The 57,671-nt window shown below is 37.1% G+C and carries 40 protein-coding genes and 3 tRNA genes (2 of these 43 only partly in view); 26 read left to right on the forward strand and 17 right to left on the reverse strand.

Features of this window, described 5'->3' with window-relative positions; translation table 11 throughout:
* The 3 genes in view from RI844_RS03295 to RI844_RS03305 are tightly spaced (at most 20 nt apart) and all read left to right on the forward strand, a layout consistent with a single transcriptional unit that may run on beyond the window.
* Positions 1–1,855: the 3' portion of a hybrid sensor histidine kinase/response regulator gene (locus RI844_RS03295; RefSeq protein WP_348397048.1), read on the forward strand. 2,675 nt of this gene lie to the left of the window's left edge; the window shows 1,855 of its 4,530 coding nt (coding positions 2,676–4,530); its start codon lies beyond the left edge, outside the window; the stop codon is at positions 1,853–1,855.
* Entirely contained in the window at positions 1,852–3,630 is a 1,779-nt protein-coding gene (locus RI844_RS03300; RefSeq protein WP_348397049.1) for a two-component system response regulator, read from the forward strand. Before RI844_RS03295 ends, RI844_RS03300 begins: the two co-directional genes overlap by 4 nt.
* A 20-nt stretch (positions 3,631–3,650) precedes the next feature.
* Positions 3,651–6,701 carry a sigma 54-interacting transcriptional regulator gene (locus tag RI844_RS03305; protein ID WP_348397050.1) on the forward strand — a complete coding sequence of 1,017 codons (3,051 nt, stop codon included), beginning with the start codon at positions 3,651–3,653 and terminating at the stop codon, positions 6,699–6,701.
* Between the two features lies 1 nt (position 6,702).
* Here RI844_RS03305 and RI844_RS03310 read toward each other — a convergent pair whose 3' ends face one another.
* Complete coding sequence (locus tag RI844_RS03310; protein ID WP_348397051.1) at positions 6,703–7,239, reverse strand: DUF2982 domain-containing protein; 537 nt, start codon at positions 7,237–7,239, stop codon at positions 6,703–6,705.
* A gap of 221 nt (positions 7,240–7,460) precedes the next feature.
* Between RI844_RS03310 and RI844_RS03315 the strand changes: the two genes are divergently transcribed.
* The 6 genes from RI844_RS03315 (at position 7,461) to RI844_RS03340 (ending at position 19,949) form a co-directional block, all read left to right on the forward strand.
* Positions 7,461–7,820 carry a hypothetical protein gene (locus tag RI844_RS03315; RefSeq protein WP_348397052.1) on the forward strand — a complete coding sequence of 120 codons (360 nt, stop codon included), beginning with the start codon at positions 7,461–7,463 and terminating at the stop codon, positions 7,818–7,820.
* A 108-nt stretch (positions 7,821–7,928) separates the two neighbouring features.
* Positions 7,929–11,405, forward strand: a complete 3,477-nt coding sequence (recC, locus tag RI844_RS03320) for an exodeoxyribonuclease V subunit gamma (RefSeq protein ID WP_348397053.1) — start codon at positions 7,929–7,931, stop codon at positions 11,403–11,405.
* Complete coding sequence (gene recB / locus RI844_RS03325; protein ID WP_348397054.1) at positions 11,398–15,042, forward strand: exodeoxyribonuclease V subunit beta; 3,645 nt, start codon at positions 11,398–11,400, stop codon at positions 15,040–15,042. Before recC ends, recB begins: the two co-directional genes overlap by 8 nt.
* Positions 15,032–16,954, forward strand: a complete 1,923-nt coding sequence (gene recD, locus RI844_RS03330) for an exodeoxyribonuclease V subunit alpha (RefSeq protein WP_348397055.1) — start codon at positions 15,032–15,034, stop codon at positions 16,952–16,954. Before recB ends, recD begins: the two co-directional genes overlap by 11 nt.
* 17 nt (positions 16,955–16,971) lie before the next feature.
* Positions 16,972–17,487 carry a DUF3087 family protein gene (locus RI844_RS03335; RefSeq protein WP_348397056.1) on the forward strand — a complete coding sequence of 172 codons (516 nt, stop codon included), beginning with the start codon at positions 16,972–16,974 and terminating at the stop codon, positions 17,485–17,487.
* Between the two features lie 224 nt (positions 17,488–17,711).
* Positions 17,712–19,949 carry a FlgO family outer membrane protein gene (locus tag RI844_RS03340; protein WP_348397057.1) on the forward strand — a complete coding sequence of 746 codons (2,238 nt, stop codon included), beginning with the start codon at positions 17,712–17,714 and terminating at the stop codon, positions 19,947–19,949.
* 64 nt (positions 19,950–20,013) lie between these two features.
* Here RI844_RS03340 and RI844_RS03345 read toward each other — a convergent pair whose 3' ends face one another.
* The gene (locus tag RI844_RS03345) at positions 20,014–20,373 is read right to left on the reverse strand and encodes a DUF3718 domain-containing protein (RefSeq protein ID WP_348397058.1); all 360 of its coding nucleotides are present in this window, start codon (positions 20,371–20,373) and stop codon (positions 20,014–20,016) included.
* Positions 20,374–20,969: 596 nt separating this feature from the next.
* On the opposite strand from RI844_RS03345, the gene RI844_RS03350 reads away from it, so the two are divergent.
* From RI844_RS03350 to RI844_RS03360, 3 genes are all read left to right on the forward strand, one after another.
* The gene (locus RI844_RS03350; RefSeq protein ID WP_348397059.1) at positions 20,970–21,398 is read left to right on the forward strand and encodes a CBS domain-containing protein; all 429 of its coding nucleotides are present in this window, start codon (positions 20,970–20,972) and stop codon (positions 21,396–21,398) included.
* 176 nt (positions 21,399–21,574) lie between these two features.
* Positions 21,575–25,474, forward strand: coding sequence for an ATP-dependent RNA helicase HrpA (hrpA, locus tag RI844_RS03355; protein ID WP_348397060.1), 3,900 nt, complete (start codon positions 21,575–21,577; stop codon positions 25,472–25,474).
* A gap of 216 nt (positions 25,475–25,690) precedes the next feature.
* Complete coding sequence (locus RI844_RS03360; protein WP_348397061.1) at positions 25,691–26,005, forward strand: PilZ domain-containing protein; 315 nt, start codon at positions 25,691–25,693, stop codon at positions 26,003–26,005.
* Positions 26,006–26,064: 59 nt separating this feature from the next.
* On the opposite strand, the gene RI844_RS03365 is transcribed toward RI844_RS03360, so the two are convergent.
* A complete protein-coding gene (locus tag RI844_RS03365; RefSeq protein ID WP_348397062.1) occupies positions 26,065–27,255 on the reverse strand; it encodes a class I SAM-dependent methyltransferase in 1,191 nt (396 codons plus the stop codon).
* A 91-nt stretch (positions 27,256–27,346) separates the two neighbouring features.
* Between RI844_RS03365 and RI844_RS03370 the strand changes: the two genes are divergently transcribed.
* From RI844_RS03370 to RI844_RS03380, 3 genes are all read left to right on the forward strand, one after another.
* Entirely contained in the window at positions 27,347–27,616 is a 270-nt protein-coding gene (locus RI844_RS03370; RefSeq protein WP_348397063.1) for an acylphosphatase, read from the forward strand.
* Between the two features lie 42 nt (positions 27,617–27,658).
* Positions 27,659–28,633 carry an NAD(P)H-quinone oxidoreductase gene (locus RI844_RS03375; RefSeq protein WP_348397064.1) on the forward strand — a complete coding sequence of 325 codons (975 nt, stop codon included), beginning with the start codon at positions 27,659–27,661 and terminating at the stop codon, positions 28,631–28,633.
* 380 nt (positions 28,634–29,013) lie between these two features.
* Positions 29,014–29,832 carry a glycoside hydrolase family 16 protein gene (locus tag RI844_RS03380; RefSeq protein ID WP_348397065.1) on the forward strand — a complete coding sequence of 273 codons (819 nt, stop codon included), beginning with the start codon at positions 29,014–29,016 and terminating at the stop codon, positions 29,830–29,832.
* 416 nt (positions 29,833–30,248) lie between these two features.
* Here the strand turns inward: RI844_RS03380 and RI844_RS03385 are convergent, their stop codons facing one another.
* Complete coding sequence (locus tag RI844_RS03385; protein WP_348397066.1) at positions 30,249–30,461, reverse strand: DUF1653 domain-containing protein; 213 nt, start codon at positions 30,459–30,461, stop codon at positions 30,249–30,251.
* Positions 30,462–30,635: 174 nt separating this feature from the next.
* Between RI844_RS03385 and RI844_RS03390 the strand changes: the two genes are divergently transcribed.
* Both RI844_RS03390 and RI844_RS03395 read left to right on the forward strand, forming a co-directional pair.
* Positions 30,636–30,875, forward strand: a complete 240-nt coding sequence (locus tag RI844_RS03390; protein ID WP_348397067.1) for a hypothetical protein — start codon at positions 30,636–30,638, stop codon at positions 30,873–30,875.
* Positions 30,876–30,928: 53 nt separating this feature from the next.
* Positions 30,929–31,201 carry a DUF4242 domain-containing protein gene (locus RI844_RS03395; protein WP_348397068.1) on the forward strand — a complete coding sequence of 91 codons (273 nt, stop codon included), beginning with the start codon at positions 30,929–30,931 and terminating at the stop codon, positions 31,199–31,201.
* Positions 31,202–31,476: 275 nt separating this feature from the next.
* Here RI844_RS03395 and RI844_RS03400 read toward each other — a convergent pair.
* From RI844_RS03400 to RI844_RS03410, 3 genes are all read right to left on the reverse strand, one after another.
* Positions 31,477–31,552: transfer RNA gene (locus RI844_RS03400), tRNA-Asn, on the reverse strand.
* 133 nt (positions 31,553–31,685) lie between these two features.
* A tRNA-Asn gene (locus RI844_RS03405) sits at positions 31,686–31,761 on the reverse strand.
* Between the two features lie 68 nt (positions 31,762–31,829).
* Positions 31,830–31,905, reverse strand: a tRNA-Asn gene (locus tag RI844_RS03410).
* Between the two features lie 523 nt (positions 31,906–32,428).
* Here RI844_RS03410 and RI844_RS03415 point away from each other — a divergent pair.
* Positions 32,429–33,802, forward strand: a complete 1,374-nt coding sequence (locus tag RI844_RS03415) for an MATE family efflux transporter (protein WP_348397069.1) — start codon at positions 32,429–32,431, stop codon at positions 33,800–33,802.
* Between the two features lie 2 nt (positions 33,803–33,804).
* Entirely contained in the window at positions 33,805–35,802 is a 1,998-nt protein-coding gene (uvrB, locus tag RI844_RS03420; RefSeq protein WP_348397070.1) for an excinuclease ABC subunit UvrB, read from the forward strand.
* 14 nt (positions 35,803–35,816) lie between these two features.
* Here uvrB and RI844_RS03425 read toward each other — a convergent pair whose 3' ends face one another.
* The gene (locus RI844_RS03425; RefSeq protein ID WP_348397071.1) at positions 35,817–36,023 is read right to left on the reverse strand and encodes a hypothetical protein; all 207 of its coding nucleotides are present in this window, start codon (positions 36,021–36,023) and stop codon (positions 35,817–35,819) included.
* Positions 36,024–36,234: 211 nt separating this feature from the next.
* Positions 36,235–36,915, reverse strand: a complete 681-nt coding sequence (gene queC, locus RI844_RS03430) for a 7-cyano-7-deazaguanine synthase QueC (RefSeq protein WP_348397072.1) — start codon at positions 36,913–36,915, stop codon at positions 36,235–36,237.
* A gap of 102 nt (positions 36,916–37,017) precedes the next feature.
* On the opposite strand from queC, the gene queE reads away from it, so the two are divergent.
* The gene (queE, locus tag RI844_RS03435; RefSeq protein WP_348397073.1) at positions 37,018–37,689 is read left to right on the forward strand and encodes a 7-carboxy-7-deazaguanine synthase QueE; all 672 of its coding nucleotides are present in this window, start codon (positions 37,018–37,020) and stop codon (positions 37,687–37,689) included.
* Between the two features lie 12 nt (positions 37,690–37,701).
* Here the strand turns inward: queE and dinG are convergent, their stop codons facing one another.
* A complete protein-coding gene (gene dinG / locus RI844_RS03440; protein ID WP_348397074.1) occupies positions 37,702–39,783 on the reverse strand; it encodes an ATP-dependent DNA helicase DinG in 2,082 nt (693 codons plus the stop codon).
* 80 nt (positions 39,784–39,863) lie between these two features.
* On the opposite strand from dinG, the gene RI844_RS03445 reads away from it, so the two are divergent.
* From RI844_RS03445 to RI844_RS03455, 3 genes are all read left to right on the forward strand, one after another.
* Entirely contained in the window at positions 39,864–42,260 is a 2,397-nt protein-coding gene (locus RI844_RS03445; protein WP_348397075.1) for a DNA polymerase II, read from the forward strand.
* Between the two features lie 88 nt (positions 42,261–42,348).
* Positions 42,349–43,527, forward strand: a complete 1,179-nt coding sequence (locus RI844_RS03450; protein WP_348397076.1) for a cystathionine beta-lyase — start codon at positions 42,349–42,351, stop codon at positions 43,525–43,527.
* Between the two features lie 300 nt (positions 43,528–43,827).
* A complete protein-coding gene (locus RI844_RS03455; protein WP_348397077.1) occupies positions 43,828–44,577 on the forward strand; it encodes a hypothetical protein in 750 nt (249 codons plus the stop codon).
* A gap of 62 nt (positions 44,578–44,639) precedes the next feature.
* On the opposite strand, the gene RI844_RS03460 is transcribed toward RI844_RS03455, so the two are convergent.
* Positions 44,640–46,082 (reverse strand): sulfatase-like hydrolase/transferase, encoded by a 1,443-nt coding sequence (locus RI844_RS03460; RefSeq protein ID WP_348397078.1) that lies wholly within the window; start codon positions 46,080–46,082, stop codon positions 44,640–44,642.
* A 306-nt stretch (positions 46,083–46,388) separates the two neighbouring features.
* Between RI844_RS03460 and nhaA the strand changes: the two genes are divergently transcribed.
* Complete coding sequence (gene nhaA / locus RI844_RS03465) at positions 46,389–47,579, forward strand: Na+/H+ antiporter NhaA (protein WP_348397079.1); 1,191 nt, start codon at positions 46,389–46,391, stop codon at positions 47,577–47,579.
* Between the two features lie 118 nt (positions 47,580–47,697).
* Here the strand turns inward: nhaA and RI844_RS03470 are convergent, their stop codons facing one another.
* The 4 genes from RI844_RS03470 to udk form a co-directional block, all read right to left on the reverse strand.
* Positions 47,698–49,149 carry an alkaline phosphatase gene (locus RI844_RS03470; protein ID WP_348397080.1) on the reverse strand — a complete coding sequence of 484 codons (1,452 nt, stop codon included), beginning with the start codon at positions 49,147–49,149 and terminating at the stop codon, positions 47,698–47,700.
* A 258-nt stretch (positions 49,150–49,407) separates the two neighbouring features.
* The gene (deoC, locus tag RI844_RS03475; RefSeq protein WP_405054456.1) at positions 49,408–50,175 is read right to left on the reverse strand and encodes a deoxyribose-phosphate aldolase; all 768 of its coding nucleotides are present in this window, start codon (positions 50,173–50,175) and stop codon (positions 49,408–49,410) included.
* A gap of 55 nt (positions 50,176–50,230) precedes the next feature.
* A complete protein-coding gene (locus RI844_RS03480; RefSeq protein ID WP_348397081.1) occupies positions 50,231–51,481 on the reverse strand; it encodes a NupC/NupG family nucleoside CNT transporter in 1,251 nt (416 codons plus the stop codon).
* A 32-nt stretch (positions 51,482–51,513) separates the two neighbouring features.
* Complete coding sequence (udk, locus tag RI844_RS03485; RefSeq protein ID WP_348398310.1) at positions 51,514–52,146, reverse strand: uridine kinase; 633 nt, start codon at positions 52,144–52,146, stop codon at positions 51,514–51,516.
* Between the two features lie 182 nt (positions 52,147–52,328).
* Here udk and RI844_RS03490 point away from each other — a divergent pair, with 182 nt between their 5' ends.
* Both RI844_RS03490 and RI844_RS03495 read left to right on the forward strand, forming a co-directional pair.
* Positions 52,329–53,549, forward strand: coding sequence for a phosphopentomutase (locus RI844_RS03490; RefSeq protein WP_348397082.1), 1,221 nt, complete (start codon positions 52,329–52,331; stop codon positions 53,547–53,549).
* A 195-nt stretch (positions 53,550–53,744) separates the two neighbouring features.
* Positions 53,745–56,003 (forward strand): TonB-dependent receptor, encoded by a 2,259-nt coding sequence (locus tag RI844_RS03495; RefSeq protein WP_348397083.1) that lies wholly within the window; start codon positions 53,745–53,747, stop codon positions 56,001–56,003.
* A gap of 76 nt (positions 56,004–56,079) precedes the next feature.
* Here the strand turns inward: RI844_RS03495 and deoD are convergent, their stop codons facing one another.
* Together deoD and add are read right to left on the reverse strand one after the other, a co-directional pair.
* The gene (gene deoD / locus RI844_RS03500) at positions 56,080–56,793 is read right to left on the reverse strand and encodes a purine-nucleoside phosphorylase (RefSeq protein WP_348397084.1); all 714 of its coding nucleotides are present in this window, start codon (positions 56,791–56,793) and stop codon (positions 56,080–56,082) included.
* 33 nt (positions 56,794–56,826) lie between these two features.
* Positions 56,827–57,671: the 3' portion of an adenosine deaminase gene (gene add, locus RI844_RS03505; protein ID WP_348397085.1), read on the reverse strand. 160 nt of this gene lie beyond the right edge of the window; the window shows 845 of its 1,005 coding nt (coding positions 161–1,005); its start codon lies beyond the right edge, outside the window; it ends in the stop codon at positions 56,827–56,829.

A 57,671-nucleotide genomic window follows, 5' to 3' on the forward strand; every position in this document is an offset into this window, starting at 1 on the left:
TCGAACACCGATGAATAGTATTATTGGCATGAGCGATCTCTTACTTAAAACAGGGTTAAATAGAACGCAAAACCATTATGCAGAGTCAGTGCAAAAAGCGGGTTCAATGTTATTAGAATTAATTAACGACATATTAGATTTTTCTAAAATGGAAGCTGAAAAAGTAAAATTAGATCTGCAAGTTTTTGGCTATCACCAACTCATTGAAGAAACTTGTTTTCTTTTTGCAAACAAAGCTCATGAGAAAGGTGTCGAGCTAGCGATTGATATTGAGCCAACATGTGCCAATTTAATTAAATCTGACTCGCTACGTATTAGGCAAATTATTGCAAATTTGTTAGGTAATGCCATTAAGTTTACCGAAGTTGGGTTTATTGAGCTTAATACCTACTCGGATAGCGAGTATTTATACATTGCCGTTAAAGACAGTGGTGTTGGTATTAGTAAAGCGAATCAAAGCAAAATATTTCAGTCTTTTCAGCAAGAGGACAACTCAACAACACGTAAATTTGGCGGCACAGGCTTGGGGTTAGCGATAACTAAAAAGCTGGTGCAATTAATGTCAGGTTCTATTTCTGTTGATTCTATCTCAGGAGAAGGCTCTACGTTTACGGTAAAACTTCCACTAATTAAATGTGGTAAATCTATTGAGGAAGTTAATCCGCAATTAAATGCCGAAATTATGGTTTTGGCGAATAACGATATTGTTAACAACATGACCTTAAACTTGTTAAGCCGGCTTAAACTAAAACACCAACATTTAAGTATTGAAAAACTTCAACAAACAGTAGCATCTCACAACGAACAGTTAGTTTATTTAGTAGATGAAGATTTACTGTCACAAACTGAAATATACAAACACTTAGAAACAGTGGTAAATAAAGTTGTCGTATTAAAACGCACAACATCAACACTAAGTTTATTGACACAAGCAAGACACCTTGATAAACCATTGCGTAAAATTTCAACATTGGAAGTTTTACACGACTGCATTAATGGTAAAGCTGTTGATGAACACGTTCGTAATAACCATATTGTTGATGAAGTTGATGAGTTTAAAGCTCATATTTTATTGGTAGAAGATGCAATCACTAATCAAGAAGTCGCCAAGGCAATGTTGCAATTATACGGTTGTGAAATTGATATCGCGGATAATGGTAAAATTGCCGTTGAAAAGATCAAAACAACCCAATACGATCTTATTTTTATGGATTGCCAAATGCCGGTTATGGATGGTTTCAAAGCCACGATGTTAATTCGTGAATGGCAGAGCCAGCAAAATCTAGCGTTAACACCAATAGTAGCCCTAACAGCAGGGGTTGGCTTAGGTTATGAGAGCGAATGTATTCGTGCCGGAATGAATGAGCATATATCTAAACCGTTCACCACAGACATCCTGCTAGCGGTATTAAATAAATATCTTAATGGTCTTATTGTACCAAGCGAACATGTTGCTGAAAATGATGACATAAGCGAAGTAGGATTTAGTGCAAACACAGAATTATTAATCGATTTTGCTGCGATTGAAGCGATTCGTGACATTGAAAAAATTACCGAACGAGTCATTTATTCACGAGTTTTACAAACGTTTAAAAAGGAAGTTATTGTTAAAATTTCCAGTTTAATGGTTTATTTGGAGCAGGAAGATAACGAGAACATCCGTAAAACTGCACATGCGATGAAATCTTTATGTGCCAATGTTGGTGCTAAAGAATTAACAAATATTTGTGTTTTTATTGAACATGAAGCGGCTAGAGGTAATATTTCAGAATGTCAGTTCAGTGCTGATAAAATAAATGAAACCTACCAAAGCACGATAGTTTTACTCGAAGAGTTAGCGAAGGAAGTTATATGAGTAACACAGAGTTAAACCTATATAATAAATCGAAAGTTCTTATCTGTGATGACGACCCGACATATTTAATTTTAATGCGGGATACATTGGAAGCACAAGGGTTTGAAGTTATTGAAGCCGCTGATGGCGATACCGCATTAATTAAGTATTTTACCATGCAACCCGATGTGATTTTACTCGACGTGGAAATGCCCGGGCTTAGTGGATATGAGGTTTGTCAACAAATCAGGGCGCATAAGTCAGGTAAAGATGTACCAATCCTAATGGTAACAGGAGCTGACGATTATAAATCTATATTAAAGTCATATGAAATTGGAGCTACAGATTTCTTACCTAAACCTATACGCTGGCCTATGATTGCACACCGAGTACGTTACATGCTGCGCAGTAGGGACGCACTTAGGGAGTTAAAAGACTCTCAACAAAAGCTTAAATATTTAGCTTATTATGACAGCTTAACAGGCTTAGCTAACCGCGAAAGTTTTAACCAACATTTAGAAAAATTTTTATTATTGGCCGAGCGTAGTAATCATCATGTTGGTGTGTTGTTTATTGATTTAGATCGTTTTAAACGAATTAACGACACCCTAGGCCATGGTTTTGGAGATCGAGTTTTACAAAAGGTTGCTAAGGTATTAGAAAGTAACCTAAGAAATTCAGACTTATTAGCCAGAGGCTCTGATGAAATATTAACTTCAGAGGTTGCCCGTCTTGGTGGTGATGAATTTACGGTATTTTTAAGTCAAGTTGATTATATTGATGATATTGCTCAAGTTGCGCAAAGAATTATTCAATCTCTGTCCAAACCGATAAAAATTGATCAATTTGAAGTAACAGTAACCCCAAGTATCGGTATATCAGTTTATCCAGAGGATGGATTGAACGTAACTAATTTGATGAAAAATGCCGATGTTGCCATGTATCATGCCAAAGACCAAGGTCGATGCTGCTTTAAGTTTTATTCAGACTCTTTAAATTGTCGAGCCAGAGAGCGGTTAGAGCTAGAGCAAGAGTTACGAAAAGCGATAGAAAATAACGAATTTGCATTACATTACCAACCTCAAATTGATGTATCTGCAGATAAAATAGTTAGTGTTGAAGCCTTAATAAGGTGGCATAACCCTAAACATGGCTTTGTTTCGCCAGCAGAATTTATCCCTATTGCGGAAGAAACCGGCCTGATCATAGAAATTGGTGAATGGGTACTTAAAAAGGCCTGCCAGCAAGCTAAATTTTGGTTAGATGAATATGGCAGCGAATATAGAGTGTCGGTTAATTTATCTTCAGTACAATTCAAGCGAGGTTCCTTAGTTGGATATATCCAAAAAGTTCTTAAAGAAACTGGATTGCCAGCTAATTTATTAGAGCTTGAACTTACTGAAAGTGCCATTATGACTGATGTAGAAGAAAATATTATTCGTCTACAGCAAATAAAAGAATTAGGTGTAGGTATTGCCATTGATGATTTTGGTACCGGTTACTCATCACTAAGTTACCTAAAAAAATTCCCTATAAATACGTTAAAAATAGATCGTTCTTTTATCACTGACATTGCTACGAGTGCAGATGATGCCGCCATAGTAAAAGCGATTATCGCCTTAGCAGAAACATTAAACTTAGCTGTTATAGCTGAAGGTGTTGAAACAACAGGGCAGTTGCAAATTTTGCGAGGGTTCAATTGTTCTTTAATACAGGGGTATTTATTTAGCAAACCTTTAAATGCCAATGACCTTGAAGCACTACTTATTAATGAAAGTCACTTAGTCACTTACTAAGGGTAAGCGATAATTTACTTATGAATAATTCTAACAATAAAGAAAATAAGAAAGCTTTGCTGATTAGCAATAGCCGAATTAACAACGAAATCGTCAAAAGTTTAGAGCAGCAGAAGTTAACCGTAACGGTAAATTCAAGAACGATTAAAAATATCATTGCTGCGGGAGATTTTGTTGAGTTCGATTTCATTATTATTGATAGCACGAGCGTTAAATCATCGGTAGATAAAGAACGTTTAGCTATTTTGATGAACTGCCCTGTATTATTTTTTAACGAAAATGAAACACTTGCAGTCATGGATAATTATGGCCAGGCAAAATTTACATTCAGTGAGTTTTCTTGGCCGATAACTTCGGTTGAACTAGGGCAACTTCTGCATTTGTCGTTATATAAATTCAACATCCGTAACAATGAATGCAAGCAAAGTCATTTATTACAAAACACCATTTCCTGTATAGGTGATATTCTAATTTACCTTGATCAGCAAGGAAATATTTTTGATATTAACAATACCGCCGAATTGCTATTTGAACAATCTGCAGCTGATGTTATCGGTAAGCCCTGGTATAACTTGGTTAAAACCAGACAAGATTTAACCGCTAAACAATCTCAGCAATTTATCTCTACAGCAATAAAAATTCAAACCGTAACTAAGCTTCAACCTTTAGCAATTGAAACCGCTAATGGTTCGAGTCAATTAATTGATGGCGTAGTAGGACCTATTACGTATGAAAACGGTAGTGCTGGTGTAGTCTTAATTCTTAGACAGCTAAGCAGTTTAGACAGTTTGCCTAAAGAATTTAATTTTTCGACAAAGAGTAAAAATAATTTAGCAGCATCCAACCCCGTATCAGGCATCTTATTACTCAGCCCAGACAATTTTAATGAGCTTAACTTAAAATATGGGCGTAATTATGGTGACAAAGTACTTTATTGTATTGGCGAATTGCTAAGGGCGTTTGTTCGCCCAACAGACATGGCATCCCATTATGGCGGCACTATTTTTATGGTGATGTTTTCGCAAAGCAGCTCTGCACAAATTAAAAATATTGTCAGGCAACTTCAACAAAGGTTGCAACAACATGAATTCTTGGAAGAACAGTCAAAATTAAATTTTAGCATAGGTGTCGCGGTGAACACTCAAGATCTTAATTATTCGCCTGTTGAGTTGTTCTACCACGCAAATTATTCACTGTCCCAGGCAAGAGAGCTTGGCGGTGCCCAAGTTAGGGAGTGGCAACAACAAAATGCAATGTTGCAAATTGGCAATTTAGACCGATTGAGCGGTAATGTTTCCAAATCAGGTAATCAAGATTATCAGAAGATGCTCATGCAGTGGAGCATTTTAAATTTTCTTAATGAAATCGAACAGTTACCAATATTTATTAAAGAATTACTCACACAGCTCATTAACGGGTTTAATTTAAATTCAGCAGCTTTTTATTGCTCAGAAAACAATTTAGTAAAACTACAGCAGGCGATTAATAATTCAGGTAAAGAATTAACCGAGCAGGATATTTGTTTAACTGAAAATCAACTGTCTCACATTAAATCGAAACAGAATGAACATGGCAAAGTATTTACTTCAGTATTAGCAGAGCATGGTATACAAATTATTATGCCAATATATACCGCAAATAAAGCGGAGTATTTTCTGTGGTTGTCTACTGAACAAGAGCAGCTTATAACCAAGAAAGATCATCACGTTCTGTATAATATTGCCGACTTTGTTGCTGTTAAAATTGAACGTCTTGCTGCCACAACAAATAATAGCAAGATACTTAAGTCCAACAAATCATTGAATTTTTGGTACCAATCAAGCGCTATGGCTAATTTAATGAAAGAAGTTGAAATGGTAGCCCCAACTAATGCCACGGTATTAATTACTGGTGAGTCAGGTACTGGTAAAGAGATGTTAGCGCAAAGTATCCATCAGCTAAGCGATCGTAAAGATAAGCCTTTTATCATCTTTGATTGTGGCGCGGTGGTTGAAAGCTTGGTTGAAAGTGAATTGTTTGGTCATCAAAAGGGGGCTTTTACCGGAGCAAATAGAGATGTAGCAGGACGAATACATGAAGCCGATGGTGGGACACTATTTTTAGATGAAATAGGTGAATTACCACTTGAAGTACAAGTAAAGTTATTGCGCTTTGTGCAAGAAAAGCAATACTCAAAAGTGGGCAGTGGCCATGTTAAAAAAGTTGATGTGCGCTTAATTGCGGCCACAAATGTAGATTTAAAAGAGCAAATTAGTAAAGGTAAATTTCGTGAAGATCTTTATTTCCGTTTAAACGTATTCAAAATTGAAAATGTGCCGCTAAGAAATAGAACTGACGATATTATTCTTATTGCTAAATCGTATTTAGAGATTTTTGCTGGCGAATATAATAAAGGCATTACTGATTTTAGCGAACCGGCCAAGCAAGCGCTATTAGAATACCTTTGGCCTGGCAATATCAGAGAGCTAAAAAATTTAGTACATCGCTCTGTTATTGTTTGTAGTGATAATTTGGTTACTTGTCATCATCTTGGATTATTTCCTGTAAGTAGTAATCCCGTTGAAGATGTTAGTGTTTTGTCTAATCAAATAACGGCGCGTACGAATAGCACTTCAGCAATTGTCTATAAAAACAAAAATGAAGTGAACCATCAATCTGCACATTCAATTAATATTGCCAAAGATTTAATCAACCAATGTTTAACCGGGCATTCAAGCGAAAACCCCGTCGCAATAGGACCGTGGATTGAATACCAACTTTACCGCGAAAGCCTTGAGCATCATCAACAAGTTGCACTGCAAGCCGCTAATAGTTTAAACATAGCTGAAAGTACATTTCGTCGTCGTTGGAAAAAACTTCAAGCGGATGAACAACTAAAAAGTGATGGCAACTTAATTGAGCATTTTGCGTTAGTTAAGCATATTCAACAATTGAGTATGGATGAGTCAAAGGTAGTATTTTCTCAATCCGTGCTGGCGCAGGCTAGCAAAGAATTAGGCTTAAGTGTGAAGATAGCCAGTGCTTTATTAGCGGTTTCTGCGCCAACGTTAAGGCGTATGGTCGCAAGCTGATTTATTCTTCCTGTTGCTTTGCGGAATATGTGTGACAGCTTTTTAATAAACTTAGAAATTGCGCAATATCGCGATCAAAACTGTCTTCAGGTAAGTAGAGGTGGTAACCGTAAGCAAGCGCTAGGTTATCACTTTGGTGTAACCAAGCTCCTACAGGCCCTTTTATCAATTGCTCTTTTGTTTTAAAACCATCAAAGTGAATAGCCCCTTGCTCTATTGTGAGCCGCAAATTTTTTACGGCTAGCCGCACTAGCTCTTTTTGCTCATGAATAAGTTTATTCGCCAACCTTGGGGGAATAGATTTTGCTAATGGTTCTATTGAAGCAAGCCTAATACCAAGATAAGGCAAGCGAACTCTTTCGCCTTGGATATCGGCGTATACTTCTCCAATTCGAATCACATTTAACCAGTATATTTGCCATTGACCTCTGCGATGATTAAATTTTATCGTTTTAGGCGTTAATTCATAACTAATTTTTGGCTCGTTATTCTTAAAATATCCAATTAAAACAACAATGAAGCTAGCTAACATTAACATTGTTAACTGTAATTTATATGCATGCCAATATGTTATATTCAACATTAAGCATATAAACATAAAAATGAGACCTAATATTAATATAAACAAGCCATTACGTCTCGAATTAGGTTTGATTAATAAGGTGCTTATGCTATCCATAATATGGCCGGCGATTAATATTTAACCAGTTAAAACTTGAAATTTCAGTATTTTTTATCATAGTTATGGTAGTGCAAATAATGTTAAAACTAAAGCTTGAGGTAACTATGGCCCAATATCATCTCGATGATAAAGTCTTTAAAGTTGATGGCAAAACCATTGCAATAATTAGCTATCTAACAATTGTTGGTTGGGTGGTTGCGCTATTATTACATGGTAATAACCCTACAAGTTTTGCCGCCTTTCATCTACGTCAAACACTTGGTTTGCTGCTTACTTGGGTACTACTGAGTTTTATTCCAATTGTTGGCTGGATTTTAGCTCTTCCAGTGTTGGTACTGTGGGCTATTGGTTTATATTATGCGTTCGATCATCAATGTAAAGCTGTGCCTGTGATTGGTAATTTTTTTGAACAAAGTTTTAATACCTTGATTGAATAATCATCAATCCTATCCTTAATACCAAGTTGATTAAATTTCACCTAGTTTAATCCCTGCCTTTATGCTTAAATCGTAACAAGAACAACAGGATATCTCTCGGACAGTTAATTGATCAATATTTACCCAGCAAACCGCATGGAAGACTTACTTACTTTGTTTGATGAAGTGCAGAAGGTTTCCACCCTACCTGTTTTAGCTAAAGAAGTCGTACTCGTACAAAACCCTGGCATGCAGCATTGGTTAAATATGCAACAAGCGCAGTTGTCGGGTATTAGTATGAACGCCAGCTTTGTGTTGCCAGCTCAATTTTTGTGGCAACAGTTACGTATTTTATCGGGTGATGAAGTTCCTGATCAGTCGCCATATTCTCGCGAAGTACTTGCCTGGCGAATAGATGCACTTTTACAAAGTGATGCAGTGCTAAATAATGATGACTGTCAGCAAGCAAACCAGTATTGGCAAAGCAATAATAAGCCGGATACCTTAAAACGTTTTCAACTAGCGGTTCAAACTGCTGATTTATTTGAACAATATTTGATTTATCGACCTAAATGGATTGATACCTGGGCAAAAGGTGAATCAGTAACGAGTTTTGAAAGTAATGCTAGCGAACAAGAGCAATGGCAGGGGTATTTGTGGTATTTACTAAATAAACAAAGTCCTTATAACCCTGAAACTTTGATAACAACAGCAAAATCTAATTTGCCTGACTATAAACATTTGTTACCACAAAGAATTTCAATCTTTGGTGTAAATGCATTAGCACCAATGTGGGTAGATTTTCTAAATTCATTAGCAACCGTTATTGAAGTTCACTTCTATCATTTAAACCCTTGTTATGAATATTGGGGAGATATTCAAACGGATAAAACCAAAGCTAAACAAGCCTATTTAAGCCAAATAGAAAAATGGCCAGAAGATGCATTACACAATGATAGTGCTAATCCATTATTAGCTAATTTAGGGCAACAAGGTCGAGAGTTTTTATCATTACTGCATAGTGGCGAAAACATAGAGATCCCGTTATATGATGAGCTTTTCGGACATTCAAATTTATCTGATGAAACAGACTCTCTTCATAAGCCATCGGTTTTACTACAGTTACAAAAAGATATTTTAACCTTAACTGATAAACGCGAAATCCCGATTAAAGTAATTGATGACAGTATAACCATTACTTCTGCGCATAGTGCGCTGCGTGAAGTTCAAGGTCTACATGATTACCTGTTGCATCTATTTAATGATGATAATAATTTAACACCTAAAGATGTGTTAGTTATGTGCCCGCAAATAGAACAATATGCACCATATATTGATTCTGTATTTGTGCGCGGTTGGGAAGATGTCGGTGAATCCGTGCCACCTTTACCATGTTCCATCGCTGATAGGGTATCTAAAGATTCAGAGCCTTTAGTTGCAGCATTTAGTGAATTACTTTGTCTTCCAGACAGTCGGTTTGGGGTAAACCAGATATTATCTTATTTGCGCTTACTGCCATTACAAATGCGTTTTGCTTTAAGTGAGCATGATATTGAGTTAATCAGCGACTGGTTAGATAAAGCAAATGTGCATTGGGGACTTGATGCTAAGCATAAAGGTGAACTATTAGGCACCAATGATGCGTCGCCGCAATATACTTGGCAGCAAGGGCTAGAACGATTGTTAAAGGGGCTTGCTTTTGGCGACAGTACCAGCTTATTTAGCGATGATATGGTTTTACCTTGGGTCGAAGGAAATAACGCCATTGTATTAGGCAAACTATTGCTGTTGTGTGAGCAACTTAAACAGATGAGTATTAGTTTAAATAGTGCGAAAACTGCACCGCAGTGGCAACAATCTCTGGAAAGTTTCATTGAGCGCTTATTTTTAGATGAAGAAAGTGACAATGGCTTACTTATTATTAAACAGGCGGTTTCATCTTTCGCATTGTATTGTAAAGAAGCTGATTATACTGATGCGATTGAGTTGGCTGTAGTCAGAGAATATTTAAATCATCATTTTAGCCAACCAGATCCTGGTCGACAGTTTATGATAGGGCAAATAACGTTTTGCTCTATGCTGCCAATGCGTTCGATCCCCTTTAAAGTAATCGCGGTACTTGGTCTTAACGACGGGGAGTTTCCACGGCAACGCCAACCATTAGGTTTTGATTTAATGTCGATGACGAAAGTGCAGCCTGGCGATCGCTCTCGCCGTGGTGATGATCGTTACTTGTTTCTAGAGGCTCTTATCTCTGCACGAGACAATCTCTATCTAAGTTATCAAGGTAAGGATATTAAAAACAATAACGATCGCCAGCCTTCGATTGTTTTACGTGAATTAATGGATTATTTAAGTGTTGGTTATGGGTGGACGTTTAAAACTGATCAACAAGAAAAGTCGTGCCAAATCAGGCAGCTACCACTACAGGTGTTTAGTTTAGATAATTTTAGTCACAACAATAGTTATAAAAGTTTTGATCAAAAATGGCTGGATCTGGCAAAGGTTAATGAATCGCTTACCAATACCACACATGCAGAGCATGTACTTGCCGCACCAGAAGAACATACTTTTGAAATAAACTTAACGCAAATTAACAAATTTTTGGCTAATCCAGCACAAACTTTCGCTGAACAACGGTTAAAATTATATTTTAATCGCAATGAGCAAGGACTTGACGACTCTGAGCCATTTACCTTCAATCATTTAGATAAGTACTTATTTCAACAAGATGTATTAGTTGAAAATATCATTGAACAAAGCAGTAATAAGCAATCAACACTATATCAGCAAGCTTTATTGTCTGGTAATTTTCCCGATAACCCTATATTTGAGCAACAACTATCAGCATGGCAACTCACTATGCATTCCTTTGCAAAAACGGTAACGGCTAAGATACAAGAATGTCTAAATAGACAAGACTGCTTCGAAGATCTGCTTTCAAATATAAATCAAAGTATGTATATAACTCCGTCCCTTACTTTACTTGAAGAAAATGGCGTTGAGCAGCCACCCCCCTGGCAAGTCAGCGGTGATATTACTCTCTACGAAACGTCAGATTCTTTTATAAGTTTTAGTTATCGTCCAGCAAGAGTGAAAGCAAAAGATCTGAGCCTACTATATTTAAATCATTTATTACTTTGCGCGCTAAGCTCTGGTGACAAAAAAGTATGCACACAGGGTTACTACCTTAATGAAAAAGATAATAAATTACAGCTAGTGAGCTTTGATTTTATTGAAGGTGCTCAGTGTCATATTGCTCAAATCTTGCATTATTATCAGTTAGCCATTAGCAGACCGCTATTACTAAACAATGCGATAGCCGATAAACTTTATTGGAAAAGTGGTAAAGGCGGCGGTAAATTTATTGAAAGCGACTTTAATCAAGCAGAGCTAAGCAAGCTTTGGTATGACGGTTTTAATGTTTCAGGCTTAGAAAGCGATCCATACCTTCAGTACTTTTGGCCAGAGTGTCCGAACTTAGACGAATTTAGCCAAGGTTTTTCTGACATTTACCGAAACTTATATTTAAACCTGTCTATCACTGAACAAGATATGGTGACTGATTTAACCTCAACCTCAAAAACAGAGGCTATAGATGAGTAACACTAAATCTAATCAACAACATACTGTTAAGCATGTAGCCCTGCCTTTACTAGCTGAAAAACTGCCGTTATCAGGCTGTCATTTAATTGAGGCAAGTGCTGGTACAGGTAAGACATTTAATATCACCCGCATATATTTACGCATGTTGTTAGAACGCAAGCTAAGTGTAGAAAACATATTAGTTATGACGTTCACTAAAGCCGCTACCGAAGAAATTCGTGGCAGAATAGATGAATTTTTGCGTGATGCTTTGGTTAATTGGCAAAAGTATACCGAAACCAAGCCCGAACCATATTTTGTTGAACTTGCCAGGACAGTCTCATTTGAAGATGTTCAGATCATAATTAAAAATGCACTAATTAATCTCGATGAAGCCGCTATATTCACCATACATGGTTTTTGTAAGCGGGTTTTATCACAGCAAGCATTTGCTTCAGGAATGAATTTTAATGCCCAAATGGAAGCTGACGACAGCGATATAGTACTGCAAGCGTGCCAAGATCATTATCGAATTTTAGCTCAGGATAAAACATTAGCTGATTATGAAATGCTTGTTGAACATTGGCCAAGCCCTGATGCGTTTTTATCAAGCTTTAAAGGGTTACTCTACGATGAAGACCTACCAAATATTAACGATAAGCACAGTTTAATTTATTCGTTACAGATGTTAGCTAAAGTTGCTGAAAGTGAATTACTTTGTCATGAAGCTATAATTTATGAAGCGTTAATAGATAGCAAAAAGGCGAAAGCAAGAGAAAGCAGAATTACCGAATTTGAGCAATTATTACAATTTTTAAAAGAGCTACAATTAGCCAATTCAAATATTGAAACTCTGCTTGCTAGTGCCCCAGATTTTAAATTTATAGCAGCGAATCGCTTTGCTAAATCTTCTTTTAAAGAACAATTGAAAATTGCATTCAAGACAACGGGTCAGGTTAGTAAATCTATTAAAGGTTTTAGTGCCGCGTTACTAAAATCTAACTCTTACTGTGTTGTGGTTAATGCGATAAAAGCCATTAAAAACAAGGTTGTAATAAGTAAACGACAACTTAACCTACTTAACTTTGATGACTTGATCTCTCAACTTGCATTTGCACTTGAAAAAGAACATACCCTTGAGGTAAAACCATTAACTAAAGCGTTGAACGAGCAATATCCGGTCGCGCTGGTTGATGAGTTTCAAGATACTGATCCAAAACAATTCGCTATTTTAAAACAGCTTTATTTTACCGATACTGCATTTGAAGTTGAACCAGGTAAACGTTCAGCTTTGTATCTAATTGGCGACCCCAAACAAGCTATATATGGTTTTCGTGGTGGTGATATTTTTACCTATTTAAACGCAGGAAAATTGGTTGAACAACAATGGGTAATGGATACCAACTGGCGTTCATCATCGGATATGATTGCGGGCTACAATCATTTATTTTATGGCAGTAGTTTAGAAAGTAAGGCAAAGGATGTTTTCGGATTTGATATCAAATATCAGCCGGTAAAACCGTCTATTATTGCCGATAAAGAACAGTTGATTGACCATGCAAATTATAAAGCCCTGCAGTTTGTTGATTTTCCAGCTGGTGAAGAGTTCGAATATCGCGGCTATATTAAAACTGAGTTTCGAGCATATATGGCTCAGTGGGTTGCGGGTGAGGTGGGTCGTTTATTAACTGACGCAAAATTATCCACTGCAAATAACTCCATGCAAGTAAAAGCTGCAGATATAGCAATTTTAGTCAGAGATGGCGGTGAAGCGAACGACATAAAACAAGCGCTGAATGCGCTAAATATTGCCTGCGTGTATAAATCACAACGGGCAAATCTGTTTTTAAGTGATATTGCCCAACAATTTGTTGCTGTGTTAAATGCCATTATCAATCATGAAGATGATCGTGCATTTGTGGTTGCCTTGTCGGGCCCATATTTTTCTTATTCACCAACTAAACTTTATGAAATCCAAAATGATGAGTTTGTTTGGGAAAAAGTTCGCAGCGAATTTAACCAATTAAAAGCAATTTGGTTTAAACGCGGTTTTATGGCCATGGCGCTCAAGATTTTGCATGATTACTATCCAGGTAGTCAGCAAGATAATGAACGGCAACTCACCAACATTATTCATTTGTTTGAATTGCTACAAACTGCCAGCCAGCGATTAAAACAACCGCAAGAGCTTTTGGCTTATTTAACTGAGCAATGTCAAAACCCTTCACAAAATGAAGCAGAGCTTAGGTTAGAAAGTGATGCTGACCTGATCCAAATAGTCACACAGCATGGCTCAAAAGGGCTCGAGTACCCAATTGTATTTGTGCCTTTTGCAACACGCCATAAAGATCCGGTTAAGTTTGGGTCTGCATTTAAAGAAGTATTACGTTTTCATCAAGATGAAGGCAGTTTAAATGTTCATTTAGGTGATGATGCCAGGGCTAGGCAGTGTATGGCTGCTGAAGGTTATGCTGAAGACGTACGTTTGCTTTACGTTGCTGTTACAAGAGCGAAGCATCGTTGCTACTTGGCTTGTACAAAATTTCAAGGCTACGAAAAATCGCCTCTTGGTAACGCATTGCAATTAACACCAGGGCAAGATTTTTCTAACGGGGTTAACTCACTGATAAATTCTGCTGCTGGTGCTATTGGCATCAGCACAGAGTTGGGCTCAGCTTTTGCTGGAGAGCCTTTAGTTGAGCAAAGTAAGAGTTTAGAATTTGAGCCAGCAGGATTTCAAGGTCGAATTGAACGTGATTGGTGGCTAAGTTCCTTCTCGGCACTGACTAGAAACATGCGACATACGGGAAGAAATGAACCAGATAGAGATCTAGGCGAAGAATTAACAACGGCGGCTTTTTTAAAGAAAGATTTAATTCGCTTTGCTTTTCAAAAAGGCGCAAAAACGGGAAATTTACTTCATGATATATTTGAACGGATTGATTTTGACCAGCCAAATTGGCATAAAGATGCAAGTTACAATTTAATCAATTTTGGCGAGTTACCTCCAGGCTTTACCCAGAGTGATGTTTATGACTGGTTAGAGGATTGTTTGAAATCTTCACTGAATGTGCAACAGCATAGCCTTGCTCAGCTACCTCTTGAGCAAACCTTGAGAGAAGCTGAGTTTTATTTTCCTATGGAAAGTGTCGACTTGCATTGTTTGAAAACATTATTAACTCAGTTTCGAAAATCTATGGGCTTAACTGATAATCAACTTTCACAAGTTAATACTGAGTTACCCGCATATGGACAATTAAAAGGCATGATGCACGGGTTTATTGATTTAATTTTTAGTAAAGATGATAAATATTACGTTTGTGATTATAAATCGAGCCACTTAGGCGATAAGTTTAGCGATTATTATCCTGACAAACTCACTTTGCATGTTATTGAAAACTTTTATGATCTACAGTTTTTAATTTATTCTTTAGCCTTGCATCGATACTTAAAACGGCGAATCAGCAATTATTCGATAGATGAACACTTTGGTGGTGTTTATTATCTATATTTACGCGGTATGAACACTACAGACGAAAATTTCTCAGGAGTGTTCTTTAATAGTTTATCAACAAAGTTAATACAGCAACTTGATCAACTCTTCTCTGGTAAATCGATTTCAGTTGTAAACGATGCCAAGGAGTACAATGATGCCTAATTTAGCCAAAAGCATAGATAATAGCTCAGATAAAAATTACCCTCCTTATCAGACGTTTTATCAAGCAGAACAAAATTTAGATGGTCTGCAAGCTATTGATTATTACTTAGCATGTAGTTTAATTGAGCACAGTACAGTTAAAACAAGCTTACTGTTTCACCTGTTTTTGGCGTTGAGTGTCAGTCAAAGGGACGGGCATAGTTGTTTAGAGCTTAGAGGACTAAGCAACAAGTCGCTGTGGCAAGTTAAAAATGAATCTGTTGAAAGCAAGGACTATCAGGCTCTTGTGGTAGATGAAAAGCCCGGCTTTAACTTTCCTGATTTGACTACTATGCTTGCTACTCTAAATGATGTTGCAATTATGGATGCCGATTGTGCAAACCAACTTGTAGTTTTAGAACACCAGCAATTATATTTACGCCGTTATTGGTACTTTGAAAAAGAGCTGGCAAGTTTTATTGAAAAAAAGTTCTTACAATCCATAAATGTAGATAACAGTCAAATAGAGCAAATTATACAATCGCTATTTCCATCAACTAGCAATGCCGTAGATTGGCAACTAACCAGTGTTGCTAATGCGTTAAATAAAACATTCTCTATTATTGCCGGCGGACCTGGTACTGGTAAAACTTATACGGTTACGAAATTATTAGCCGGTTTGCTGTTGCAAAATGAAGAGATTCGAATTGAAATGGTTGCACCTACGGGGAAAGCTGCACAGCGACTGTCGGAGTCGATAATAAGTGCTGTAAATTCATTTAAACAGCAACAAGCCATAGATGAGGCAATTTTAGCGAAAATACCGACTACCGCCTCAACCATCCATCGTTTACTCGGGGTTATTAAAAATAGTCCTAATTTTCGTCATCATCAACAGAATCAATTAAGTATAGATGTGTTGTTGATTGATGAAGTTTCAATGGTTGATTTACCTATGATGGTTCGCGTATTTAGGGCACTGCCTCTAGACTGCAAAGTAATATTATTAGGTGATGCCGATCAACTTCCTTCTGTTGCAACTGGCAGCGTACTTGCTGATTTAGCACCTTGGCCTAATACTCAGTACAGCTCTAATAATAAAAGCTTTATCGAACAGGTGACAAAGCAACAGTTGCCAAGCTTTAATAAATGCCCTTCGATGGATTATTTAACTTACTTAACATTGAGTCGTCGCTTCAGTGGCGATGGGGGAATTGGTAAAATAGCTAAGTTGGTTATCACATCCAAATCCAGTGACTCTTGGCAATTACTGACTGAACAAAGCGATAACGAACTCGACTTCATTGGAGACAAGCCTTTACTGGAGAATATTAAACGTTTAACTGAGCAGTTTTACTCGCCAATTTATACTGCTACCACTATTGAACAAGCATTCTCAATTTTAGACCGCTTCAGAATTTTAGTGCCAACACGTGTAGGTGAAGCAGGCCTGGAGAACATAAATTTAATTGTTGAGCAGCATTTGATAAAGCTAAACTGCATTGTATCAAAACAACAGCACTATCACGGTAAACCTATAATGATCAGCCAAAACCACTACGGGGTTAATTTATTTAATGGTGATATTGGTTTGATATTTAAAGATAACAGTGGGCGATTAATGGCATATTTTGCTGAAGGGGAGAACTATAGGGCTATATCGATTTCTCGGTTACCGAGTTTTGAAACAGTGTTTGCTATGACAATTCATAAAACTCAAGGCTCTGAGTTTGAAAATGTTGCATTAATTCTTCCCGAATCAGGTGCTGATCGTTTATTATCTCGGGAATTGATTTATACCGGAATTACGCGTGCGAAAAAACACCTGCAAATATTCTGTAATAAACAAGTTTGGCTTGCTGGTGTTACTCAAAAAGTAAGCCGTGCCTCTGGTTTAACCAAACGACTTATGTCGTTTATGACTGATGAATAATATTGGAAGAAAATATTTTGCAACTCAAAGATATAGATAAAAAGCGTTACCGACAACACCTCAACAAAATAATCGTAGCATTCATTGTATTGTTTTTGATCTTAGCTCTTGTTTTTGGCCAAACCTTTATTGCGTTATTCGCCAGTGAAAGTGCAAATAGTGATAACTTTTGGTTTAATTTTTCCGGAGTTATTTTAGCTTTAGTTACTTCTTTAAGCATCATAAATAAATATAAAACACACTCCTTCATGACTGAAGTGCTGTATGTTTGGCAATTAAAACAACAAATAAATTTTATTTACCGAAAGTTAAAAACGGTTAAAACTCAAGCGTTTACTGATAATGATATTAATGCGTTAATTATTCTCAGCTTTTATTATAAAGCTTGCCGGCAATTATATTTACTCGATGACAACACCATCACTCTATCTTCTTTAACTAGAGAAGAGAACACTCTGCTTGAGTTTATTCAAGCTCACCATTTAACGATAAATAGTGACGATTATTCCCCGCAACTTATAAAAAATGTTTAATAACAATGGCTTGAATTTATAGTTAGTTACTACAACGTTTACTTACGTATTCTTTCGTAGATTTTTTCTCTTAAAACTTGGTAAAACCTCAGGTAAACACTAGAATTATTGCAAGGTTTGTATTTTTCCTTGAATAAATTTTGAATTGATTAGTACCGAGTATTTAGCGAATTAAATCTTTATTCCTGCGGTTTATTATTTGTAATAAATACTAAGGATAGTATGTGCAAGGATCGGAAAAAGAATTTGTTTTGGATGAATGGCTGATTTATCCAGAAAAGTCTACCATTAAACGCAACGATGACCTTATCCATTTAGAGCCCAAAATAATGGAGGTTTTAGTATATCTTATAAATAACGCTAACCGTGTTATCTCCAGAGAAGAATTAACCGAAAAGGTATGGCAATCAAAATTCGCTTCTGACGAAGTGATCACCCGAGCAATCTCTGTATTGCGTAAGAAGTTAGATGACACAGGAAAAGTTCATCGTTTTATTAAAACTATACCCAAACATGGTTACGTTTTAGAGTATTCAAATCAAATAGAAGCCCATGCCTTGCCCCCCTTTGAAATTAACAATGAAGTTAAAGGATTTGAACCTAGCATAAATAAGTTTATCAGCCCAATATGGGCAATGATAATAGCAGGGATCGCAATTTTAATAATAATCGCGGTTTTGACTGAAAGTTTTGTAACTGATCAAACAAGTAAAAACAAACAAATACATTTAAAAGTAGACAAGTTTGTTGCTCTAGATAACTTACCTTCTAGCGAAATGGTTGCCAGAGTTCTATCTGAACAGTTAATCACCACATTGAGTAATTCAGAGTCTACTAAAGTGAGCATGGATACCGGTTCATTAACCGACATAGAGAACGATGTTGAATTTATAATAAGTGGTGGAGTAAAAGAAATAAACAGTGACTATCATGTGAGCTTACATTTTATTGATGGAAGTTCGGGAGGTGTTTTGTGGAGCCAATCTTTCGCCGGAGATAAAAAAGCATGGCATCAACTTGTTAACAATATTAGTAAAACCATTGATTACTTTATTAGTGTTGCATACAAAGATAAGCTGAATTTAAAACGATTATCACTGAAAAATTTACAAGCAGCAATTCTCATTCATCAAGCTAGAGAGTTGCGGTTTGTTGATGAATTGAACAATTTTGATTTATCAATAGAGATTCTACAAAACGCGAACGTTTCTTACCCTAATGAAAAGCAAATACTGATGGAACTGGCATTGTCTTATTTAAGAGTTAATGGTGATAACACCAACCCACAACGTCTTCCTATAGTAAAAAGCCTTATAGAACAGGCTGAAAAAGCAAAATATAAAAAAGGGGTATACTGGCTGGTTAAAGCTTTGTTTCTTAAAGAAACAAATGAAATAGATGTTAAGGAAGCTATCGAATTAATTGAAAAAAACCGGCTATTAGAACCAGAGAATGTTGAGGTATTGACTATTTTAGGTAGCTTTTATCGAATATCAAATCGCGATGAACAAGCAATGACCTTATTTTCAAATGCTTTGGCAATAGAACCCGACTTTTCATTGGCAGTCGTTCAACAAGCAAAATTATTAAGTTCACAAAATAATAATTTGCAAGCAATATCAATGGTTGAATCATTTCTTAAAAAGCATCCTAGTGATTTAGGCCTAATTCAGTTACTGGTAAAGCTATATAACGGTAATGGCTTGTTTGACCAAGCAATTAAATTTTTAAATAAAATAGACCTTGATCAATATAAAGGGCTATTGAAGGAACATCTGGCCGCGAGTTATTATTATTTACAAATACCTGTGCGTAGTATTCAGTATTATCAAGAAATTGATGTTTCCGGATATCCTCTTTTGTCCTATCAACTTGATTGTAGTATTTTCACATTAAAGCAGGAATTTAAGCAAGGTACAGAAAGTTGCATATTAGCTGACAAAAGCAAAGCTATTGGTGGCAAATTTCATTACGGCAGAAATTTGATGTTACAAGGGAAATATAATGAAGCCAAACAGCAATATAAAAAAAGTTTCACTGCAATAACTGAAAATATTAATGCGATACAAGCTAACCTATTGATCACTGAGAAAGTCGATTATATCTGGCTCTTGTCAATAACAGGTGAGGAGAAACTTGCCGTTGACTTAGCTACATCGTTACTAAAGCAATTTAGTAACTCTAATCGTATGGGACATTTAGGTTATGGAATTGCAGATGTCATCTTATTATTGTCAATCAATCAACCTGAAGAAGCTGCGAATGCTTTTTCTAGAGCTATAAACGATGGGTGGCTGCATTGGTATGATTGGCGTTATGGTGGTCCACATCCTGCTCTTAATTCACTAGAAAAACATAATAACTACTCTCAATGGATGTTATACCTAAACAATTCATTAACAAGCCAAAGGAGCAAGCTTGCTGACAAAAATAAAAAAACTCCCCAACTAACAACGAATTAGTAGAGGAGTTTGTTTTCAAACTATATGAGAGCTTTTGTTGCTACTATTGCATAGCTTTTATAGGTTAAAAGTTCACATAAAGTTTGTCAGATTCATTTAAAGCAACATCTTCAATACTCACATCACCTAAAGCGTTGTTTAAACGATCTGCTGTTTTGTTTGCCCCATGATTAGCTGCAAATTCAGAAATATTTTCACCATTACATACAACTTTAAGAGCTACTGTTTTGGTTTTTAAACGATATCCATCAACAGTATTATGAAAGCGTATGGTGTTGTTAGATTTTGCTGCTTTACAGACATCTATTAACGCATTTTCCATATAGTTTGACATTCCCGCTGCTTGAACTCCATTAGTTAGTAATAATGAAGACGCAATAATTAAAGCACTGGTAGTGGTTAATGTTAGTTTAGTAGTGTTCATAATTTGTTTTCCTTTCACTTTGTATTTCTTAAATAGGTTGTAACTTCCGCTTTCTTTGAATTAAATTTACAGCTTTATATTTTTACGTTGATTATTCATTTTTGGTTAATCCTTTAAATAAAACTGCATTAATTAATAATTGTCTGCGTTGACCTATTAATTAAAGGACTATTTAGCATTAAAAACCTGATGAAAATATGATGAATATCTACTTTATATCTATAAGAAATATTACTTATCAACAGCTTATGTGCTTAGTTGTGTGGGGTGTGTGTAAAAAGATTCAAAAACATGAAAATATTATATAAAAGAGTATTATTTACTTAAATGTTACAAAATATGTATTTTGTTGGTGAATAAATATTTGCTTTTTCTGAAATATTATTTGACAAGGTAAACGGCAAAGTAAATACAAATAACTGAGTTTTTGTTTTTAACTTTTTTTAATTAAAAAAAATGAATATTTTGTTTCATAAAATTAGGTATTTAGAAAAAATAAGCTACTCTAAAGTTAAGCATTGTTGACTTTTATGCTAATAAGAAAATATTGTATGTATTAATGTGATTTTTTAAAATAAAGAGAATGGGGAATGCGGATGCAATCATTACAAGTAAGAGATTATTTAAACTCTCATCCTGTTACTTTTACACCAGATATGGCGATAGAGCAGGCAAGTGAGATGATCACCAAAACTCATGAGCTTGGTGGGCCTGTTGTTGACCCTACCGGTAATTTAGTCGGTTTCTTATCTGAATCAGATATTCTCGGTAAAATGCTGGAAACCGGGTATTATAATGAACATGTAAGTTCTGTTGACCAACTAATGCGTAAGGATGTTCTTACCATGAAGCCTTACGATAGTATCGTTGAAGTTGCACAAACTATGATGCAAGCTAAACCGAAAGTTTATCCTGTAACAGATGATGATGGGAATTTGTTAGGAACCATATGTCGTAATGATGTATTGGCTGCATTAGATTCGCATATTAGGTCAGCATTTCATGTAACTACTAAAACGGGTTAATCGTTTTGTTACAAGATTTTTGCCATTAAATCTATTTTAACAGAATTTGGGCACTCCATGACAATTCGAAGTTAATTCTTCTTTGAATGAAAAAAGCAACGTTTTCGTTGCTTTTTTCATTTTGAAATTCTGTTAATATTGTCTCTGTTTCTTACATAGCATTTTATGAGTACATTTTGTCCGAGCAATTACCTGATTTTAAACCACTATTAGACTCTTTATTTCAACAATTAACTAATACGCGTAATTGCGATAGAGGCATACTTAAAAAGCGCCTTCATGGCTTGAAAAATATCAATAATGAGAAAAAAAAATTAAATGCACTTGCAACTATTGAAGAGGCAATAAATCAATCGATCAATAGTAAAATACATTTATTAAAATCTATTCCAAAGATTTCATACCCTGAACAACTTCCTGTATCGCAAAGTGTAGATAAAATTGCGCAAGCGATAAAAGAAAATCAAGTTGTGATTATTGCTGGTGAAACGGGCTCAGGTAAAACAACTCAAATACCTAAAATATGTTTAGAGCTTGGCCGGGGTATAGAAGGTTTTATCGGGCATACACAACCTAGGCGTATCGCCGCAAGGACGGTTGCTAATAGAATTGCCGAAGAAATGCAGTCGAAATTAGGGGAGCAGGTTGGTTATAAAGTTAGATTTACTGATCAAGTGTCAAGCAACACTTATGTAAAGCTTATGACCGATGGCATTTTGCTGGCTGAAATGCAACGTGACAGATTGTTAAGGCAATATGACACCATCATTATTGATGAAGCACATGAGCGCAGTTTAAATATCGACTTTATTCTGGGGTACTTGAAGCAGATTTTACCTAAGCGCCCTGACTTAAAAATAATTATTACTTCTGCAACTATCGACCCGATGAAGTTTTCGAAACATTTTAATAATGCGCCGATTATTGAAGTATCAGGAAGAACATATCCGGTAGATATTCATTACAGCCCTTTAGATGAACAGGAAGGGGACTATGTAAACGGAATTATTAATGCTGTTAAACAATTAGATGATTTGCCGATGGGCGATATCTTAGTGTTTTTAAATGGTGAACGTGAAATTCGAGATGTAGCCGCGGCATTAGAAAAAGAGAATTTAAGAGACACACAAATACTGCCATTGTTTTCGAGGTTAACCGTTGCGGAGCAAAATAGGATATTTGCCCCGCATCGTGGACGCAACATTGTATTGGCAACAAATGTTGCAGAAACATCTTTAACAGTACCGGGCATTCGATATGTTATTGACCCTGGAACTGCTCGTATCTCTCGATACAGTTATCGCACTAAGGTTCAACGTTTGCCTATTGAACCGATATCACAAGCCAGTGCTAATCAACGCTCTGGTCGCTGTGGACGTGTTGCCGCAGGTGTTTGTATTCGTCTGTATTCAGAGGAAGATTTTTTATCTCGAGCGGAGTTTACCGATCCTGAAATTTTACGAACCAACTTAGCAACTGTAATATTGCAAATGCTGGCGTTGGGTCTTGGCGACATTAGCCAATTTCCATTCCTACAAGCACCTGATAGTCGAAATATCAATGACGGTATGCGCTTATTAGAAGAGATAGCTGCGATAAAATCAGCTAAATCAGCAAAACCATTACTCACTGAAACCGGTAGGAGTTTATCTCGATTTCCTATTGATCCACGTCTGGCTAAAATGCTACTCAGCGCTAAGGAATTGGGCTGCGCTCAACAAGTAGCCATTATAGTTGCTGCATTAAGCATTCAAGACCCACGTGAACGACCGATGGAAAAGCAGCAGGCAGCAGATCAAGCCCATAGCCGTTTTAAAAATAAAGAGTCTGATTATATTAGTTTACTCAATTTATTTAATTACATAAGACTAAAACAACAAGAGCTTTCCAATAACCAATTTAGACAGCTGTGTAAAAAAGAATTTCTGTCATATTTACGTATTCGTGAATGGCAAGATATTATTTCGCAATTAAAACAAACATTTAATGAGAATAAATGGTCGTGGCCTCACTTTGATCCTGAAGATGAATCCAAACATGAAATTTTGCATCAAGCGATTTTATCTGGTTTATTGAGCCATGTTGGTAATCTGGATGAAAACCGAGAATATAAAGGCGCTCGTGGCAGCAAGTTTTATATTTTTCCTGGTTCAGGCCTAGCTAAGAAAACGCCGAAGTGGATAATGGCTACAGAATTAGTTGAGACAAGCCGGTTATTTGCCCGGATGTGCGCAAAAATTGAGCCTAGCTGGTTAGAGTCGTTAGCGGCACATTTACTTAAACGCAGTTACTCAGAGCCACACTGGGAGAAAAAACGCGGTGAAGTTCAAGCGTTTGAACAGGTAAGCTTATATGGTTTAGTGATTATTCCCAAACGTAAAATCGCGTTTAGTCAGATAGAGCCGGAGACTTGTCGAAAAATCTTTATTAGAGAAGCGTTAGTTCATGGCGATTGCAATATTAATGAAAAATTTCTGCAACAAAATAATAAATTGGTCGCATCAATTGAAGATCTTGAAGATAAGGCGCGTCGTAAAGATTTTTTAGTGGAAGAAGAAGAATTAGTCGATTTTTATTTAGAGCGCCTTCCAGAGCATATTGTTGGCCAAATAAGCTTCCTTAGCTGGTGGAAAAAAAACAAAACTAAACAACCCGAACTATTAAGTTTTTCGAAACAACAATTACTGAAGCAACAAAGCCAATCTTTAAGTGCTAAAGATTACCCTGTTTTTTGGCAGCAGGGTAACATCAGTTTAGCCCTTAGTTATAATTTTGAACCTGGCGCTGACGATGACGGTATTAGTGTCAATATTCCAGTTGGCGTGCTGAATCAAATCGAAGATAACGGCTTTGAATGGTTAATTCCTGCGCTGAGATTAGAGTTAATTACTGCCTTGATCCGCTCTTTGCCAAAGCAACAACGCAAAAATTTTGTACCTGCTCCTAACTATGCCAATGCCTGTTTTGAAACAATATCGCCAAACAATGGTGGTTTAATTGCGGCAATTGAAAAGCAATTATTAAGAATGACCGGTGTACGTATCGCGGAAGATAGTTGGGATTTTAATAGTTTAACTGATCATCTAAAAATGAATTTTAAAATATTGACCAATAAAGGTAAGTTATTAAAACAAGGACGCAATTTATCCCTTTTAAAAGAGCAATTACAGGGTAAGGTTAAAGAGTCGATTAAATCCGTAGCTGAAAAGGGCATAGAACGTGAAAATATCAAAGAATGGGATTTTGATGAAATACCGAAAGCTTATGAGAAAAAAGTCGCTAGTTTAGTGATTCAGGCGTTTCCTGCGTTAGTCGATAAACAGAAAAATGTAGCAATTGAGTTATTTGAACATAAAAGTTTGGCCGAGCAAGCAATGCTAAAAGGATTAACCCGTTTGGTTCTGCTTAATATTCCTTCGCCAATAAAATATCTTGAAGCAAAGCTGCCCAATAAAGCTAAGCTGGGACTGTATTTCAATCCGTTTGGAAAGATTTCAGATTTATTGAACGACTGTATAGAGGCTTGTGCACATCAAATAATCAAAGCCAGTGGCGACTTACCCTATGAGCAAGCGGGTTTTAATCAAGCTCGAGATTTGGTAAGAGCTGATATTGCAGATAACGTTCTAGCCAGCGCCATCAAGCTTGAACAAATTTTAACGCTAAGGCATGACATAGCTAAAAAAATGAAAGGCAGTATCGGTTTAGACATTATCCAGGCGCATGGTGATATTAAACAACAGCTAGAAAAATTAGTGTTTAAAGGTTTTGTCAGCAACAGCGGTGTAGATAAACTTGATAATATTGCTCGTTATTTGAAAGGTATCCTGCGCAGAATGGAGAAACTGCCAATAGATCCTAACCAAGACAGGTTGAAAATGATAGAAATTCATAAAGCGGAAGAGCTTTATAGCACACTGCTATCACAACAACCGAAAAACCAACCAATTGATAGAGAAATCTTAACGATTAAATGGATGATTGAAGAGTTCAGAGTTTCTGTGTTTGCGCAAAATTTGGGGACTTCATTTCCAATATCGTTAAAAAGGATAAAAAATAAAGTCGCTGAGTTTTAACTGTTAACGTTTGCCTCTAAATGTTAAAAATATTGCAGATAAAATTGACATAAGGACAACAACTCCCTATAAAAGAGGGGTGTTTATTTTTGTACTTTTTAAGACCTTTGTACAACTAAGGTTCTTAATAAGTGGATAGTTAATTTTATTAATATAATAAAAACAAATATTTAATTAACTCGTATAAAATATGTTGTCGCAGTAATAGAGGTATCTATGCACAAGTTAGATCAAGATTTTGATGAAAGTCGTTCAATGTTCAGAACAATGGTGAATCAGCAAATGACCATCACTTTGGTTGATGAGGAAGCCAATATAGATGTAATGGTTAATTGTCGTGATATTAGTGCAACAGGTATTGCCGTAGAAATAGGGCACCCAGTTGAAATTGGTACAATAATTAAGTTTCATCATGAATGTGATGAGCAGCTGTCCGCGCCCTTGACTGATTGTAAAGGCAGGGTGTTGCGCTGTGAACAAGAAAGTAAAGATCTATTCTTATTAGCGGTTGAAACGATTGAAAACGAATAAATAGCTATGGGCAAAACTAAATTATTTTGAACTTTAATTTAGTTTTGCCGCTAATTCTATTAATCCATTTGACAGACTAGGCCTTTAAGATAATAACCTTCAGGGTAATTTAGCGAAATAGGGTGGTCAGCTGCCTGATGTAAACGCTCAACAATTCTTCCTTCACGTCTTGCATCTAATGCCGCATCGGCAACAATCTTTTGAAATAAACCTGTATCCATTAACCCTGAGCATGAAAACGTCAATAATAAACCGTTTTTATTAAGCAGTTGCATCGCCAACATATTGATGTCTTTATAGCCTCTGCATGCCCCTTTTAACTGTGCTTTTGATTCGGCAAATTTCGGTGGATCAAGAATGATCATATCAAACTTTTTACCTTGCTCACGGTATTGACGAAGTAACTTGAATACATCTTGTTTTATAAACTGAACGTTTTTATCGGTTAAGTCATTTATTTCAAGATTTTCCTTGGCTAGATCTAACGCTGTTTGCGAAACATCAACATTGATAACTTCTTTTGCACCTGCTTTAGCGCAGTGCAAGGAAAATGTTCCCGTATAAGAAAAACAATTTAAAATGGTTTTATCTTTTGCATATCGTCCTGCCGCTAAACGAGAATCACGTTGGTCTAGGTAAAAACCGGTTTTATGGCCCTTTTCTACATCAACTTTAATTTTAATACCGTGTTCGTTAATAACACATTCAGTAGAACTTAATGGTTCAGTAATCCAACCTTTAGTAAGTTCTAAACCTTCTTTTTTACGCACATCAACATCTGAGCGTTCATAAATTGCATGTTCGGGATACAGTTCGCCAAGTACTCTAAAAATTGCATGACGATGAAAATCTGCGCCAGCACTTAATAACTGACAGCTTAATATGTTGTCATAAACGTCTATTGTTAACCCTGGAAGATTATCTGATTCGCCAGCAATCAAACGAAAGCCATTTAAGCCACCATCTTTAATTGTTTTTTCACGTAGAGTGGCGGCATTGATAAAGCGCGTTCTAAAAAATTCATCATCAATGTTTTCTTGTTGATCAAATGTCCATACTCGAATTCGAATTTGTGATTGTGGTGAATATGCACCTTTTGCAAGCCAATTACCCTTACTGTCATAAATATCTACAGTTTCTCCAGAAAGAGGTTTTCCAATGATTTTATTGACTGCTTTGGAAAAAATCCAAGGATGACGACGTAAAAGTGATTTTTCTCGTGAAGGATTTAACATTATTCGTGCAGACATACTATATTCTTTATGTAAGGTAAAAAGAGCACTGATTGTAAACAATGCCGTAGCAGTTAACAATGAGGCGACAATAACAAAAGGATAAACTATGAAAATTTGCTACATTGCAAAGGTCACAGGTGTTGTACAAGGAGTATATTTTAGAGCGAGCGCTCAAAATATTGCCATAGACTATCAATTAAGTGGCTATGCACATAATCTTGAAGATGGTAGTGTAGAGGTCATGGTGTGTGGTGACGAAGATAATGTTCAACATATGCTCGACTGGTTACATCAAGGACCTGAAGAAGCAGAGGTTGAAAACGTTGTTGTTGATCAAACTCACCCAAGAGATATTAATCATTTTTCTATTGGTTAAATTGCAGCTTTGTAGTTTAACTTGAAGTTTTTAGGATGACATGTGAAGTTTATAGACGTAAATGAACAACAAGAACTAGTATTTAGCCAGACACCACCCCCTGTTATTGATATTGATGAATGCCTGCTTAAAGTGCACGCGATAGGTGTAAATCGCGCTGATTTATTACAGCGAGCGGGTAAATATCCACCTCCACCAGGTGAGTCACCAATATTAGGCTTAGAAGTTTGTGGTGAAATTACAGAACTAGGTAGCGATGTTAATAACTTTAACATTGGCGATAAGGTTTTAGGTTTAGTTGGCGGAGGTGGTTACAGTGAGTATGTGAAGATCAAAGCCTCACATATGATTTCTTTACCTGCTCATCTTAACTATAGCCAAGGCGCTGCAATTGCCGAAGTTTACTTAACTGCCTTTCAAAGTTTATTCACTATTGCAGATTTACAACCCAATGAGAACGTCCTTATACATGCTGGCGCAAGTGGTGTTGGTACAGCGGCCATTCAACTATGTAAGGCGATAGGTGCACAAGTCACCGTTACGGTAAGCTCAGAAAAGAAAGCGATAGCGTGTCAAAATTTAGGTGCTGATAACATCATCAACTATAAAGAAGAAGACTTTGTTGCTTGGAAAAAGCAGCACCTTAAGACTGGTTTCGACGTTATTTTAGATGTTGTAGGTGGCGATTATTTATCAAAAAATATTGATGTGGCAGGTTTAGATTCCCGAGTAGTGATGCTAGCGATGTTGGGAGGGCGCTTTTGTGAAAAAGTTGACGTTGCTAAACTGTTGTTAAAACGAGTTAATATTCATGCTTCTACTTTAAGAAGTCGATCTGACGGCTACAAAAGTAAACTTGTTACTGATTTTTGTGAAAAATTTTCTAATAGTTTGACACAAGGCGTAATAAATCCTGTTATTGAACATGTGTTTGATTGGAGCAAAGCTGACCAAGCCCACAGTTTAATGAGTCAGAATAAAAATATTGGCAAATACATCTTGTCTATTAATGATTAAAGAACTGTTATTACATATAAAAATATAAGCATAGCCACAAACTAATGACCTTACGTGGCTCTGCAGTACTTTAATGAAACAAAATTCCTATATCTAAAGCATTAGCAGCATTATAAGGAGTTTAATTTTAAATTTACAACGCTGCTTTAGTCCGTCCTAACCTGCCTTAAGTCCACTTTGACTATTTATGAATACTTTTTGTTGATTTTTGTATTACCTTTCTAAGAGATTAAAAATAATAATTATTAATATTTGGCTCATCAATTTCATGGGAAATGGAGAATATTATTTAATCGCAGTTCCATAGAATCAGATAAAATACCTAAAGGAAAACTATGAAGTATATTTTACCCCTTGTCACAATACCGTCAGCATTATTGATGTTCGCATGCTCTGGCGACATGACAAATAATGATTTAAAGGAGCAGCAAAGTGCGGTGAGCAGTTGGCATGTTGATTTTTTCGATGACTTCAATACTTTCAATCCTAATAACTGGCAAGATCAGCGTATCTGGGTTAATAATGAAACCCATTGCTATGTCCCGGACAACCAGTTTGGTACCCGTGAAGTGAGTGATGGCACCTTAAAACTTAAAGTAGTTGATATTGGCGAAAAACGCAGTTGTGATAACTTTGACAAACATGGTAAACAACACCCTGATACCCAGTATGTTGCTGGTCGCATCGCTTCCAAAAATCTCAAGGAATTTGTCAAGGGCAAGTGGAGCGCTCGCTTAAAAGTTGAAAACAGTGGTCAATCAGGTATGTTCCCTGCTTGGTGGCTGCTCGGCTCTCAGAATAACGAACCACCCGTGCAGCACCCTGATGAGAACGTGTGTTGGCCGATGGCCGGTTCTGGTGAAATTGATATCTTTGAGCATCATAGTGATGGCGGCCCGAATCATTATGCGGCTCGAGCTATCAAAAGTAATGGTGAGTGCGGAGGCGGTGATTGGCAGGCCCTGATGTTAGTCCAAGAAGCCAAGTTAGACGAATATCATGAATACTCGGTAGAGTGGGTTGCAGATGATGTTATTTTTCGCCTGGATGAAGTTGAAGTCTATCGACTTCCTAGTGAGGCAGATAAACTTTCTGAGCCATTCTTTGCCATCCTGAACTTTGCCAAGATTAATGATTCAGCAATGACAGCTAATTGGGTTATGGAAGTCGACTGGGTGAAACACGAAGCTTGGTATTAATGACAGTCTCGGTTAGGTTAACTAACAACCTGATGATCATTGAGTGGATGTAATTATTCTGCAATAAAAAAGCACTAGATTAGGTAAATAATACCATTCTGCATAAAGATATGGTCAACTCAGTGCTTATCAAACGCTCAAGAACAACCAAAATTTGAAGTAGATAGTTATTCTATCTTCTTTAAATTTTGGGCCGTTATCGTGGGTTTGATAAGCACCCAAAGGGCGATTGTTAAAAGAGCTTTATGCTGCGTTAAACATTTTATCAGTGGAATAACCACAGTACAAAATGAAAGCCTTACCTAAAACCCTTTTAACAATCGCTGAGTGAGTCATTCTTTATGCAGAATGGTATAATGTAGTGCTTTAAACATGTTCAGCTAGGTAATTGTCTTGACATAGTTCCTGTCTATTTTCTAATCAGTTACCTTTGAAAACCTTAAAAGCGTTTTTCCATCTCTTTCTATTGTTTCATTAAACATAGCTAAAGGCCTGATCCAAATATCCTTTTCACCGTAAAGTGGTTGATAAACGACAAATTCTTCCTCAGTTTCACTATGTTTAGCGACATGTAAAACTTGATAAAAGTTGCCTTTAAAGTGTTGATACTTTCCTGTGGGTATACTCATAAAATAATATTCTTTTTAAAACTTTGAGGCTAATTTTACCTTAACCAGCGATATTGCCAACAAATTTTATTCGTTCTCATATCTTTATTAGCTGAATTTTTTATTTATAGGAACATCTTCTATTATTAAATATAGAAACAGTAAATCGAATTTTAATTTGTATGGAGTTTTATAGTGGGTAGTGCATTTAGTTTTCTATGGGCACTTATCTTTTTGTATAGCCTAATCGCGATAGTGTTATTAAAAACAGGTAAGGCATGCCCTAGTAAGCATGTAGGCTATTCTGTAAATGGTCACTTAGTTATGTCTACCGGGGCTCTAATAAATGGTTTAGGATTAAACCCTGCGATTGGCGTAATTATCATCCTATTTGGTGTGTATTTGCATTATAAGAAAATGAAAGAACAGCAATAATGGCTGAGTAATGATTCTTAACCTACACTGATAGAGATTTTAAGGAGATTATTATGCCCAAATATATTATTGAAAGAGAAATTCCTGAAGCTGGTCAACTATCTGCTGATGAATTTACGGCCATATCGCAAAAGTCTTGTTCTGTAATTTCCGAGATTGGGACGAGTATACAGTGGTTAGAAAGTTACGTTACCGATAACAAAATATATTGTGTGTATATAGCTCCAAATGAAGATGTAGTGATGGAACATGCGAATAAAGGAGGTTTTCCAGCAAACAGCATTCAACAGGTGCGCAGGATAATTGACCCAACAACCGCTGAGTAAAAGTTGAGTTCATTAGGGACAAACGCTGATTTTATAGAGAGTACAGTCCGTTGCTCTACTAACTGAGCTATTTATTTTTCCTATAGAAGCAAAAAGACCTGTAACTACTTCTAGTACAGGCCTTCTTTAATGTGGCTCCTCAACCTGGACTTGAACCAGGGACAAACGCTGATTTTATAGAGAGTACAGTCCGTTGCTCTACTAACTGAGCTATTTATTTTTCCTATAGAAGCAAAAAGACCTGTAACTATTTCTAGTACAGGCCTTCTTTAATGTGGCTCCTCAACCTGGACTTGAACCAGGGACAAACGGATTAACAGTCCGTTGCTCTACCAACTGAGCTATTGAGGAATAATTTTTTTAAGTAGTACTATTAGCTACTTTTTGTATGGCTCCTCAACCTGGACTTGATCTAGGGAGGAATCGGCGATTTTATATTAGCCAGTCCGTTGCTTTGCAACTTCATGTATATCATCAGCAAATATGGCTCCTCAACCTGGACTTGAACCAGGGACAAACGGATTAACAGTCCGTTGCTCTACCAACTGAGCTATTGAGGAATTGTTCTTTTTTAGGTTTCTAAACCTGACCACCGTTTAACTAAATATTAAACCATAGCTTTTTAATATGGCTCCTCAACCTGGACTTGAACCAGGGACAAACGGATTAACAGTCCGTTGCTCTACCAACTGAGCTATTGAGGAATTGCCGTTAAGCAAGTTGCTTAACGGGGCGGAATATTATATTTCTATATCGAGCCTGTCAACACTAAAAATAAGATTAATTTCATTTGTTGTATTGTTTGCTTGTTTTGCATACAAATTGTCGCTGAAATAGCCGCCTTGCGGCAAGTTGCTTGTTAATATTATTTTAACAGGTTTGTTGTTTTTCTTAAAAAGTTATCCACTGTTTTTGTGGATAACTATGTGTACTGAAGTGTAAACAATTTGTACAGGGCTGTTTCTATTGAATTTTCTTACTCAATAAATTTCTACAATGAATTTTTAATTTCAATATTTACAGTAAGTTACAGGGTTATTGCTCATAAATGAAACTAATGGATTGATTTGTAACCAATCTAGCTTATAACTCTACCATTGTGTATAAATTGATGGCTTTACAGAAATTATTAATAAATTACCTATTAATCTAATAATTAATTAGCTAGTGCAGTAAGTATCTTTTACAATACTAAACTTTCTTTTTCTCCAAAGTATTATTTTATCGATGACAACAAAAAATAAACGAACTAATCAAGATTTATTAAATGATCCTGTAAGTACCACCTTAAAAAATATGACCATTCCAATGATTTTCGGCATGGTATTATTAATGACATTTAATTTAGTTGATACGTTTTTTGTTAGTCTTCTTGGCACACAACCTTTAGCCGCGATTAGTTTCACTTTTCCGATCACCTTTACAGTTATCAGCTTGTCAATTGGTTTAGGTATAGGTACATCTGCGGTTATTGCGAAAACGTTAGGTAAAGGCAATACAGAAGATGCACGTAATGCCGCGACCGTTGCACTATTAATTACCTCAATCATAGTGATTGTTTTGTCTTTTGCAGGCTATATTTTCTCTGATCAAATATTCACATTATTAGGTGCCGAACCGCATTTATTACCCCTTATTCATGATTATATGGATTTATGGTTTTTGGGAAGTGTTGGTTTGATTGGCCCAATGATCGGTAATGCCGTGTTAAGAGCGTCTGGTGATACTCATACACCTAGTATTGTTATGGGCAGTGCGGGATTAATAAATGCCTTATTAGATCCGGTATTCATTTTTGGTTTTGGTCCTATACCTGCCATGGGTATTCAAGGGGCAGCGTTAGCGACAGTCATCTCTTGGGCTTTTGGTCTAGCATTTATTACCTATGTTTTAGCATTTCAACGTAAACTCATTCACTTATCCTTACCAGAATGGTCTGTCGTTAAAAAATCAGCAGGGCAGATACTACAAATTGGTCTACCAGCTGCGGGTGCTAATATGTTAACGCCTATAGCCGCCGCCGTTATGACTGCTATTGTGGCTGGCTATGGAGAATCTGCAGTTGCAGCGTTTGGTGTTGGTTCTAGAATTGAATCTATTGCCTGTTTAGTTGTACTGGCTATGTCGATGACTTTACCACCTTTTATTAGCCAAAACTTTGGCGCTGGTAATATTGACCGGGTAGAACAAGCTTTCAATGTATCGGTTAAGTTTGTCATACTATGGCAAGTTGCAATATACGCAGTGCTTATTTTAATTTCACCGTTGATCACCTCCGCGTTTGCTAAAGAACAAAGCGTGGCTGATATCATTACCTTATTCATGTGGATATTACCGTTAGGTTATGGTTTACAAGGTATAGTTATATTAACCAACTCTTCATTTAATGCTCTACATAAGCCTATAGTGGCTTTAATGCTTAGTATTATTCGCTTATTTATATTTTATGTACCATTAGCTTATGTTGGCAGTTTATTCTTCGGTTTAACCGGGTTATTTGTTGGTGCATTATTGGGAAATCTGTTTATGGCTGTAGTGTCTTATTACTTATTTAATAAACAGTTTAAAAACCCGGAAACATTAAGTTCGGCGGAAGTGTAATCATGAGTAAAGAATTTCAAATCGTATCTGATTATACCCCAAGTGGTGATCAACCAACGGCCATAACCCAATTAATGGACGGTTTAGACTCTGGTTTAGCACATCAAACACTACTAGGAGTGACAGGCTCTGGTAAAACCTTCACTGTTGCAAATGTTATTGCCAAGCAGCAGCGCCCAACAATGATATTAGCACCTAATAAAACACTCGCAGCTCAACTTTATGGTGAAATGAAGGAATTTTTCCCCCATAACGCGGTTGAATATTTCGTCTCATACTACGATTATTATCAACCAGAAGCTTATGTTCCAACCACAGATACGTTTATTGAGAAAGATGCTTCAATAAATGAACATATCGAACAAATGCGTTTATCGGCGACTAAAGCGCTATTAGAGCGTCGCGATGTTGTCATTATTGCTTCTGTATCGGCGATATATGGTTTAGGCGATCCTGATTCATATTTGAAAATGATGTTGCACCTTAGACAAGGCGATATTATTAATCAGCGCGACATTTTAAGACGTTTGGCTGAATTACAATACACTCGTAATGATGTAGCGTTTCAACGTGCTACGTATCGCGTTAGGGGCGATGTTATTGATATATTTCCTGCTGAGTCAGACCGACTTGCCATTCGAGTTGAATTGTTTGATGAAGAAGTGGAGCGCATTAGCCAATTTGATCCACTTACTGGTCAGGTCGAAAGTATATTGCCGAGGATAACTATTTATCCCAAAACTCACTACGCAACACCACGTGAAAAAATACTTGCCGCAGTTGAAAAAATCAAAGTTGAACTAAAAGAGCGCGCAACACAATTAAAAGATAACAATCGCCTGGTAGAAGAGCAGCGAATAGTACAACGAACTCAATTTGATATTGAAATGATGACAGAGCTGGGGTATTGCTCTGGTATAGAAAACTACTCTCGTTATTTATCTGGTCGTGAACCTGGTGATGCGCCGCCAACGTTATTTGATTATTTGCCAGATGATGGCTTACTTATTTTAGATGAATCGCATGTCACCGTACCGCAAATAGGTGCCATGTATAAAGGCGATAGGTCGCGTAAACAAAACCTGGTTGAATATGGCTTTCGTTTACCTTCTGCGCTAGATAACAGACCAATGAAGTTTGATGAATTTACTTCAATATCACCGCAGACTATCTATGTATCCGCTACGCCAAGTGACTATGAAATAGACAAGTCGTCAGGAGAAGTAGCCGAGCAAGTAGTACGGCCTACAGGGTTGTTAGATCCAGAAATAGAAGTTCGTCCTGTTGAGACACAAGTAGATGATCTATTGTCTGAAATTAATATCAGAGTTGCTAAAAACGAACGAGTTTTGGCAACTACCTTAACGAAACGAATGGCTGAAGATTTAAGCGAATACCTTACCGAACATGGTGTTGCAACTCGTTATTTGCATTCAGATGTTGATACCGTAGAACGTATGGAAATTATTCGTGATTTGCGCTTAGGTAAGTTTGATGTATTGATCGGCATTAACTTATTACGAGAAGGTCTCGATTTACCAGAAGTGTCGTTAGTAGCGATATTAGATGCTGATAAAGAAGGCTTTTTACGTTCAGAGCGTTCGTTAATTCAAACCATTGGTCGAGCTGCCCGTAACTTAGAAGGCCGGGCGATTTTATATGCTGATAAAATCACTAAATCGATGAAAAAAGCGATTGATGAAACAGAACGTCGTCGAGCTAAACAGCATAATTACAATATTGAAAATGGCATTACACCGAAAGGGTTGGTTAAAAAAATTCAAGATGTAATGGGCGTTGGCAGTGGTCTAAAAGAAGGGGATCTAAAGCTTGCTTCTCCTAAGGCAGAACAACATATTTTAACTACTACAGAAATAGATAAAAAAGTTGCTAGCCTTGAAAATGAAATGTTTGACCACGCACGCAATTTAGAGTTTGAAAAAGCTGCCGCATGTAGAGATGAAATATCGAAACTACGAAATTTACAACTTAAAACTTAACCCAGTTTTTACAGTTAAACTCTTGAACTATAAAACGTAATTATTTCTGCAATATCGTCGGTATTGCATTTACGTAAACTGGATATTTCATTGATGATTTTGTCCTGAATATCAACAGGAAATAACATTAACTGTTCTAAATACAAATGTGCTTGTAACTCGTCCTTTGCACTAATGAGATCGGCTAAATGAATAGCATGATGTTCCCAAATAGAGCCCATACGTCCTCCTATAATTAACTAAGACATACGCTAAGTTTAGGTTAGAAATTCACATTTAGCCTAATAAATATGGGCTCTTCAGCCATTTAATCGTTAAGTTTATAATTGCAAAAGCTAAGTTATTTATTTAAATGATATTTTTTAGGGGACATATACGGCCAGATAAGTTGTATTCAGCCGTTTACGTTAGTATTTCCAACATGCTTGTTGTTTATTCATACTCTAAGGGATCTGTAACCTTATTCATTTTAAAGGCTTCAAGACGTTCTTCACAGGCACCACATTTACCGCATGCTTTTTCTCTACCGTTATAGCAAGTCCAAGATTTACCATAGTCCAAATCCATAGCTAAGCCGTCAGTTAAAATGTCAATTTTAGTTTGGGTTAAGTAAGGGCTGAATATTTCAACCGGTTGGTAGTTGGCAATCTGACAAACATCGTTCATTTTCACCACAAATTCGGGACGGCAATCAGGATAAATTGCATGATCGCCTGAATGAGCTCCATAATAAACCTGGCTTGCTTCTACAGAGACAGCATAACCAACAGCAAGTGATAACAAAATCATATTACGGTTAGGGACAACCGTCGACTTCATGCTGTCTTCTGCATAATGTCCTTCTGGAATGTCTATATCATCAGTTAACGATGAACCAGCAAGCAGCTGATTAATGGCACTAATGTCGATAACTTTATGAGGAATGTTTAATTCATTACAAACATTTGCGGCATAGTCAATTTCTTTTACGTGCTTTTGACCGTAGTCAAATGTTAAGGCATATACTTGTTTGCCATCTTTTAACGCACGGTTAAGTACAGTAAAAGAATCCATGCCGCCAGAGTAGATCACGACTACTTTATTCATGTTCTTTTCTGCTAGATTTTCAGCCATTTGTTCTTGCTCTTAGGTTATACTATCGATAATTAGCAATATTATACCAAGTTAAATAATTTGGTATTAGATAAAATTATAAAATCCAAAAGATTATTTATTATGAGTCACTATAAAATTAACGAATTATTTGAAACTCTTCAGGGAGAAGGGTCATTTACTGGTCAACCCTCTATTTTTTTACGACTACAAGGTTGCCCTGTAGGATGCAGCTGGTGTGATACTAAACACACTTGGGAAATAAACTTAGACAGTGAAGTTACCAGTGATGTGGTGCTTAATAAAAAAGCAGAAACTGATGAGTGGGTAGATTTAACGCCACAAGACATGCTTAGAATATTTCAAAGTAAAGGTTTTAAAGCAAAACACATTGTTATTACTGGTGGCGAGCCTTGTATGGTTGATTTGAAACCAATTTGTGAGCTGTTTGAACAACATGGGTTTTCTTGCCAAATAGAAACATCAGGAACCTTTGAGATTTTAGTTTCGGATGACTGCTGGGTTACTGTATCACCAAAAGTAAATATGCGCGGCGGTTATGATATTTTATCATCTGCGATGCAACGAGCTAATGAAATAAAACATCCTGTAGCGACCGAGCAACACGTAGATGATTTAAAAGCATTACTGAAAGAGCATAATATTAAATCTACGCCGATTTATTTACAGCCTATTAGCCAAAAAGAGCGTGCCACTAAACTTGCTATTGATACCTGTATTGAAAACAATTGGCGCTTGTCTGTACAAGTTCATAAATATATTGGTATTGAGTAACGTTCTAAAATCCTAATACTCAACATTGCGATTAAACGGTGGCAAAGAATCTAGCAAGGCTTTGCCATAACGCTTGGAAACTAATCGCCGGTCTAAAATGGTGATCATGCCAGTATCTTTTTCATTTCTTAATAAACGACCACAAGACTGAATAAGCTTCTTCGATGCATCTGGTACAGATAACAACATAAACGGGTTACCACCTTTAAGCTTTATATATTCAGCTTGAGCTTGATCTACAGGTGACGTTGGCACTGAAAAGGGCAACTTGGTAATAATTAAGTTTGTTAAATATTTTCCAGGCAAATCAAGCCCTTCAGAAAAACTTTGGCTGCCAAAAATAATACTGGTTTTGCCTTCCTCACAGAGCTCTTTATGATTTTTGATTATTTCTTGTCTTGAGGTCTCTCCCTGTACTTGTACTTTAAATTTTGGTTTCTTTCGCAACGCATCAGCAACTTTTTCCATTTGCCAATAAGATGAAAATAGTACTAAATTTGCTTGCTTCTCTCTTAATATTACCGGGATCTTTTTAATAAGTTCTTCTGTAAATTCATCACTTACGTTTGGCTCATATTGCATTTTTGGAATACTGAGTACGGCATTTTCTTGATAGTTAAAAGGGGAATCAAGTTTTTTGTATTGAGTACCGTCGTTATTGCCAAGTCCTGCTTGTTTTCTAAAATGTTCAAAAGAATTTAACGCACAAAGTGTCGCTGAACATAGCACTGCCGCTTCACATTTGCTCCATAAGTTATCTTCAAGAAAAAAACCGACTTCAATAGGGCTGGCACTTATTAGGTAGTCATCGCGTTTACCTGATGTTTTCTCGATCCAACGCGCAAGTGGTGCACCTTTTTCAGAGTCGGTTTTAGCGTACATATACCAAATTTTTTCTAAATTTTCTAAGCGTTGAATTTCAAAACCTGATTCAGCTAGCAATGGTTCAGCCAAGTACATTTGTACTTCACCGTCTTTAACTTCTTCCATTAATAAATTATATAGCTTGTTTACTTCGCTTAGCGCTTTTTTAGTTGTTGATGAGATATCTTCAGCCAAGTTCTTCAAGTTTTGCGGAATAAGGCCATTTTCAAAGCGGTATTGTTTTTCTTTGGCAAAATAGGTTTGTTGGTTGGCATCTAAAAAAGAATTTACTTTTTGTAAATCAGCGATGATCTCCTGAGTAAAATCGGCGAGTTTAAGTGTAGGTGAAATAGCGCGTTGGCTCTTGCATAACTTACCTATTTTGTCACTGGTTACTGCTACTTTGGTTAACCATTCAATGGCACCTTTTACTGTTGCCATTGCTGAGGAGTGATCACGAGTAATATCAGGTAAGTGGTGTGCTTCATCGATAATATAAATACTATCTTCTGGCTCTGACAGTATTTTACCGCCGCCAAGCTCTAGATCGGCTAACAGTAAACTGTGGTTAACCACTAGTACATCTGCTACATCCATTAGCTCTCGTGCTTTATGAAAAGGGCAATGGGTGTGCTCACTTAAATGCTTTAAACAACTGTGCTTATCACTTTGGATGTGTTGCCAAATATGGTTTGGAATGGGCGTAGGCCATGAATCTCGATCGCCTTGCCATTTACCTGAGCTTAGTTTGTCATGTAAACGCTTTAACAATTTAACATCGCTGGCTTTGGGTTTCTCATCAAACATGGCAACTTGCGCAGTATCGCTATCGGTATGACAAGCAAGACCTAAGCGATGCTTACATACATACCGTTGTCGGCCTTTTACTAAACAGTATTCAAACGCTAAACCTGATGTATCCAATAAAAATGGTAAGTCTTTTAAAACAAGTTGCTCTTGCAGGGCGACAGTTGCTGATGATATTACTACCTTTTTATTACGTGAAATGGCTAATGGGATAGCCCCTAGACAATAGGCTAAAGATTTACCTGTACCAGTACCAGCCTCAATAACTATGTGTTTACGATCTTTTGAATATTCGCCAGCAATGGTTTTGGCAATTTCGGCAATTAGGTAAGCTTGTTGTTTTCTAGGCGTAAAATTTTCAAGTTTTTCGCCTATGCTTTTATAAGCCTTACGGATAATTTCCTTGGTTTTATCACCTAACATTATTTTTTTGTTTCCATTAGCGAGCTGCTTTTATATACTGCTGTATATATTAACAGGTTTTTATATTAATTCGACTTTTAATGTCCATAGAACTTCAAAAAGGTTTTCTCCTCACCAGGCAAGTGCAAGACACTCGCCAAGGCATGCTTTTAACCTATTGGTTAAAGGGCGAAGATGGCCCGTTAAAAATAACAATAAATAATGAGTTAGCGGTATTTTTTGTTGAAAAAGATCATGCTGCTGACGCTCATCAATTTTTAATTCAAAACAACATAATTCATCAGCATAAAAGCTTAAATTTAAAAAACTTTAGTCAAAATGATGTTGATGGTTTTTATTTTGACAAATTGAAAACATTCTATAAAGCCAGAGAACTTTTAAAAGCTAATGACATTAAATGTTTTGAAGATGATATAAGACCAGAAGATCGGTTTTTAATGGAGCGCTTTATTACCGGCGCAATGGAATTTACCGGTGTCGAACAAAACGCCGTTGGCTTTAATCAATATCATCAAGCTAAAGCGAGAACAACAAATTTTACTCCTGATTTATCGATGCTTTCTATCGATTTAGAATGTTCTTTTGACGGTGATTTATTTTCTATAGGGGCGTATAGCGACAGTATTAAAAAAGTCTTTATGATTGGGGAATTACAAACCGACAGTGCTGATTATATTGAATGGGTAGAGGACGAGTACGATTTATTACTTAAGTTTATTACTTGGCTAAATGAGGTCGACCCTGACATTATTATTGGTTGGAACGTTATCAACTTTGATTTTAAATTACTGCAAAAACGTTGTGATATTAATAACATAAAATTTGCTATCGGTCGTGACGGCAGCGCGCCATTTTGGCGGCAAAACCGTTTAAGCCCTGAGCAAAACTTTATTTTGATTGCAGGCAGAGTGATACTCGATGGTATCGATTTACTAAAATCAGCAACGTACTCATTTCCAAGTTTTTCACTCGAATATGTTTCTCAGCATCTACTCGGCATAGGTAAAGACATTGAAGATGTCGATAACCGGGTAGAAGAAATTAAACGCAAGTTTTTATATCAGAAACAACAACTGGCCAGTTACAATCTTGAAGATTGTCGCTTAGTGTGGCTTATTTTTGAGAAAACCCAATTATTAGATTTTGCAGTACTACGTTCAGCATTAACTGGGCTAGAACTCGATAGAGTCGGCGGGAGCGTTGCAGCGTTCACTAATCTATATTTGCCTAAACTGCATCGTAGTGGCTATATCGCGCCTAACATGGGAGACGGAGAAAGTGATTTAGTATCCCCCGGTGGTTATGTAATGGATTCAATTCCAGGGTTATACAAGAACGTTTTGGTGTTAGATTTTAAAAGTCTGTATCCAAGTATCATTCGAACTTTTAATATTGATCCCATGGGGTTAATTGAGGGGCTGCTTGAGCAACAAACCGAACGAGAACTACAAAACCCTGATATTCATAAAACCATACCAGGTTTTGATGGCGCCTACTTTTCCCGCGACAAACACTTTCTACCCAAGATAATCGAAAGTTTGTGGGCCGAGCGAGACAAAGCTAAAAAGCAAAGCAATGCGCCATTATCGCAAGCGATAAAAATTATCATGAATTCGTTCTATGGAATTTTAGGATCAACGGGTTGTCGATTCTTTGATCCAAGATTGTCTGGCTCTATCACCAAGCGCTCACATCAATTATTAAATCAAACCAAAGATTGGATCGAAGAATTGGGTTATTCAGTGATATATGGTGATACAGACTCAATATTTGTCAGTGTTGGTGCAAATAAAACTGATCAACAAAGCCAATCTATTGGCAAAGAGATGATGACCCTTATTAATAAACGGATGAATGCTGAACTGAACGAGAAGTATAAAATAGAATCGGCGTTAGAAATTGAATTTGAAACGCATTTTCATCAATTTTTAATGCCAACAGTGCGCGGGCAAGATATAGGTACGAAAAAACGCTACGCAGGTTTAGTTGGGCGAGGTGAGCAAGAGAAGCTTATCTTTAAAGGGCTGGAAAGTGTTCGCACCGACTGGACAGAACTTGCCAAAGGTTTTCAGCAAACACTTTATTTGAAGGTGTTTAACGAAGAGCCTGTAGAAGATTATATCCTAACAATGGTTGCTGATACTTTAGCTGGTAAGTTTGATGATAAATTAATTTATCGAAAACGCTTACGCAGAAAATTAAGTGATTATCAAAAAAATATTCCTCCACATGTGAAAGCTGCTCGCCATGCTGATCATTTAAACGAAAAACTTGGTAAGCCTTTACGTTATCAAAATAAAGGTTGGATAGAATACGTCATGACTGTTAACGGCCCGCAAGTTAAAGAACATTTAACATCAGCTATTGATTATCCTTTATATATTGAACGGCAATTAGGCGCTGTTGCGGATGGTATTTTACCGTTTATCGGTAAATCGTTTGGTGATATAACGGATGAGCAGTTGCAACTATTTTAAATAACAGGTATAAACTTATTTAGATGGCTAGATAGCTATACGAGATAATTCACTATTTAATTAAAACCAACTTCAATTGAGTAACAAGATGAAAGATAAAACAAAAATCGTTAATGCTGGTCGTTCAAAAAAATGGACGCAAGGTATCGTTAACCCACCGGTTTACCGTGCATCAACGGTAGTATTTGATTCTGTTGCACAAATGAATAAAGCAATTAAATCACGTCAACAACAAGAGTTGTTTTATGGACGCCGTGGTACGCCAACAACGTTTGCTTTTGCTAATGCGATGAATGATTTAGAAGGCGGTGTTGGTTGTTACGTATACCCATGTGGTACAGCTGCAATTACCGCGGCAATATTAGCGTTTGTAAAATCGGGTGATCATTTATTAATGGTTGATTCTGTGTATGAACCAACCCGAGATTTCTGCGAACAAACGTTAAAAAGCTTTGGTATTGAAGTTAGCTATTATGATCCTCTTATTGGCAAAGGCATAAAAGATTTGATTCAACAAAATACAAAAGTTGTTTTTCTTGAATCACCAGGCTCTATTACCATGGAAATTCAGGATGTGCCGGGCATTTGTGAGGTAGCACACGCTGCCAATTCTGATATAACCGTTATTTTAGATAATACTTGGGCATCACCAATTCATTTTCAGCCGTTTGACCATGGTGTTGATGTTTCTGTGCAAGCGGCAACTAAATACGTAGGAGGGCACTCAGACGTAATGTTAGGCACCGCTACTGCAAATGAAAAGAGTTGGCCAGTGCTTCGAGAAAAGTCGTATTTACTTGGCCAATGTGCATCTCCTGATGACATTACTTTAGCGTTAAGAGGCATAAGAACGTTAGATATTAGGCTTAAACAGCATGAACAAAATGCGTTAAAGGTCGCTAAGTGGCTACAAGGTCGAAAAGAAGTAGACACGTTATTTCATCCTGCGTTTGAGTCGTGTCCAGGACATGAGTTTTTCAAACGAGACTTTGTTGGTGGAAATGGTTTGTTTTCATTCTCTTTAAAACAAAGTAGTCCACAGGCGTTAACAGAATTTTTAGATGGTATGACTCACTTTAAAATGGGCTTTTCATGGGGCGGTTTTGAAAGTTTAGTTATGGCTTACAGTACAATGAAGAACAGCAGGCCTAACGCCACCGTTGCGCTTGACTCCCCAGTGATCCGATTACATATTGGTTTAGAAGATGTTGATGATTTAATTGACGATTTAGAACGTGGATTTGAACGGTTGAATAAAGCGTTATAGCGAACACCAAACTAGCTAATAGTTTGAGCCATTTATAAGACGAGAAATGCAAATCAGCAAGTATATATGTAGGTTTGCATTAAACTCTTTAAGTTTTTTCATTGATAGTTTTTACTTCCTCCTCCTTACAAATTCTTACTGTATTTAAATAACATCCCTAAAATAGTAAAAATTTCATTTCTATTTTGACTGTAAAATTCTGATAAACATTGGTTTTTTGAATTTCTCTGATACTGTTAATAGTAAGTTTACGTATTTGTTAACGCTAATTAAAAATAAAAACATAGAAAGGGGAGTTTCATGTTCATTAAAACAATTATATTAAGCGCCTTATTAACCGTGAGTTCAGTAGCAGCAGCGGACGATTGGAAATTTGGCATTGGAACAGGATTTTTTGCTTTAAATATTGACGGTGACGTTGGTTTGAATACTGGTGCAGGGCCTGTATTAACACCTCTTGATTTAAGCTCAAGTGATGTCAGTGATCTTATGGAAAGTGCGTTTGGTTTTACGGGTTTTGCAACAAAAGGTAAATGGAAAATCAATTATACCGTTTCACACCTTGAGCTAGAAGGTTCAGAAACGGCTGAACTGGAAAATAGCGGAGAATCAATTGCATCAAAGTTAAACTTTGTTGCTGATGGTTTGGATGTCAATGTGGCTTATCAATTTGACAATGGATTTAGTGCTTATGCTGGGGTTCGCAATACATCGCATGAAATTGAATTTGATCATAGTGGTCCGGTACATGTTATTGATCGAAAGTTAGAAAATGACTGGACTGATGCATATGTTGGGGTAGCTTATGCAATGGCAATTGGAACAGACAAAGCCTGGGTTACTAATATAGATGCTGGAGCTGGTGGCTCTGAAGGCAGTGTTACCATCAATACTGCGCTGGCTTGGCAGTTTTCACCGTCATGGGCAGCGTCTATTTATGCAAAGCATTATTCCGTAGAGTTTGAAGAAGGCAGCATAGGTGATAGTGATTGGTATTTTTACGATTCGGCAGAATTTGGTGCTGGGTTAGGTATTATGTACAGTTGGTAATTTCGTGTATTAGTAAAAAAAACAGCCATTACAGGCTGTTTTTTATTAAGTTTAAAACTAGATTAATTTTTATCGTAACCTTTGAACTCTTCACCCGGTTGAATGTTTCGATACACCGCCATGCTCTTTTTAAGATCAACAATCTTCTTCATAATTGGTTCCATTACCCAACCGTGTACATAGCCCTGATTTCCCCATAACTCATAAGCTTCTTTGGGATCATTTTTAATGTCAAAAAGTTGTGGGAAGGTAAATTTAGTTACCGCCACTGAATGCGTTGATTCTGTTGCCATAAAGTGCATTTTCATATTGCGCCACTTGATGGCAAACAAATCATCACCAACAAAAACGATAAAATGATCGCGATTAGACTTCTCTTGCTTGCCAAGGAAGAAATCTTTTTGATTTACACCATCAATTGGGCGATCCTTAGGTACCAGGTTATCCGCACCTGCAAAACTCGCAATTGTGGTGTACATATCAATATCACCTACGATTTCATCTGACACTCGACCAGCCTTAATTTTATTTGGGTATCTGATCATCGCAGGAGTGCGTAACCCACCCTCGTATGCAGTACTCAATCCACCACGCCAAGGGCCATTAGAACCACCGCCACCGTCTTCACCTGCGGCTAGAGCACTTGTTTGGGGGAAATTGCCCGCGCCATTGTCACCGGTAAGGATAACTACAGTGTTATCAGCAATTCCTGCCTCATCGATAGCTTCTAAAACTTTACCTATATTGTGATCTACTTCCATTTGCGTATCGGCGTAAATGCCAGCTTTAGATGCGTTTTTAAAATCTGGGTGCACGGTGAAGGGCGGATGAAAATGCGTAAAAGCAATATAACTATAAAAAGGTTTGTCTGTTTTAGCTTGTGTTTTTATATTTTCAATCGCTCTTTTGGTTACTTCATTATCCAGCGTGATTTTTGCTTCTATATCGAATATTTTAACTTTTTTAGCATCTTTATCTTTTACCCCTTCATAAATATAAGGCGTAGTTGCAACAGTCGGATCCCATTGTGGCGTAGCTGTATATCCTGCAGCATTGGTGCCTTCCTGGGTTCCCCAAAAATAATCATAACCTTGATAATTAGGAAGTTTTTTAATGTTTGCACCAACATGCCATTTACCAAAAAGAGTTGTGTGATAGCCAGCATCAGAGAGTAATTCGGGTAATGTATACTCCCAATATGCTAATCCATCAGGCTCGCCAGGTGCGGGAACTTTTTGGTTGCCACTACGAATTGGTAGTCTGCCTGTGTGTAAAGCTGAACGAGTAGGGGTACATTGGTTTTGAACATTAAAATTAGTGAGTCGTAGTCCTTGATTCGCAAATTTATCAATACTTGGTGTTTCGATGGTACTACCTTGAATGCTTAAGTCTCCCCACCCCCAATTATCAACTAAGATATAGACAATGTTGGGTTTATTTTCTGCAATCACACTAAAAGATGATAGAAAGAGACTTGAAACTAATATTCGCTTAAAAAAGTTCATTCATTTATTTTCCTATACTATTGAATTCAGTAGAGCTTGTTGAAATACGGAGAATATAATTAGTTAAGTATTGAACAATATTTAAGGTTTTGCTTAAAATTAAAGCTAACTTGCTGAATTAGTAGACAGAACTAGACTATTTATAACAAGTATTTTGTATCTATATGTTAAAAGCCCTTAAAATTTTGCGTAACCTTGCTATGATGCAAAACGTTAAAATTTCTGATTTTACTTATAATACCCGGCGACATAAAATAATGATCACTCACCATATATTTATGTCGTTTGGTATCACAACGGAGCGTTATGAATAACCAAGAAAATTTTATTGCCAGCTTTTTTAAACTTGAATCAGCAGGTGGCATCATTTTGATGATGGCAGCGGTGCTTGCCATGATCAGTGCAAATACTTCATTAGATCATTACTACAACCTTTTTTTAGATACCCCGGTCGAAGTTAGAGTTGGCCCTTTAGAAGTGGCTAAACCATTATTATTATGGATAAATGATGGTTTAATGGCGGTATTCTTCTTTTTAGTCGGCTTAGAATTAAAACGTGAATTAATAGAAGGCGAACTCGCCGATAAACGCAATATTATACTGCCTGGTGTAGGAGCTATTGGTGGTATGCTCATTCCTGCCTTAGTGTATGTATATTTCAATTATGACGACCCAGAAGCGATAAATGGCTGGGCCATTCCTGCGGCTACTGATATTGCCTTTGCTTTAGGTGTTTTAACCTTACTTGGCTCTCGTGTGCCGACGTCAGTAAAAATATTTTTAACCTCTCTGGCTATCTTCGATGATATTGGCGCTATTATCATCATTGCTTGTTTTTATACTGACGATATTTCACTTACTAGTTTGATCATTGTTGCCTGTTGTCTTCCTATTTTATATCTATTAAATCGTAATAAAGTTGAAGCGAGAAGCTTGTACATGGTGATCGGTTTAATCATGTGGGTTGCCATGCTTAAATCTGGTGTGCATGCCACATTATCGGGTGTGTTAGTGGCGTTGTTTATTCCTTTGCGTTCAGAAACAAACCCTGATTATTCTCCACTAAAAAGTTTAGAACATGATTTACACTCAGTTGTGGCGTTTATCGTTTTGCCGGTTTTTGCTTTTGCTAATGCTGGAATAAGTCTAAAGGGAGTTGGCATTGAAGATGTAATGCACAGTGTTCCGGTTGGTATTGCATTAGGTTTATTAATTGGTAAACAAGTAGGGGTGTTCGGTTTTTGTTGGCTGGCAATTAAACTTAAATTTACTGAACTTCCATCGGGTATGAATTGGAAGACTCTTTACGGCACGGCCGCGCTGTGTGGTATTGGCTTTACTATGAGTTTATTTATTGGTTCGTTAACGTTTGAAGCAACAGGTTTGGATAAATTGTTTGATGAACGTTTAGGTATTATTGTTGGCTCATTAATCTCAGGTATCATTGGGTTTATAGTATTAAAGTTCTCATTACCTAAAACAGCGCAAGCAGAATAGTTTTATTGAATAGAAAAATTTAATAGGCCAGCATAACGCTGGCCTTTTTATTTGCTTTAAACTGTACTCTTTAACGTGTTTACAGCAATCAATAATTCAGATTTTGGTTGGTCTGAATTTACTCTTTACCCATTAACTTAAACAATTTCTCGGCAATTTCAATGTTATCTTGAAAACCATAAAACTGCTCTTTGCCTTGTCCAACGGCATAAACAGGCACATCAATCCCCGTATGACCACCACTTGTCCAACCACTGTTTGTACGTAGATCAATGATATCTTTTATTGCTTTATAATATCTTTTAACTAATGCATTTTCGGCTTGTTTGACGGTTAATTTTTGTTGGCTTGCTGCTAATGTTTGCTCTAAATTAATCACATTAAATTGCAAAATCTCTTCTTCACTAATAGAGAAGCCTAACAGTTCAGAAATTTGTTGATCGCTAATTTTGTTCTTCGCGAGTAGCTTGGCTATTTTATTAGGGGATTTTTTTAATAACTGAATAAAATGAGGCTGCCACTGGTAAACACCTTTGGCGCCAATACTAAAACCACCGGTGTTATGATCAGCCGTTAACACCACCAAAGTATCAGGGTTTTGTTTTACATAATTATTTAAAAATACCATAGTTGCCGATAAATCATTCATTTCACCCATAGCATATGCAATATCATTGCTGTGCCCGCCCCAATCTATTTGGCTAGCTTCAACCAGTAGAAAAAAACCTTTATCATTTTCTAGTTGTTTAATAGCTGTTTGGGTTAATGTTTTAAGACGAAATTTATCTTTGCTATCAAGCGCCGAAGGTAGGGCATTATCGGCAAACAAACCAAGAACTGGTTTATTAGGATCTAGCGTAGTTAATTGACTCAACTCATTTATGTATTGATATCCAGCAGCAACAAACTCATCTTTTAGGTTTCTATCATCCCTAATAAAATATTTAGTGCCGCCGCCAAGCATTACATCGGCTTTAAATTTACCATCTACTTTTAGGTCAAAGTAGTTATCGGCAATAGCATTATAATTGCCGCGTTTTTCATTTTTAGCAATGTATGACGCCGGTGTGGCATGAACAATTTGCGAGGTTACCGCGATACCGGTTCTTTTGTTTAATGATTTAGCCCATTCAAGTACGGTTAACTGCGCTTGCTTTTGTTGATCGATACCGATCGCGCCATTATAGGTTTTAACCCCAGCAGCCAGCGCCGTTGCACTTGCCGCCGAATCGGTGACGAAAAAATTATTCTTTTTAACACCACTAGCTAATGCTGCAGCACTGGCGTCAGATGTTGAAATATAGCCTGATTCAGATGCCGGATAGGTACTTGCAGCGCCGACTAAGAGTTGATCAAATATAGTCCGCTCTACTAATGGGGTGCTTGGATCATCATGATAATAACGAAATGCAGTAGGGTACGCAGGGCCCATGCCATCGGCTACAACCATAATGATATTTTTAGGTTGGGTTTCGTTAATCGTTTGAACATTGCCTTGAGTGCTACACGCACTTAAAAGTAATGATGAAAAGCTTAAAGTCAATAAGCTTGGAAATGATTTAAAATTCACTACAACATCCTGAAAAATTTAAATTTTTAAGATGGATGATACTAGCATGGTTTACTACCAGGTTAAATGCCTGCTCTTTATAAATTTAAAATAGCCTGTATTGGCTGTTAAAACAATTCTTGATTGTCCCAATCAAGTACTTTGAAGTGTTGACGGAAAATATATTTGAAAACACATTTCCGTCTATATGTACTTATTCGCCTTTGGTGAGAGTTTGCTAGTATCATCAAAGCGAATAATAAAAGTAGATTTGAGCCATTAATAACCTGATGTTACGTTAGTTTTACCATCGCCAAGAGTTGCCAATAAATTACTTAATAAGCCACTTGCACCAAACCTGAAGGTATTTGCTGTTACCCAATTATTTCCTAATATGCCTGTTGCCAAATCAATATAAACTTTTGCATCTTCGACAGTGCGCACACCACCAGCGGCTTTAAAGCCAACACTGGTGTTAAGTTCTTTAATTACCTGTAACATTAATTTAGCCGCATGAGGTGTAGCGTTCACCGGCACTTTACCCGTAGATGTTTTAATAAAGTCGGCCCCCGCATTAATTGAAATTTCACTCGCTTTAATGATTAATTCATCTGTAGCTAATACACCCGACTCGATGATAACTTTCAATAACACATTGTCAGGGCAGGCTGCTTTACAGGCTTTAACTAAATCAAAGCCAACGCTTTCGTTTCCGCTCATCAATGCTTTATATGGAAACACAACATCTACTTCATCTGCGCCATAAGCAACCGCCGCTTTGGTTTCAGCAACGGCGATGTCAATGTCATCATTACCGTGCGGAAAGTTTGTTACTGTGGCAATTAAAATACCACTGTCTTTTAATAGTTTTTTTGCTGCTGGAATAAATCTAGGGAAAATACAAATTGCCGCGGTATTTCCTGCGCTTGATTTTGCTTGTGCACAAAGCTTGGCAACAATGTCATCAGTATCATTGTCATTTAACGTGGTTAGATCCATATAGCTTATTGCTTGTTTGGCAACTGCGTTCATATTTTCAGTCGTCATATTTACCTCAAAAATTTAAAAAGCCCGCAATTGACATGCGGGCTGGTAGAATTATCTATGCTAAAGAAATGAATACACCAGCGATTGCGGCGCTCATTAGGTTGGCAAGTGTTGCTGCAAACACCGCTTTCATGCCAAGTTGAGCAATATCATGACGACGTGATGGCGCTAGTGAGCCGATGCCGCCAAGTAGTATTGCAATTGAAGAAAGATTGGCAAATCCACACAGGGCAAAAGTTATTATTGCTTGTGTGCCTGCACTTAGTGACTCTTTAGATTGAATGAAATCGATATAGGCGACAAATTCGTTCACAACCACTTTTTGTCCCAAGAAGCTGCCTGCTTTAAACGCTTCTTCCCACGGCACACCAAGCATATAGGCCACCGGTTGAAATAAATACCCTAAAATCACTTGCAAGGTTAAGTCATTAACTCCGATCCATTCGCCAACACCACCAATAATACCATTTAAAAGCGCGATTAAAGCCACGAATGCCATCAACATTGCACCAACATTGAGGGCAAGCATCATACCCTTTGCAGCACCTTCAGCTGCTGCGTCTATAACATTGACGGCATCTTTTTCTTTGCCTTCATCAGGCACGTCATCTATGTCATTTTTAGGTACTTCTGTTTCTGGCATAATAAACTTTGCCATTAACAAGCCACCAGGGGCGGCCATGAAGCTTGCCGCAATTAAGTACTTAAGCTCTACACCTAAGCCGGCATAGCCAGCTAAAGTTGCCCCTGCAACTGACGCTAAACCACCAACCATAACCGCGAATAGTTCTGAACGAGTCATGGTTGGTAAAAATGGACGTACTACCAGAGGTGCTTCTGTTTGTCCGACAAAAATATTTGCAGTGGCTGACAATGATTCTGGATCGGATGTTTTTAACAATTTTGCTAACCCACCGCCAAGAAATTTAACCACTTTATCCATTATTCCTAAGTAATACAGGACGGCGATAAGCGATGAGAAAAAAACAATTACCGGTAAAACTCTGATCGCAAAAACAAATCCAATCCCACCCGGGCCAAAGGCAATGTCATTACCTAAATTACCGAATAAAAACCCTATACCATCCCCAGCATAATTTATTACGTTCTGAACTTTTGTAGAAAGCCATTCAAGGGCGTTACTTCCTGCATCACTATAGAGGACTAGGGCAGCAAAGAATATTTGGATAGCAAATGCCCCGCCAACGGTGCGCCAGTTTATGCTTTTTTTATGTGAACTTGCTAAATAAGCAACACCTAGGATCAATAAAATCCCAATCACACCGCGTAAAGTATCAAAATCCATCAATTCACCTATGGGTTAGTAAAATTATTTTTTTAAGAATTCGCTAGTTCGCGAACTTTAGCTTTTATTAATTCAAGGGCCATTCTATTACGACCCCCTTTAGTTATTACAATATCTGCATGTTCTCGCGAAGGTTCGATATAGCGATAGTACATAGGACGAACAGTATCTTGGTATTGGTTTGTCACTGAATCTAAATCTCTGCCGCGTTCTTCAAGGTCGCGTTTTATGCGACGAATTAAACAAATATCTAGTGGTGTATCCATAAAAATATTTATATCAAATCGTTTGCGCAGCGCTTTATCCGTTAATAATAAAATACCTTCAACGAGTATTACTTTTGCGGGATTAATAACTTCAACTTCATCACTGCGAGTATGCTCAGTATAACTGTATACAGGTACATTAATAGGCTGGCCTTGGCTCAGTTCTAACAAATGCTGAGCAAGAAGTTCATGTTCAAATGCTTTTGGGTGATCATAATTAGTTTTGATACGTTCTGCAAAGGGTAAGTGATCTTGACAGCGGTAATATGAATCTTCTTTGATGATAGTCATACTGTCAGCGCCTAGTTCATCAACTAGTTCGTCATAAATTGTTTGCGCAAATAATGACTTTCCTGATGCAGAGGCACCAACAACAGCAATGATTGTTAGGTTATTAATTGGCAATTATGTTCCTAAAAAATCTAAACTTGTAAATAGTATTAACTATTTTCCATTAAAAACTAGTTAATGTTAAGAAATTATTGATTTAAGTACAATTAAACAAATGAATGTATAATATAACTACAAAATTTAATCTAATGTCTAAAGATTATTGTAAGTTATTAAAAAGGTAGAAGTATATGGCAAGAGCTTTAGTGTTGGTAATTGATAGTTTTGGTTTGGGTGAAGCCCCTGATGCGGATAAATTTGGTGATGTTGGCGCTAATACCTTTGCTAATCTGGCTGAAGCTTTTCATCATGAAACCGGAAGAAAACTTGATTTACCACGATTATCTGCAATGGGCTTAGTACATGCGGCAACTATGGCGGGTAAAAAGTCCCCCGCAGTCAATGGAGGAGTCCCGCAAAGTGGAGCATTTGGTTATGCCGCAGAAATAAGCTCCGGTAAAGATACGCCAAGTGGACATTGGGAAATGATGGGCGTACCGGTATTATTTGACTGGGGTTACTTTACTAACAAAGCTGAATCTTTTCCTAGTGACTTACTGGCTAAAATTTATCAAAAAACAGGTATCGAAGGTTGTTTAGGAAATTGCCATGCATCAGGTACAACGATAATTGCTGAATTGGGTGAACAGCACATGCAAACAGGTATGCCTATTTGTTATACCTCAGCCGACAGCGTATTTCAGGTTGCCGCGCATGAAGAATCGTTCGGTTTAGATAATTTAAATAAATACTGTGAACAAGTAAGGGAGTTATTAACCGAGCTTAATTTAAATATTGGCCGAGTTATTGCCCGACCATTTATTGGCACATGTGCGAATGATTTTGAACGTACCGGCAACCGCAGAGATTATTCAATTTTACCGCCTGCGCCAACCATGCTTGATAAGCTAGTTGAAAGTGGTGGCAAAGTGATAAGCATAGGTAAAATTGCTGATATTTATGCGCATCAGGGGATATCTGAAGGTTTTAAAGCAACAGGACTTACAGCGTTAATCGATACGAGCATACAGCAGTTAAGTTGTCAGCCCGACAACAGTTTAATATTTACCAACCTGGTTAACTTTGATCAAGACTATGGTCATCGCCGTGACCCTGTTGGTTACGGTAAAGCATTAGAGTATTTAGATGAGCGTTTAGAAGATATTATTCAAGCTCTGCATGAAGATGATTTCTTAGTGTTAACTGCGGATCATGGCTGCGATCCAACCTGGCATGGTAATGATCATACCCGTGAATATGTGCCAGTAATCTTCTATCAAAAAGGCCTGCCAGCCATTGATTTAGGAGAGCGTGATACCTTTGCCGATATAGGTGCAACGCTCGCTGATATTTTTAAAATTTCGCCGTTAGAGTACGGAAAATCGTTTAAACAGCAGTTAAAAGCCGGCTAAGTGAAAAGTTGTAAAATACCCGGTTACAAAAATAAACGGGTGTTTTACATATCATTACATTTTAAATTCATCTATAATTCCCCTTGTAAAATTTTGTTGTATTTACTTACATTAAAAAAATAAATAAAACTTAAATCGTTTTGCTGTTTACCAAAAGATGATTAAAAAATCACTGCGTAAGCACAGGGAGAAAACATGAAAACCTTCAAAAAGCATGCTCTGACTATGAGCATTCAAGGGGCCTTACTATCTGTAATGGCAACAATGTCACCAACCTTACTTGCTGCTGAAGAAGCAGAATCTGAAGTAACTATAGACACCAGTAAATTGGAAGTTATAGAAGTTACTGCTCGTAAACGTGTCGAAACTGTAAAAGACGTTCCTGCAACAGTAACTGCAATTTCTGCTGACAGTCTAAAAGATTATCTAGGTGCAGGTGAAAACATCCGTGCATTAGCCGGTCGAGTACCTAGTTTACAAGTGGAATCTTCTAATGGTAGACAATCCCCAAGATTCTACATTCGTGGTTTAGGGAACACCGATTTTGATGTAAATGCAAACCAACCTGTATCAATGGTCCTTGATGAAGTTGTATTAGAAAATCCAATCCTTAAGGGCGTTCCGTTATTTGATATTCAACGTGTTGAAGTTCTTAATGGTCCTCAAGGTACTATGTTTGGTCGTAATACCACTGCTGGTATCGTAAAAATTGAAACAGTGGCTCCTTCATTTGATAATGAAGGCTATGTACGTTCCGGTTACGGCAGTCGTGAGACCTTCTTTGTAGAAGGTGCTGTTAATGCGGAAATTTCTGATAAATGGGCAACGCGTGTTTCTCTTAAATATCAAGAACGCGGCACTTGGATAGATAATCCGGTTAGAAATGAAGAAGTTGGCGGCTATGAAGAACTAGCTTATCGTATTCAATTTTTATATGACAATGGCAACGACACCAGAGCGTTATTTAAATTGCATGGTTTCGATCAAGATGGTGATATGCCGCAAGTATTCTATGGTAATGCAATTGAAGTTGGTAAAGAGGGCCTAAGAAAGGGCTTTGATGAAGAAACCATTTATCATGATAGCCCGTCAGGATTTGATATGGACCATGTTGGCGGAAGTTTTAAATTTGAACACGACTTTGATTCTTTCGAATTTGTTTCTGTTACAGGTTACGATACTTTAGAAAGTTGGAGTTATGCGGATATAGATGGCGCTGAAACAGATTTCTCAGGTATTCCTAACCAATTAGGCAAACAACTTTGGTTTAATGTTGCATCAGGTGATGGTTTATCTGACCACTCACAGTTCACTCAAGAGTTTAGAATTTCTGGTGAATTTGGCAAATTTTATTATCAAACAGGTGTGTTTTTCTTTGAAGAAGATTATACCGTTGATAATAAAGACCTTGATGTTACTGGAGCAACGACGAATTTTTACCAAATCGATCAATTAACTACATCACAAGCTCTTTTCGGTCAACTTGAATATAAACCAACAGATGCTTGGGCCTTTAACTTAGGTTTACGTTACACTGCAGATGATAAAGAACTTGATATTAGAAGTATTGATTTAAATAATGGTAGTAGTACTACTACGTTTGAAATTGATAAAGATGACAGTTATGTTAACTGGGATTTGGCCGCACGTTATACTTTTAATGATGACTTAACTGGTTTCGCTCGTGTTGGTAATGCATCTCGTGGCCCTGTAACTATCGGACGTTTTGGCTTCCCTAGTGAAGCTGAAACAGAAACGTTAACTTCTTATGAAGTAGGTTTGAAAGCTGATTTATTTGATGGTAATGCCCGTTGGAACATTACTGCTTATACATATGATATTGAAGATCAGCAATTAACCGCAACAGGTGGTGAAGCTAATACGAACTCTTTATTGAATGCGGATAACACCTATGGAGCTGGTGTTGAAACAACATTTGAAGCAATCCTTACCGATAATTTACGCACTTCTATCAACTTAAGTTATAACGAAACAGAAATTCAAGATAGTGAGTTAAAGGCAGAACGCTGTGCTTCTACTCCTACATGTAATAGTTCAGATGAAGTAGCAAATGTTGTTGACGGTCCCTTTGGTCCTGTTACTACAGTTTACATTGACGGCAATCCATTGCCAAGAGCACCAGAATGGCTTGCTAATATTAATTTGAGCTATGAATACCCAATTGAAGCTGGTTATTTATACATGCAAACTGATTGGAATTACCGTAGTGAGTCAAACATCTTTTTATATAATTCAACCGAATTTGTTGCTGAAGAACGTTGGATTGGTGGGGTAAGAGCTGGTTTTAAAACAGATGATGATTTAGATATTGCTATTGTTGGTCGAAACATTACCGATGAAGTGGTTGTTGATGGCGGGTTAGACTTTTTGAATCTAACTGCATTTGTTAATGAACCACAATTCTGGGGTGTTGAAGTACAGTACGCATTCTAATTTTAATGTCGTAAAGATATAATAAAAATGGCACTCAATGAGTGCCATTTTTTATAGGATTATGGTTCTAAACCTTCTAGTCTTGCAGTAACACAGACTCTAACGCTATTTCCATCATGTCTCTAAATGATGTTTGTCGATCGTTTGCCGATAAACTTTCACCACGCTTTATATGATCGCTCACCGTTAAAATACACAAAGCTTTTTTACCATATTCTGCGGCAACGCCATAAAGACCTGCAGCTTCCATTTCAACACCTAAAATTCCGAGTTTGGCCATAGTGTCAAAAAATTCAAACTCAGGGGTATAGAACAAATCAGCGGTAAATATATTTCCGACTTTAATTGGCTTATTTAAGTTCGACGCGGCATCTACCGCATTTTTCATTAAACCAAAATCAGCAATTGCGGCAAAATCATGATTTTTAAAGCGCATGCGATTTACTTTTGAATCCGTACTTGCGCCCATACCAACAATTACATCCATCATGTTAACGTCATCTAATACTGCGCCACAGCTACCAATACGAATAATATTTTCAACACCGTAATCTTTATAAAGTTCTGTGGCATAAATGGATATAGAAGGAATACCCATACCAGAGCCCATTACCGAAATACGCTTGCCTTTGTATGTACCGGTATAACCGAAGATATTACGAACAGTATTGAAGCATACGGCATCTTCTAAAAATGTTTCTGCAATTAATTTTGCTCTTAAAGGGTCACCTGGCATTAATACTGTTTCAGCTATATCGCCGACGTTAGCTTCTATATGTGGAGTTGCCATATTGAATAATTCCTGCTTATAAGTTTTTGTAAGTTATATTTTAGCTGACTTTTCAGTCAGTAAAGTTTGTTTTTCAGAATCACTGATAAACGCAGCATTTAACGCGTTTAATTGGATATCTTCTAATTGTTGGCTCGTTAAGCCCAGTTGTTGCTTAGCAACTTTGTATTCATGTTTAAGTTCGATACCTTCAACAGCCGGATCGTCAGTGTTTAAACAAACCTTAACGCCATGTTCTAAGAACGTATGGATAGGGTGCTCACTTATGCTGTTAATTGTTCCTGTTTGGTAGTTAGAGGTTAGGCACGTTTCTAAAGTAATGTTATTAGCAGCTAAGTAATCTAATAGGTGTTTATCTTCATAGCTCTTTACGCCATGGCCGATACGCTGCGCATTCAACAATTTAATGGCTTGCCATACACTTTCAGGGCCGGCTGCTTCGCCAGCATGAATGGTAATATTTAAGCCCGCTTTTGAAACTTGTTTGAATTGTTCGGTGAATAACTCTGCCGGTTGGCCAAGCTCGTCACCGGCCAAATCAATTGCAACAAGAGAGTCTTTGTGGGCTAGCAGTGAGTCAAGTTCATGTTGGCATTTATCCAGGCCAAAAGTACGGCTTAAAATACCAATCAAATTGGCCTTAACATTAAATTCTTTACAGCCTTGTTTTACTCCTTCAACAACAGCGGCTACAACATCTGCCGTTGGCAAGCTGTGCTTCATTGCCATGTAATAAGGTGAAAATCTAAGCTCAGCATAATCTATACCGGCAAGAGATAAATCTTCTACATTCTCATAGGCAACGCGCTGGCAGTCATCAAGACTTGCCAATACATTAACACCCCAATCGAGCTTTTCTAAAAATTCCATTAAATCAC

Origin of the sequence: Thalassotalea fonticola, assembly GCF_032911225.1 — a bacterium.
Taxonomy (GTDB): domain Bacteria; phylum Pseudomonadota; class Gammaproteobacteria; order Enterobacterales; family Alteromonadaceae; genus Thalassotalea_A; species Thalassotalea_A fonticola.

Coding starts and splice junctions, on each gene's coding strand:
- RI844_RS03300 (WP_348397049.1), top strand. CDS start 1,852: ATGAGTAACACAGAGTTAAACCTATATAATAAATCGAAAGTTCTTATC.
- RI844_RS03305 (WP_348397050.1), top strand. CDS start 3,651: ATGAATAATTCTAACAATAAAGAAAATAAGAAAGCTTTGCTGATTAGC.
- RI844_RS03310 (WP_348397051.1), bottom strand. CDS start 7,239: ATGTTAATGTTAGCTAGCTTCATTGTTGTTTTAATTGGATATTTTAAG.
- RI844_RS03315 (WP_348397052.1), top strand. CDS start 7,461: ATGTTAAAACTAAAGCTTGAGGTAACTATGGCCCAATATCATCTCGAT.
- recB (WP_348397054.1), top strand. CDS start 11,398: ATGAGTAACACTAAATCTAATCAACAACATACTGTTAAGCATGTAGCC.
- recD (WP_348397055.1), top strand. CDS start 15,032: ATGATGCCTAATTTAGCCAAAAGCATAGATAATAGCTCAGATAAAAAT.
- RI844_RS03345 (WP_348397058.1), bottom strand. CDS start 20,373: ATGAACACTACTAAACTAACATTAACCACTACCAGTGCTTTAATTATT.
- RI844_RS03350 (WP_348397059.1), top strand. CDS start 20,970: ATGCAATCATTACAAGTAAGAGATTATTTAAACTCTCATCCTGTTACT.
- RI844_RS03360 (WP_348397061.1), top strand. CDS start 25,691: ATGCACAAGTTAGATCAAGATTTTGATGAAAGTCGTTCAATGTTCAGA.
- RI844_RS03365 (WP_348397062.1), bottom strand. CDS start 27,255: ATGTCTGCACGAATAATGTTAAATCCTTCACGAGAAAAATCACTTTTA.
- RI844_RS03370 (WP_348397063.1), top strand. CDS start 27,347: ATGAAAATTTGCTACATTGCAAAGGTCACAGGTGTTGTACAAGGAGTA.
- RI844_RS03380 (WP_348397065.1), top strand. CDS start 29,014: ATGTTCGCATGCTCTGGCGACATGACAAATAATGATTTAAAGGAGCAG.
- RI844_RS03385 (WP_348397066.1), bottom strand. CDS start 30,461: ATGAGTATACCCACAGGAAAGTATCAACACTTTAAAGGCAACTTTTAT.
- RI844_RS03395 (WP_348397068.1), top strand. CDS start 30,929: ATGCCCAAATATATTATTGAAAGAGAAATTCCTGAAGCTGGTCAACTA.
- RI844_RS03415 (WP_348397069.1), top strand. CDS start 32,429: ATGACAACAAAAAATAAACGAACTAATCAAGATTTATTAAATGATCCT.
- uvrB (WP_348397070.1), top strand. CDS start 33,805: ATGAGTAAAGAATTTCAAATCGTATCTGATTATACCCCAAGTGGTGAT.
- RI844_RS03425 (WP_348397071.1), bottom strand. CDS start 36,023: ATGGGCTCTATTTGGGAACATCATGCTATTCATTTAGCCGATCTCATT.
- queC (WP_348397072.1), bottom strand. CDS start 36,915: ATGGCTGAAAATCTAGCAGAAAAGAACATGAATAAAGTAGTCGTGATC.
- queE (WP_348397073.1), top strand. CDS start 37,018: ATGAGTCACTATAAAATTAACGAATTATTTGAAACTCTTCAGGGAGAA.
- dinG (WP_348397074.1), bottom strand. CDS start 39,783: ATGTTAGGTGATAAAACCAAGGAAATTATCCGTAAGGCTTATAAAAGC.
- RI844_RS03445 (WP_348397075.1), top strand. CDS start 39,864: ATGTCCATAGAACTTCAAAAAGGTTTTCTCCTCACCAGGCAAGTGCAA.
- RI844_RS03450 (WP_348397076.1), top strand. CDS start 42,349: ATGAAAGATAAAACAAAAATCGTTAATGCTGGTCGTTCAAAAAAATGG.
- RI844_RS03455 (WP_348397077.1), top strand. CDS start 43,828: ATGTTCATTAAAACAATTATATTAAGCGCCTTATTAACCGTGAGTTCA.
- RI844_RS03460 (WP_348397078.1), bottom strand. CDS start 46,082: ATGAACTTTTTTAAGCGAATATTAGTTTCAAGTCTCTTTCTATCATCT.
- nhaA (WP_348397079.1), top strand. CDS start 46,389: ATGAATAACCAAGAAAATTTTATTGCCAGCTTTTTTAAACTTGAATCA.
- deoC (WP_405054456.1), bottom strand. CDS start 50,175: ATGACGACTGAAAATATGAACGCAGTTGCCAAACAAGCAATAAGCTAT.
- RI844_RS03480 (WP_348397081.1), bottom strand. CDS start 51,481: ATGGATTTTGATACTTTACGCGGTGTGATTGGGATTTTATTGATCCTA.
- RI844_RS03490 (WP_348397082.1), top strand. CDS start 52,329: ATGGCAAGAGCTTTAGTGTTGGTAATTGATAGTTTTGGTTTGGGTGAA.
- RI844_RS03495 (WP_348397083.1), top strand. CDS start 53,745: ATGAAAACCTTCAAAAAGCATGCTCTGACTATGAGCATTCAAGGGGCC.
- deoD (WP_348397084.1), bottom strand. CDS start 56,793: ATGGCAACTCCACATATAGAAGCTAACGTCGGCGATATAGCTGAAACA.